Below are 41535 nucleotides of genomic sequence, written 5' to 3'. Positions count from 1 at the left end.
TCCCATAGGGAGAGAGGGGAGCACAGCGCGCTTCGCTCACCGAACACCGAGTGCTGACCCTTGGTCCCCGATCCTGGGCTGAGACACGACGCTGTTCAGGGGCGGGGGAGAGGGTCGTCCCGACCCGTGCGCGCTGCCGGGCCGGCAACGCTGCGGCATCCATCCGGCGTCGGCCCTGCCGGGGAGCCCATCCGAAAAACGAAGGCCCGCCGGTGGGCGGGCCTTCGCGGGGGTGCCCGGCGATGCCGGGCGCCTGGATCGGCAAGCGGGCGCTGGGCGCCTTACTTGATCTTGCCTTCCTTGTACATCACGTGCTTGCGAACGACCGGATCGTACTTCTTGATCTCGATCTTGTTCGGGGTGTTCTTCTTGTTCTTGTCGGTCGTGTAGAAGTGACCGGTGCCTTCGCTGGAGATCAGGCGGATCTTGTCGCGCTTGGAAGCCATGGCGGGGTCCTCAGACGTGCTCGCCGCGGGCGCGCAGCTCGGCCAGCACGGAATCGATGCCGCGCTTGTCGATGGTGCGCAGGGCGTGGTTGGAGACGCGCAGCTTCACGAAACGGTTCTCGCTCGCCACCCAGAAGCGGTGCTCGTGCAGGTTCGGCAGGAAGCGGCGCCGGGTCTTGTTGTTGGCGTGCGAGACGTTGTTGCCGCTCTGGGCACGCTTACCGGTCAGTTGGCAAACTCGGGCCATGGGGATACCTCGGACAGACGAAGGTGCCGCCGACGCGGCAGCAAGACGCGGGATTGTGCAACGGATCGCCGGTCAGCGCAAGCACCCGGCCCGCATCGGGGCCGGGGCGATCCCGGACGTCAAGAGCTGACGCCCGGCCAGGTCATTCAGGAACAGGGGGAAATCCTTAGGAACCGTGGGGTGGCCGGGCGTCAGTGTTCACTTGACCATTGACGCGACGACTATACGCCCGCACTCGACGGTCATCTGCAAACAATTGTGTCAGCGCAGGGCGTGCCGCCGACCCGATCCTGGGGGTGCTCAGTCGCGTTGCCGCACCGGCAGATCGCGCCGCTGGCCACCCCGCTCCGGCGCCGCCGACCTGCCCATGGACGGGATGCCGCGTTCCCGGCCGTCGTTCCGCCCGGACCAGTCCGCGCTGCGCGCCGGGGCTGGGGTCGTCCTTGCGGGCAGTTCGCCACGTCGCGCCGGGGCCGCCCCGCCCTCCCGGCCGGCCCGCCCGCCCGGCGGCGGCGTGAAGTCGCCGCGGAAGGGTCTGGTCACAGGCTGGTCCGGCATCCCCCGGAGTTCGCCAGGGCGTCCCTGGAAGCGTCCGTCGGACCGGTCGCCCGGTGCCAGCCCGGGCGCCGCCAGACCGCCATCGCGCCGCTGCCAGCGCCCGCCGTTCTGGGGAATGCCGGCGCCGACACCCGCGTCGAAACGGCCCAGGCCGTCCAGTCCCCGCCGCGAGGCCGCCATGCGCTCGGCGGCGTTCCTCGCGCTGCCGAAGCGTTGCGGGTCGGTGTGTGCCCCGGTCGATGCACGGTAGCCGGGGCGTCGGGGCGCGTGATGCCACGCGTAGTAGTGATCCCACCAGCTTCCGTACCAGGGCGAGTAGGGGTGCCAGCCGCGCCAGCCCCAGTAGCCGCCGTAGTACCAGCGCGGGTACCAGGTCACGCCGTAGTGGAAGTAGGGGAACCAGAACGGATCCCAGTAGCTGTACCTCACCCCCCAGAACAGCGCGTCGTAAGGGTCGTACCAGCCGGCGCCGTAGCCGATGCCGACCGACCAGCGTGCGGCCGGCACGGCCCGGTCGACGTAGTAGTCGCCCACCGAGGCGTCACGGGGGTAGTAGCCGTAGTGGCGGCTGCCGTGGCTGGCGCAGCCGGCCAGGGCGAGCACGAGCAGGATGGTCGAGAGCCGGATCGGGCGCATGACGGACACCTCCACGACGGTGAACCACCGTAGCGGATCGCCCTTGAATTCGCCCTGAAGCGCGTCGGGGCGCTGTTCAGGAGTGCTCCTGGGGCGCGCAGCGAGGCCATCGGGATCGCGGTCCGGTGCGGGAGAGGGGCGCACTGTCGTACAGCGAAGGCGGCGTCGACAGCACGCCGCTCCGGCCAACGGCCGCAGCCCGTGTCACGGCGCGGAGATCGGCGGCGACCGCAAGCCTGCGAGTCATCCGGGCCAAGGGGGGCGGCAGCCAAGTGCTATCTTCGCAGCCTTTCCCGGAGTCCTCCATGGCGCTGCACCGCTCTTCCGGCCGCTGGCGTCTGGGCCTGGCCCTGGCCCTGGTCACGGCCGGGTTCTGGGCGACCCTGCCCGCGGCGCTGAAGATCGCCCTGGATGCCATCGACCCCTGGACCCTGACCTGGATCCGGTTCCTGTTCGCCTTCGTGGTGCTGGCCACCTGGCTGGGCCTGCGCGGCGGCCTTGCCGCGTTCCAGGGGCTGTCGCGAGGGCACTGGCTGCTGTTGGGCCTGGCGGCGATCGCGTTGACCGGCAACTATGTCCTCTACCTGCTGGGCCTGGGGCGAACCACGCCCGGCAATGCCCAACTGCTGATCCAGGCCGCACCGCTGTTGATGGCGCTGGGCGGCCTGTGGCTGTTCCGCGAGCGCTACGGGGCCTGGCAGTGGCTGGGCATGGCCGGCATCGTCGCCGGTCTCGGCCTGTTCTTCGCGGACCAGGTCCGCACGCGGGGCGAGGCCGGCTACGTGACCGGCAGCGTCCTGGTGCTGTTCGCGGCGATCGCCTGGGCGGTCTATGCGCTGGCCCAGAAACAGCTGCTGAATCGCCTGGGCTCGGCGGCGATCCTGCTGGCCATCTATCTGTTCGCAAGTCTGGCCCTGTGGCCCCTGGCCGATCCCGGCGCCCTGCTTGGCCTGCGCGGGCTGCCCCTGCTGATGGTGGCCTATGCCTGCATCAACACGCTGGGCGCCTACGGCGCATTCGCCGAGGCGCTCGCGCACTGGGAGGCCTCGCGGGTCAGCGCGGTCCTGGCATTGACCCCGCTGCTTGCCGTGGCCACCGTGGAAACCGTGCACGCGCTCGCGCCCGAGCTCATCGCGGCAGAACGGATCACCACCCTGGGCTGGATCGGCGCCGCCATGGTGGTGACCGGCTCGGCCATGACCAGCCTGCTCAGGCACCGCGCCGCCGAGCTGCCGCTGGCCCCGGACGCCGGGGACGACCGTCGGCCCAGCCCCGCCAACACCCCCCCTTCCTCAGCAGCCTGCCGCCCATGAGCCCTCCTTCCGCCATCGCCCTGGTGCAGTCCTACTACGACGCTTTCAATCGCCGCGACTGGCCTGCCATGGTCGCGCTGCTCAGCGAGGACGTCGCCCACGACATCAACCAGGGCCATCGAGAGACCGGTCGGGAGGCGTTCCGCGATTTCCTGCTGGGCATGGACCGCAGCTACCGGGAGCGGCTGGTCGACGTGGTGGTGATGGCCAGCGCCGACGGCAGCCGCGCCGCCGCCGAGTACACCGTGGAAGGCGTCTACCGTTCGACCCAGCCTGGCCTGCCCGAAGCGCGCGACCAGCCCTACCGGCTGGGCGGCGGCGCCTTCTTCGAGATCCATGACGGGCGCATCACCCGGGTCAGCAGCCATTACAACCTGGGCGCCTGGCTGGCACAGGTCGGCTCCTGAGCACAGCCGCAAGCCGGCGGAGGCGGACGCCGGGCACCCCGCCCGAACCCAGGCGACCGGCACGGCAAGGCAACGGCGCCTGAACGGCAGGCCACCCGACTGTCCGTCCGGCCTCCGCTTTTCGCGTTTCTCCTGCCAGCACGGAACGCCACGGCGGCTTCCGTCCGGCCACCGCGCCGGCCGCATCGGGGCAGGCTAGAATCGGCGGTCTGGGGAATACGCCCGGGTCGACCTGGGCCGTGCCGCAGCCGCACTCAACGCAGCACACAGGGAGTAAACGCAATGAAGAGTTTCTGGATCGCCGTCGCGCTGACACTGGCCGGCGTTTTCGCAGCCGGACCGGCTGTCGCCCAGGGCGGCAAGCCCTCGATCGGCGTCGCCGAGTTCCGCAACCAGAGCGGTGCCGGCTGGTGGCGCGGCGGGGTCGGCTGGGAGCTGGCCGGCATGTTGTCCAACGAGCTGTCCGCGACCGGCGCGTTCCGCGTCGTCGAGCGCAGCAACCTGGGCTCGGTGCTGCAGGAGCAGGACCTGGCCGCCTCCGGGCGCGTCCGCCAGGGCAGCGGCGCCGCCACCGGCGAGCTGACCGGCGCCCAGTACCTGGTCATGGGCACGGTGACCGCTTACGAGGAAGGCGCCTCCAACACCGGCGGCGGCATCAGCGTGCGCGGCATCTCGGTCGGCGGCCGCCGCAGCGAAGCCTACCTGGCGGTCGACGTCCGGGTGATCGACACCACCACCGGCGAGGTCGCCTACTCGCGCACCGTCGAGGGCCGCAGCGCCAGCAGCGGCATGCGCGTCGGCGTCTACCGCGGCGGCTTCGGCGGCAACCTCGCCAACGAGAACAACACCCCGGCCGGCAAGGCGATCCGCGCGGCCCTGGTCGAGATCACCGACTACCTCGAGTGCGTGATGGTCGAGCGCAGCCGCAACTGCGAGGGCGAGTACCAGGCCAAGGAAAACCGTCGCCGCGACAGCAACCGGCGCGGACTGCGCCTGGACTGAGCGCCTGTCGGCAGGGCCGGCCCTATGCCGGCCTTGTTTCCGCGCCGGAACGCCGGCGCGTGGTGTGCGGCGCTGGCGACGCAGCAGGCGCCGCCAGCCCGCCTTTCGACAGCTCCCGCGGCGAGACTTGGGCCTGACCGTCCACCCCGCGATGCGCGCCATCGGCGCGCCGATTGCGGAATGGGACGCCGCGATCCGCCCGGCTACGGGCGGGGCCGGCGCCGGATCGCGCTGATCGGGACCGTCGCGATCTCGGTGCCGTCGCTGCGTCGCGGACGGCCCGGCGCCGGCGCCAGCGCCCGCAGGTAGATCACCTCGTAGCTGGCCGGCCAGCGGCCTTCATGGTCGACCAGGCCGGCATAGGCCGCACGCATCCGCCGCCAGCCGTGCTTGCCGGCCAGGCCGCGCGGCCGGTCGCTGCGCGCGTTGTTGGCGCCGATCGCCCGCAGCTCGCGCAGCAGGCCATCGAGGTCCGGGTAGCTGAGCGCGAACACGTCGCGGTCCAGCACCGGATCGCCGAAACCCTGGGCCAGCAGGGCATCGCCCAGGGCGGCCATCGGCACGAACTCGCTGACGTGGCCGCGGTCGTCGGCGGCCGCCCAGGCCTGGCGCAGTTCCGCCAGCGTGCCGGGACCGAAGGTGCTGGCCAGCAGGGTGCCGCCCGGGCGCAGCACGCGGGCGAACTCGGCAAGCGCCGCCTGCGGATCGCCCAGCCACTGCAGGCACAGGCTGGAGAACAGCAGGTCGACGCTGGCATCGGGCAGGGGAAGACGGTTGGCGTCGGCACACACCACCGGCTGCCTGCGCAGCCAGCCGCGCGCGCGGCGCGCCAGGCGCAGCATGGGCAGCGCGAGATCCACGCCGATCACGCGGGCATCGCGCCAGCGTCGGGCCAGCGCCGCGGTCGCCCGACCCGGGCCGCAACCGACGTCGAGCACCACCGACGGCGTGGAGGCGATCGCCTCGACCTGCTCGAGCAGGCGCGATTCGGCTTCCTGCTGCAGCTTCGCCACCGCCGCATAGCCCGGTGCCGCGCTTCCGAAGCGCCGACGCAGCAGCGTCCGGTCGAATGCACCGATCATGCCGCGGCCCGCAATCGCGACAGAGCCGCGACGACCTGGTCGGCGTGGTGCAGGAAAGGCGCATGGCCGGCGCCGGCGATCACCCGGGCCTCGCCGCCCGGCGCCAGGGCCGCGGCCGCCAGCACGGCCTCCGGGGGCACCAGCCGGTCGCGGCGCCCGCCCAGCCATTGGCTGGGCACCCGCAGCGACGGCAGTTGCTCGACCAGGTCGCTGCCGGACAGCAGGCGCAGACCCTCGGCCAGCACCCGCGGTGCCGGCTCGCCATGGTCGTAGACATGGCTGCGCAGGTGGCGCAGGTCGTCCTGGGCGGTACGGCTGCCGACCACCTCCAACGCCAGGAAGCGCTCGACGGTGCCGCGCCAGTCGCGGCCCAGCTCCTCGCCGAATCGGTCGAACACCGCAGGCTCGACGCCGTGCGGCCAGCCGGGCCCGGCCACGAAACGCGGCGTGGCGGCCATCATCAGCAGCCCGGGCACCCGCCCCGGCGCCTGCAGCGCCGCACGCAGCGCGACCAGGCCGCCCAGCGACCAGCCCAGCCAGGGCGCCACCGGCAGCGCCTCCAGCAGCCGGTCGGCCAGGGGCGCCAGGGCCAGCGGCGTGCCATCGTCCCGACTGCGCCCGTGGCCGGGCAGATCGACGATATGGACGGTCCAGGCGGCGCACAGGGCTTCGACCAGGGGGGCGAACAGGCCGCCGTGCATGGCCCAGCCGTGCAGGAGCACGAGGTCCGGACCGGATCCTGTGGTTTCGACGTGCAGCATGGCGGGCGGGTCGGGCGGGGCGCTGATTCTAGCCCGGACCTTTCCTGAGACCGCGACAGCGGGGCAGTTACGCGCGCTTTGGGGAAGGTCTGATGGGATCTGCGGGCTCGTCCGCACGCCCCCCACCGCCGCCATCGCGGTCGCCGACGTTCCCGCAGCGGCACCCTGGCGGCAGCCGCGGCTGAAGCGGTATGCCAGCGGGCAGCCCCACCAGCGGAGTCCCCATGCCTGCACGCGCGGCGCCGATGGTCAGGCCGGCCGGGGCGCTTCCAGGACCTGGGCCAGCGCCGCCAGCAGCTGGTCGACATCGGCGCGCGCGTGGCTCGCAGTCAGCGTGATGCGCAGCCGCGCGCTGCCCACGGGCACGGTCGGCGGCCGGATCGCCACCGCCAGTACCCCGCGCGCCTCCAGTGCGGCGGCCAGCGCGCTGGCGTCCTCGGCCGAGCCGACCAGCAGCGGCTGGATCGGCGTGGGCGAATCGGCCAGGCGCAGGCCAAGGCGGATCGCGCCGGCACGGAAGTGAGCGACCAGGCCGGTCAGGTGCTCGCGCCGCCAATGCTCGCGGCGGGCGATGCCGACCGCCGCGAGGGTGGCAGCGGCCAGCGCCGGCGGCAGGGCCGTGGTGTAGACGAAGGTGCGCGCCGACTGAACCAGCCCCTCGATCAGCGCGCGGTCGCCGGCGACGAAGGCGCCGCAGGTGCCCAGGGCCTTGCCCAGGGTCGCCATCAGCACCGGCACCGCGGCACTGCCCAGGCCGGCGGCAGCGACGCTGCCTGCGCCTTCCGGGCCCAGAACGCCGAGGCCGTGCGCGTCGTCCACCAGCAAGGTGGCGTCGACGGCAGCCGCGCAGCGGGCCAGCGCCGACAGCGGCGCGACGTCGCCATCCATGCTGAACACGCCATCGGTCGCCAGCACACCGGCGGCACCGGGGCCGGCCTGGCGCAGTTGCCGGCCCGCCGCCTCGACGTCGCCGTGCCGGTAGCGGCGCAGGGTGCAGCCGGCCAGGCGGGCGCCGTCCAGCAGGCTGGCGTGGTTGAGCCGGTCCTGGACGCACAGGTCGCCCGGTCCCAGCAGCGCCTGCAGCACCCCCAGATTGGCCATCCAGCCGGTCGAGAACAACAACGCCGCCTCGCGGCCGGTCCACTCGGCCAGGGCCGCCTCCAGTTCGGCGTGCGGGCGCCGGTGGCCGCAGACCAGGTGCGCGGCGGTGGCCCCGACGCCGTGTTCGGCAGCGGCATCGCGCAGCGCGGCCACCAGGGCGGGATGCCCGGCCAGGCCCAGGTAGTCGTTGCCCGAAAAATTCAGCAAGCGGCGACCGTCAAGCACGACATGGCCGCCGTCGGCGTGTTCGACGGTGCGCAGCCTGCGTAGCAGGCCGTCGTGCTCGCGCCGGGCGCGCGCGGCGACCAGCCGGGCGATGGCGGCGGAATGGGCCACGCCGGCGACGGCTACTTCAAGGTCGCGCCCGGCTGGCTCCACCAGGGCCGGACGTCGCAGGCCAACCGGCCCGCGGCCACCGCCGGATCGCGCGCGCAGATCGCCTCGACCTCCTCGCGGCCGCCGGCGTCGTAGATCTGGATGCCACGCCAGTCGCCGTCGTCGCCGAACGGGCCGGCCAGCAGCAGCCGGCCGGCGGCGTGCTCCGCCGCCATGTGCGCCATATGGCCACGCTGCAAGGCGGCGATCTCCTCCTCGGGCATCGGCTCGCCGCGGCGTGGGCCGCGGACCAGCATGACGAACCAGTATTCCTTCATGGCCGGCGGCTCGGCAGCCGCTGCATCCTGCGCGGTGTCGGTACCGGCTGCGAGGGCCGGGCTGGCGCCGAGCGCGGCGGCCAGCAGGGCGGTGAGCACAACAGCGATGCGGGGAGTCATGGCGACGACCTTGGAGGGACCATGCGGCATCCTAGCCCGGATGGTTCATGGCGACGCACGGCGAGGCCGTCGGGAGGGCGCTGTGATGCGGGCTGCGGCGTGCTGGACGTCGAGGGTGTGGCCGACCCCGGGTCGAACCGGACAACGACTACGGACCGCGCCACGGCGCGGAGATCGGCGGCCGCAGCAATGCCCTCTGGAAACCTGCGGGCCAGCCCGCCCTCCGGCCGCAACTGCGCTTCGCGCCGGGCAGCGCCTGGAAGTCAGGGGCGGCCCGGCGAGCGCGGCTCAGGCCGCCTCGGTGATGTCGGCGTGGCAGGTCTGCCCCGATGACTGCGCCTGCGTCGGCGCCGGCATCGCCACCAGACCGAGCCGGGCGAACAGCGCCTCATCGGCGGCGGTATCTGGGTTGCCAGTGGTCAGCAGCTTGTCGCCGTGGAAGATCGAGTTGGCGCCGGCCAGGAAGCACAGCGCCTGCAGTTCGTCCGACATGGCTTCCCGACCGGCCGACAGGCGCACCATCGAGGCCGGCATCATGATCCGCGCCACCGCGATGGTGCGCACGAACTCGAAGGGCTCCAGCTCGGCCTGGTCGGCCAGCGGCGTGCCGGCGACCCGCACCAGGCGGTTGATCGGCACCGAATCCGGATGCGCCGGCAAGGTCGCCAGCGCCACCAGCAGGCCGGCGCGGTCGGCTCGCGACTCGCCCATGCCAACGATGCCGCCGCAGCAGGTCTTCAGGCCGGCATCGCGGACGTGGGCCAGGGTTTCCAGGCGGTCGTCGTAGGTGCGCGTACCGATGATCTCGCCGTAGAACTCCGGCGAGGTGTCGAGGTTGTGGTTGTAGTAGTCCAGCCCGGCATCCTTGAGCGCCTGGGCCTGCCCGGCGCTGAGCATGCCGAGGGTGGCGCAGGTCTCGAGGCCCAGCGCCTTGACTCCGGCGACCATGGCGGCGACCTGCGGCAGGTCCTTGTCGCGCGGATTGCGCCAGGCGGCGCCCATGCAGAAGCGGCTGGCGCCGGCATCGCGCGCCTGGCGCGCGCGGGCGAGGACGTCCTCCAGCGGCAACAGCCGCTCGGCCTTCAGGCCGGTACGGTAGCGCGCGCTCTGCGGGCAGTACGCGCAGTCTTCCGGGCAGGCGCCGGTCTTGATCGACAGCAAGGTGCTGACCTGCACCTGGCTGGGATCGAAGTGCGCGCGATGCGCCTGCTGGGCGCGGAACAGCAGGTCGGGGAACGGCAGGTCGAACAGGGCGAGCGCCTGCTCGCGCGTCCAGTCGTGGCGCGGGGTGGCTTCGGTCATCGGGAGGACGGCGGCGGTAGACTGCGGCCAGTGTGGAAACGCCCGGCAGCGAAGTCAACCTGGAGTCCGGACCAGCGCGAGGCTGGCTGCACCGGCTGCTGGCCCGCCTGCTGCCACCGCGCTGCGCGCTGTGTTCTGCGGCGCTGCAGGGCTCGCCCTCGCCGCTGTGCGCCGGCTGCCGGGACGAACTGGCCGACAACCAGCCGTGCTGTCCGCACTGCGCCGAACCCCTGGCGCGCCCCGAGCCGGCCTGCGGCGCCTGCCTGCAACGACCGCCACCGTTCGCCGCCGCCTTCGCCGGCTTCCGCTACGCCTGGCCGCTGGATGGCCTGATCACCCGCTTCAAGTTCGGCGGCGACCTGGCCGCCGGGCGCGCGCTTGCGCTGCTGCTCGCCGAGCGCGTCCGTGCCGCGTCGCCGGCGCGACCGGACCTGCTGGTGCCGGTGCCGCTGCACGACGATCGCCTGCGCCGGCGCGGCCACGACCAGGCCCTGGAACTGGCACGCGACCTCGGCCGGGCGCTGGCATTGCCGGTCGCCCCGAACCTGTTGCGCAGGACGCGGGCGACGGCGGCACAGACCGAGCTCGATGCGGTGGCACGGCGCCGCAACGTGCGCGCGGCCTTCCAGGTGCAGTCGCGGACGCTGGAACGGACCCGGTTGGCGGGCCACCAGCGCCTGGTGCTGATCGACGACGTGATGACCACCGGCGCGACCCTGGCCGAGTGCGCGCGCACCCTGCAGCGGGCCGGTTTCGCCAGTATCGACGTCTGGGTCGTGGCGCGTGCCGCGCGCGGACCGCACTGACCGCGCACGCGCCCCGAGCGCTGCCGGGACACGGACTGAAGGGCCAAGGGAGCTACCCGGGCAGGCTCAGCCCGTCTGCCCCAGGCCGATCGCCAGGCCCAGGAACATCACCAGGCCCAGCCAATGGTTGTCTCTGAACGCCGCGAAGCAGCCCGCGCGGTCGCGTCGGCGCGCCCGCCAGAGCTGGCCGGCGACCAGCAGCACGCCCAGGGCCAGCGCCAGGTGCATCGGCGTGCCCAGGCCGAGGCGCTGGCCGACCAGGGCCATGGCGAACAGGAAGGTGCCCTGCAGGATGCCGACCGCGACCAGGTCGAGGTCGCCGAACAGGATCGCGGTGGAGCGCGCGCCGGCACGCAGGTCGTCGTCGCGGTCGACCATGGCGTACAGGGTGTCGTAGGCGGTCGCCCACAGCACGTTGGCCAGGAACAGCAGCCAGGCCAGGCGCGGCACCTCGCCCTGGATCGCCGCGAACGCCATCGGGATCGCCCAGCCGAAGGCGACGCCCAGGTACACCTGCGGCAGGTGCGTGTAGCGCTTCAGGAACGGATAGCTGGCCGCGAGCACGGCGCCGACCACCGCCAGCTTGACGGTGAGGGCGTTCAGGAACAGCACCAGCGCCAGGGCCGCCAGCATCAGGCCGCCGAACAGCGCCAGCGCCTGGCGCGGCGCGACCTCGCCGGCCGCGAGCGGCCGGCTTCGGGTGCGCTGCACCTGCGGATCCAGCCAGCGGTCGGCGAAATCGTTGATCACGCAGCCGGCCGAACGCATCACCACGACACCGAGCGTGAACACCACCAGGATGCCCAGCGGCGGCGGCCCGCCCGCCGCGGCCCACAGCCCCCACCAGGTCGGCCAGAGCAGCAGCAGGTAGCCGATCGGCCGGTCGATCCGGCACAGGCGCAGGTAGGGATCGATCGTGGCTTGCCACTGTCGCCAGCCGGGTGACGACCGAGCGGCCGGGGTCCGCGGCCCGTGCCGCCCCGGTGCCGTGGCAGGTGCGGCCCGGGCAGGCGAACGCGACGGGGCCGGCGCGCCTGCCGGCCTGGCGGTCCTGGACGGCGCCGCGGCACGCCCGGCAACATCCGCGGCGGCCGGCCGGCCGGCACTGGCGCTGCCTGATCGGGTGCCACCGGCTGCCTTGGGCGGAGCGGCCGTCCCGCGTCGGGCAGGTGCCGCGGCGGCGGGGGCTGCAACCGCCGGCGGCTTGCGCTCCCCGGTCGACGCATCTGCGGTCGGTGCGGCCTTGCGCGGCGCGGCGCGCTGGCGCGCGGTGCCGGGCTTTACCGGTTCGCCGCCACCCGGCTCGGCCGGCGATTTGCCCGACTTCACCCGCGCACGCGGTGTCGCCACCGCCTCGACCGGGGGTTCGGCGGGATTTCGCTTGCGCGGCGCGCGCGGCTTGCTGGGGCGGTCCTCGGTCATGGTCGCTGGCGCGGGGTCGGATGCCGATGTTCGCACGAGCCGGCACGCTGCGAACGTGCGCGCGTGCGCGCGCGTCGGGGGGCCGGAGAGCCCGGCCGGTACAATCGCCGCATGGATGTCTCGCACCTGCTCGATGCGCTCAACCCGGCCCAGCGCGAGGCCGTGACCGCCAGCCGAGGTCACACGCTGGTGCTGGCCGGCGCCGGTTCCGGCAAGACCCGGGTGCTGATCCACCGCATCGCCTGGCTGCTCGAGGTCGAGCAGGTCTCACCCTACGCAATCCTGGCGGTGACCTTCACCAACAAGGCCGCCGCCGAGATGCGGCTGCGCTGCGAGAAGCTGGTCGGGCACGGCACCCGCGGCCTGTGGCTGGGCACCTTCCACGGCCTGGCGCACCGCCTGCTGCGCCAGCACTGGCGCGAGGCAAAGCTGCCGGAGACCTTCCAGATCATCGATGCCGACGACCAGGTGCGCCTGGTGCGGCGGGTGGTGCAGGCGATGGGCCTGGACGAGGCGCGCTTCCCGCCCAAGCAGGCGACCTGGTTCATCAACGGCCAGAAGGACGAGGGCCGCCGTCCGCAGCACATCGACCCCGGCCACAACCCGGTGCACCAGGCCTTCGTCGAGGTCTACCGCGCCTACCAGGCCGAGTGCGAACGCCAGGGCCTGGTCGATTTCGCCGAGCTGCTGCTGCGCAGCCACGAGCTGTGGCTGGGCGACCCGGTGCTGCTGGCGCACTACCGGCAGCGCTTCCGCTGGCTGCTGGTCGACGAGTTCCAGGACACCAATTCCCTGCAGTACGCCTGGCTGCGCATGCTGGCCGGCGACACCGGCCAGGTGTTCGCGGTCGGCGACGACGACCAGGCCATCTACGGCTGGCGGGGCGCCCGGGTCGAGAACGTCCAGCACTTCCTGCGCGACTTCCCGGACGTGCGGGTGCTCAAGCTGGAACAGAACTACCGCTCCACCGGCACCATCCTGAAGGCCGCCAACGCGGTGATCGAGCGCAACGCCGACCGCATGGGCAAGAACTTGTGGACCGACGGCGCCGAGGGCGAACCGATCGCCCTGTACGCGGCCTTCAACGAGCAGGACGAGGCGCGCTACGTGGTCGAGCGGATCCGCGCCCGGATCGCCGACGACGGCCGCCCGTCCGACTGCGCCCTGCTCTACCGCAGCAACGCGCAGTCGCGGGTGCTGGAAGAGGCCCTGGTGCAGGCCGGCATCCCGTACCGCGTCTACGGCGGCCTGCGCTTCTTCGAGCGCGCCGAGATCCGCGATGCCCTGGCCTGGTTGCGCCTGGTCGGCAACCGCGACGACGACGGCGCCTTCGAACGCGCGATCGCCGCGCCCAACTGCGGCGTCGGCGGGCGCAGTCTCGAGCTTCTGCGCCAGGCCGCGCGCGCCGGCGCCACCTCGCTGTGGCAGGTCGCCGCGCGCGCCAGCGGCCGCAGCGCGCCGCTGCCCGGCGGCGAGCCGCTGGCGCTGGCCGGCAAGGTCCGCAACGCCCTTTACGCCTTCATGGAGCGGGTCGACCTGCTGGCCGCCGAGGGCGCCGACATGGACCTGCACGAACGCATCGACCACCTGATCGCCCGTTCCGGCCTGCGCGAGTTCTACCAGCGCGAGGGCCAGGCCCAGGCCGAGGGACGGCTGGAGAACCTCGATGAGCTGGTCAGCGTCGCCAGCCGCTTCGAGCTGTCCGCCGAGGACCGCGAGGCCGGCCTGTCCGAACTGGCCGCCTTCCTGGCGCACGCCACCCTGGAGGCCGGCGAGACCCAGGGCGAGGCCTGGCAGGACTGCGTGCAGTTGATGACCCTGCACGCCGCCAAGGGCCTGGAGTTCCCGCTGGTGTTCCTGACCGGTCTGGAGGAGGGCCTGTTCCCCAACCAGAAGTCGCTGAACGAGGAAGGCCGGCTGGAGGAGGAGCGCCGGCTGGCCTATGTCGGCATCACCCGCGCCCGCGAGCAGCTCACGCTGAGCTACGCCGAGACCCGCCGACTGCACGGCGTCGAGACCTACAACCGCCCGTCCCGCTTCCTGGCCGAGATCCCGCCCGCCCTGCTGCACGCGGTGCGGCCCAAGGTCGAGGTCAGCGGCCTGCGCCAGGTCGCCGGCAACCGCGCCGCCTGGCAGCAGGATGCCGCCGCCGGCGCCGGCTTCAGCCTGGGCCAGCGCGTGCGCCACCCGCAGTTCGGCGAGGGCCTGATCGTCGACGCCGAGGGCGGCGGCAACCACGCCCGCGTGCAGGTGCAGTTCGAGGACGCCGGCGCCAAGTGGCTGGTTCTGGCCTACGCCAACCTCAGCGCGGCCTAGGGCGCGACGTGAGCTCCGACGCTCGAGCGCGGCAGTCGCTGCGCACCGGACGCGCGTTGCCCGCCCGCCAGGATCGACTCCACCGGCCGGGTGGCGGCGCACTGCTGGGAGCGGTGCCGCCAGCAGGGTGCGCGGCGGCCAGGATTGAACTGCCAGTTGGCGGCAGGCGCGCGGCCCGGCTCAAGGCGCCTCGAAACCGTCCGCGAAGATGCCCTCGACGCTGCCGACCACGGCGAAGCCGTCGCGGGCAACGCCGTCGATGTCGCTGAAATGCCCGGCGACGATCGCGCGGTGGTCGCCGAGCGCCAGGATGCGGGCCACCCGGGTGTCGCCGCCGATGCGGTCGCCGAACCGGCCGTCGGTGGCCAGTACCTGCGCGGCACCGGGCGAGGCTGCGGCGGCGGGGATGCGCACCACCTCCAGCGGGTAGGTGATGGTCGCTGTCGAGGAGTCCGCCGCCGAGCGCAGCAGGAATACCCAGCCGCCGGCTGCGTCGATGCGCAGCACACGCCGGTCGACGCCGGGCTGCCAGGTCAGGTCGAGTTCGCCATGGTGGCGATCCACCCGTGCCGGACCGGTCCAGGGCATGGCGCCGATCGCGACGATGCGATCGGCCAGGTAGAGGTGGTCGCCGTCGATGGCGAGCGCCAGGTGGAATCGGGATTCGGCGGTGCTGCGCAGGTCGATGGCGAATCCCGGATCGGGAACCGCCCCCGGCGTGGTGGCGACGCGCCGCACCCGCCAGTCGATGCCGTCCAGGCTGGCCTGCTCGAGAGTGGCGAAGTACAGGTAAGCGCCGTCCGGGGAAAGCACCGGGACCGTGCTCGACGAGGTGCTGGTCACCGCCCACGTGGCGTCGGTCTGACAGGCATCGGACAGCAGCATCGCGATTGTGATGCGTCCGATCAGCAGATTCGGTTGGTGCGCCGGGCAAACCTGGCCGACCGGCGACAGGTACAGCAGATCGCCGGGGCCCGCCAGGACTTCGCCACGGTTCGACCACCTGTAGCGGACCTGGGAGCCAGTGGCATCGATTGCCACCGTCCTGGGTGTGGGACCGATGAGGAAGACCAGTGGTGCGCCCTCCACATGATCCATCGCCACCACCGCACCACTGCCGTGCAAGGACACCCGTGCCCGCGTACACCTGTGGCGCCCGCAGGGCGAAGCAGGCTCGATGGCGACATTGGGCCAGGCGACATCGAGGCTGAAATCGGCGGCCAGTCGCGCGACGCCCGCCCTGGGCAGCCCATCCACCTCGGTCATCGTTCCGACGATGGCCGCGCGCCCATCCGGCGCCCGTGCCACGTCGTTGACGCCGGCGGCGCGCCGCACGCGCGGCGCGAAGCCGGCCACCGGCGCCAGGCCGGCATCCACCTGGCGCAGCTCGGTGTCGGCCACCAGCCACCCCGTCGGCGTCCTCGGCGCGAGCGGCTCGACGGCCTGCGCGCCCGGCACGAACGTCTGGAACTGGCCGTCGACTGCGGAGACGACGCGTTGACCCTGGGCCTGTTCGCCACCGGGCAGGATCAGGCGGTCGCCGATCAGGACCTGGCCGTTGCCGGCGGCCTCCAGGGCGACAGTCTGGAACGCCACGCCCGGTTGCGCGGGATCGGCGCCCGCCGACCACAGCTCGTCCAGGCCGACCGGCGCATCCGGATCCAGGCGCCGGACCGTGCCGTGCTGTCCCTGGTCGTTCCAGACCAGCACGAACAGCCGGTCCGTCACCGGGTCGCGGGCGAGCGCTCGGACGATGCCGGTCACCCCGGACGTCCAGCCCGGATCCGTCGCACCGCTGTGGGGCAGCAGGCGGCGCACGATGCCCTGCTCGAGCAGCGCGAAAGGACGCCCCTGCTGGTCGGCGACCAGAGCCGACACCCGGGCCGAATGGAGAAATCCGGGGTCGGGAACGGCAGCGGACTCCAGCCCGAAACGGCGCACCGTCCCCCCGGTGTCCTCGCTGAAGGCGACCAGGACCTGGTCGCCGGCCAGCACCATCGCCACCACCCGACCGGGCACCTCGGCCAGCGGGTCGTAGCCGGCGACGCGCACGCCGTCGGCATCGAAACGGGCCAGACCGCCTGCCGCGACGCCGTCCACCGCGCCGAAGTCGCCGGCAAGCAGGAAGCCGCCGTCGGGCAGGGCCAGCAAGCCGCCCCGGCAAGGCCGGCTCGCCGCCGTGGCCCCGGGGCCCGCGGCGCAATGCGGCGCGAACCCGGCGACCGGGCTGCCATCGGCCTCCAGCAGCACCAGATCGGCCTGCGGCACCCGCGCCACGCGATTGAAAACGCCGCTGGCGACGACCCGCCCCCCCGCCAGTTCGATACCCGCGTCGAACGAGGCATAGGCGGTGATCTCCAGCACGCCTTCGGCAAGCACCCCGAACGGGCGCGGGTCGGCACCCGCCGACGCGGTGGTCACGGCAAGCGCGAGTGTACCCAGGGCGATCGCGCGCAGCGTGGTGCCGGACTCCATGGACAACTCCTGCGGATTGACGTGTCGCAGAGGGAAAGGGGAATTCTGTATTCGCCCACCAAGACTACTCCTGGCAGGCCCGGCCCTCAAAGCGGCGCCGGTCAGGGCAGCTCCACCGACCGCTGCGCAGCGAGGTGGACGCCATCCCACGCGGCCTCGACCAGGCGCGGGCCACTGAGCGCGAAGATCCGCGAATCGAAGAAGAACAGGCGGGCGTTGCCGTACCAGTCATGACAGTCGCTCCTGCAGGTCATCGGCGCTCGCCCCGCGCGCATGTCGAGCACGCCCGCCAGGGAAAGGCGCCCGCCGCCCCAGCGGAAGAACGCGAGGTCCGACGGTTCGTCGGACAGGTAGGAATCGTGCGCTGCCGCCTCCCGCCCCACCACCGGCCAGCCCAGCAAGGTGCTGCCATCCGGCCAGGACGCCTGGTTGAACGCATGGCTCCGCTCCTCGCTGGGCAGATGATCCGGGACCGCAAGGGACACGACATCGGGGTGTCCGTGCCGCGCCGACAGCACCGACAACCGCCAGTCGCCGGACAGGTCGACGCCGGACACGATCGCAGCGGTCGCCATCGGTTCGATCTGGTCCCCGGCGTGCCCGAGCGGGATCTCCATGGCCGCGCCGCCGTCCAGAGGCTGCAGGAGCAGGGGCGGGATGCGCCGGATGCGGGAGGGCGAGAACCGTCCTTGCGCAGCCAACCATTTCCCAGGTTCTTCTTCAGCGAGCGCCCGGCTGCTGGCACCGATCAGGAGCCCCAAGTCTGTGAACCGGTAGACCAACTGGGCACGATCCAGCTCGCGTCGGACATCCAGACGCGCACCGACCGCGGCTTCCGGCGCGCCGTCGAATGCCGTGACCTCCAGGGACTGCAGCAGGAGCACCCGCTTCTTGTCGGGATCGCCGGCCGGGTCGGTCATCGCCACGTGCAGGCGTCCCGCTCGCTCGGAGAAGGTGAACTGCGTGCCTGGCACGCCTTCGAAAAGCGCATGGGCCGGCGCCGCACCCGACGCCAGCGGAAACCTGTAGATCACGGTGGAGGGCCGCCAACGCGCGGGATCGGGCCAGCCGCCGTCGAAGCGCGGATCGGCGATCGTGTCCCGTCCCAGATGCTCGACCGCGAGATAGACCGCGCCGGGCGAAACGTAGGAGGTCGCGTCGTCTTCCCCCACCACACCGCGCGCCCGGCAGCCCAGGGCTTCCCCGTCAAACTGCTGGAGCGGACACTGGACCACCAGGTGGATGACGGGTCGCAATGGCACCACCGCCGGCAGGTGGATGTCGTCGACCTCGACCAGGGGCTGCCAGGCGCCGGATCCCGCGTCCCGCCGTGACCAGGCGGGCCATGCGCGTTCGTCGGCGGTGTCCAGCGGCATCGCGAGGATGAGCAGGAGGTTGTCGCGCTCGATGCGGGCGCCGTAGTTGCTGGCCGAAAAGTAGTCCTGGACGCGGATCCAGTAGCGGGCGAGGCGTTCCAGCTCGCCATGTTCGCCGATCGCGTAAGCGATCAGTTCGACCGTCTCCGTCTGGTAGTTGTAACCGAGCAGCAGCAGGCGGTCCCCCTGCGCAAGGATCTCGTCGTACCAGACTGTTTCCCCGGTCGCATCGGTGGCAACCTGGAGGCTCTGCACCAGCGCGAGATCCGGCGCTGCCGGGCTGCCCGTGTCGACCACGTGCAACCAGCCCCGCCGAAGCACGAAGACGAACCGGCCCGACTTCTTGACGATGTCGCCCTCATCGACCCCGGACTCCTGGTTGTTGGTGATTAGATCGTGCGCCTTGATGGTGGACCCCACCGTTTCCACGCGATCCAGCGTTCGCACGTCGCCCTTGGGCTGCGGAACGGTGCCGGCAGGATCAGCGGCAACCGTGCTCGCGACCGGAACCTGGCCGGCGGAGGGCGGCTGGTTTGCCTGAATCTGCTGGGTACTGGCGGGACGGGGCGCCGCGCAGGCCCACTGGCGTCCCTCGGCGCAGTACCTGGCGCGCTGACGGACACTCAGTGCGGCGTCCAGCGCCAGCGCCCGCTGGCTGTAGCGCTTCAGATGCTTCACGTCGGTGAACCGGCCGAAGCGTTCTTCCGACAGGGCGTCGTAGGCCGCCTCCACCGCATGTTGCGGTGAACCCGATGGCTGGAGGGGTGTCGTCGCGCATCCGGCCAACCACCCGGCACAAGCCAGCATGGCCAGTCGAGGTAGACCGGGGAACCGATCGCCACCACGGTCGCAATGCCGCAATCGCCCTATCATCCGCCCATGACCTCCCGACCCGTGCTGTACAAGATTACTTTTCTTTCCCAGGGCAAGAGCATCGAGCTGTACGCCCGCGAGGTGGCCAGCAGCGGCCTGTGGGGGTTCGTCGAGGTCGCCGGGCTGGAGTTCGCGCCGGCCGGCGAGGGCCTGGTGGTCGATCCCACCGAGGAGCGGCTGCGCGAGGAGTTCGGCGGCACCCGGCGTCTGCACCTGCCGATGCATGCGGTGGTGCGGGTCGAGGAGGTCGAGCGGCGCGGCACCTGCCGGATCCGCGACGCCGCCACCGGCGAGAAGGTGATTCCGCTGCCGCTGCCCGGCAACCGGCCCGGCGGCGCCTAGCAGCTTGTTGAAAAACGACCTTCCTGGTCGTTTTTCAAGTCGCCCGTCCGGCGCAGGTCCGGACGGGCTCCCGTCGAATCAACTGCTTACGCACTTGCTTCGCCGAGCGGCCATCCATGGCCGCCGCCAGCAGGCTGTTTTTCAACAGCCTGCTGGGGCCGCCGGAAGCTCAGCCCTCGCCGTCGCGCTTCGGCGCCGGCTCGGTGGCGCCGCCGCGGCCGGCCGGCGGCTTCGGGCGCAGCGCGGGGTCGGCGGCCATCGCCGCCTTGGCCATCAGGTGGGCGCTGATCGGCGCGGTGATGAACAGGAACACGGTGATCAGCAGCTCGCGCAGGCCCAGTCCCTGGTCGAGAAGTGCATGGTGCACGATCGAGGCGACCAGGATGCAGCCGACGCCCAGGGTGCTGGACTTGGTCGGGCCGTGCAGGCGCTTCAGGAACTCCGAAAGCTTCGCCAGGCCGAACGACCCTACGAACACGAAGAAGGCGCCGACCACGACCAGCGCCACCACCACCCAGGCAGCGATCGCGCTCATTCGACGATGTCCCCGCGGATGAGGTACTTGCACAGCACCACGGTGCCGACGAAGCCGAGCATGGCGATGATCAGCGCGACCTCGAAGAAGATCGCCGAGCGCAGGTACATGCCGAACAGCATGAGCATCGCGATGGTGTTGATGTACAGGGTATCCAGGGCGAGGATGCGGTCGGCCACGGTCGGCCCGCGCAGCAGGCGCCACAGGCACAGCAGCATGGCGAAGCCGACCACGCCCAGGGCGGCGACGACGACGGATTCGATCACGGGAAGATCTCCTTCAGCGGCGCCTCGTAGCGGGCCTTGATGGTCGCCACCTGGCGCTCGGGATCGTCCAGGTTGAAGCAGTGCACCAGCAGGTGCCGGCGATCCTCGGTCAGTTCGGCCGACAGGGTGCCCGGGGTCAAGGTGATGATGCTGGCCAGCGCGGTGATGCCGTGGATGCTGGTGATATCCAGCGGCAGCCACAGGAAGGACGGCTTCAGCGCCTTCTCCGGGCCGAGGATGCGGCGCGCCACCTCGATGTTGGACAGCACCATGTCCCACAGCACCACCGGCAGCAGGCGCAGCGCGACCCAGGCGCGCCCGAAGCGCGCCGGCTCCGGCCCCAGCAGGCTGGCCACCAGCGGCAGCGCGACCGCCAGGATCAGCGCCAGCAGCATCTGGCCGACGCTGAAGTCGGCGACCAGCAGCAGCCACAGCACGAATACCGCGATGCTCAACGGCAGGGATGGCAGCAGACGCTTCATGGCGACGGGGCCCTCAGTCCGGGCGCGGTGGCGCGCACCTGATCGATGTAGGCGGCCGGGTCCAGCACCTGCTCGGCGGCGGCCCGGGCGTAGCGCATCAGGGGATCGGCGGCGACCGTCATCGCCACGCCGTAGGCCAGCAGCACGCCGATGGCGACCTGCTGGAGACGGTGCGGCGGTGCGGCGATCGCCGGGCCGGCGTCGGGCTCGGCGCGCCAGAACACCTGGCTGCCTGCGCGCGCCAGGGCGACGATCACCATCAGGCCGGTGACCAGCAGCAAGCCCCACAGCCAGCCGGTCGCGGCGCCCTCGGGCACCGCCGCCATCAGCAGGAACTTGCCGATGAAGCCGGACAGCGGAGGCAACCCGGAGACCAGCACCGCGGCAACCATGAACAGGGCGCCGAGCAGGGCCCGCTGGGAAAGCGGCGCGGGCCGATGCAGGCGATCCTGGGCCAGGCCGCGGCGACGCCGGATCAGGTCGATCAGCAGGAACAGCGCGGCGGTGGCGAAGGTGCTGTGCGGCAGGTAGTAGAGGCCCGCCGCCACCGTCGCCGGCTGAGCGAGCGCGAAGGCGATGAACAAGGTCGCCGCCGAGGCGACCACCAGGTAGGCGGCCATGGCGCGCAGGCTGGCCGCGGCGAGCGCCCCCAGGGTGGCCAGCGCCAAACTGGCGGCACCGGTCCACAGCAGCCAGTCCCAGGCCCAGCCGGCCAGCGGCCCGGCACCTTCGCCGAACACCAGGGCGTAGACGCGCAGCACCGCGTAGATGCCGACCTTGGTCATGATGGTGAACATCGCCGCCACCGCCGCCGGCGCCCGCGCGTAGGTCTCCGGCAGCCACAGGTACAGCGGCAACAGGGCGGCCTTGGCGCAGAACACCACCAGGAGGATGCCGGACGCAGCGCGGATCAGCGGCAGGTCGCCGGGCTCGGCGCTGGCCACGCGCAGGGCCATCTCGGCCATGTTGAGCGTGCCCAGCAGGCCGTACAGCAGGCCCAGGGCGATCAGGAACAGCGTCGAGGCGGTGATGTTGAACACCACGTAGTGCAGGCCGGCGCGCATGCGCGGACCGCGGCCGCCGCTGAGCAGCAGGCCATAGCTGGCGATCAGCAGCACCTCGAAGAACACGAACAGGTTGAACAGGTCGCCGGTCAGGAAGGCGCCGTTGAGGCCGGCGAGCTGGAGCTGGAACAGGGCATGGAAATGCAGGGCGCGGCGGTCCCAGCCCGATCCTGCGTAGAGCAGACAGGGCACCGCCAGCAGGGCGGTGGTCATCACCATCAGCGCACCCAGGCGGTCGGCCATCAGTGCGATGCCCAGGCGGGCCGGCCAGTCGCCCAGCAGGTAGACCAGCACCGGCCCCTGGTCGGCGGCGAGCACCAGCAGCCCGCCGACCAGCAGCAGGGCGGCCAGGCCGAGCCAGGACAGCAGCCGCTGCAGGGCCAGGCCGCGACGGCCGGCCAGCAGGACCAGGGCGCCGGTGACCAGCGGCACCAGCACGGCGAGGACCGGCAGGTGGCTCACGGGCTGTCCTCCGGCGCCGGCGCGTCGACATGGTCGTCGCGGTTGTCGGCGCGTGCCCGGACCGCGACCACGATGGTCACCGCCGTCATCGCGAAGGCGATGACGATGGCGGTCAGCACCAGCGCCTGCGGCAGCGGGTCGGCATGGTTGGCCAGCGTCGGGTCGAGGCCCGGCTGCAGCACCGGCGGCTTGCCCACCACCAGCCGACCGGCGCTGAAGATCAGCAGGTTGGTGGCGTAGGACAGCAGGGTGAGCCCGAGGATCACGTCGAAGCTGCGCGCCCGCAGCAGCAGGTAGGTGCCGGCGGCCGTGAGCACGCCGATGGCGCTGGCGAGGGCGAGTTCCATCAGCGGGCCTCCTTGCCGGCGATGTGGGCGATGGGCGGCTTGACCGTGCCCAGCATGGAGAGGATCAGCATGGCGCCGCCGAACACCACCAGGTAGACGCCGATGTCGAAGCCGATCGCGCTGGCCAGCGGCACGGTGCCGACCATCGGCAACTGCAGGTCGTAATGGCCGCTGGTGAGGAAGGGATGGCCGAACAGCATCGGCACGATGCCGGTGGCGGCCGAGGCCAGCAGGCCGATGCCGATGCAGCGCGCGTAGTCCAGGCCCAGCCGGACCTCGACGTGGCGGGCGCCCTGGATGACGTACTGCAGCAGCAGCGGGATCGCCAGCACCAGGCCGGCGATGAAGCCGCCGCCGGGCTGGTTGTGGCCGCGCAGGAACAGGTAGGCCGAGACCGCCAGCGCCAGCGGGAACAGCAGCTGGGTCAGGTTGGCCGGCATCGGCAGGCGGTCGCGCGGGCCGGGCACCACCCGCTCGGGCGCCAGCCGGGCGCGCCGCAGCAGGGCGTGCACGACCAGGCCGGCGATGCCGAACACGGCGATCTCGCCCAGGGTGTCGAGGCCGCGGAAGTCGACCAGCACGACATTGACGACGTTGGTGCCGTAGGCCTCCGGCAAGGAGCGCGCCAGCAGCTCGCCGGCGATGGTGTTGCTGGGCCGGGTGATCACCGCATAGGCGAGCGCCGCGACGCCGCTGCCGGCGGCCAGCGCGATGGCGCCGTCGCGCCAGCGGCGCAGGCGCGAGGGGCCGGTCGCCGAGGTCGGCGGCAGGTAGTTGAGGGCCAGCAGCATCAGCGAGATGGTCACCATCTCGACCAGCAGCTGGGTCAGCGCCAGGTCGGGCGCCGACAAGAACACGAAGATCAGGCTGACCGCCAGGCCGACCGCGCCGATCACCACCAGCGCCAGCAGGCGCTGCCTGTGCAGGACCACGGTGCCGATCGTCGCGGCCACCAGCACCGCCCAGGCGACCCAGCCCAGCGGCGGCAGCGGCTGCGCCTGCGCCGGTGCGCGCGCCGCCGTCTCGCCGAGGAAGGGCGCCGCGGCCAGCACCAGGGTGGCGAGCACGGTGAACAGCAGGTAGCGCTGCAGGCGGCCGTTGGCGATCGCCTCGGTGAAGCGCCGGGCCAGCGCGAACAGGGCCTCGACGTTGACATGGAACAGGTGCCGGCCGAGCGAGCGGCGCACGATCGCGTGCAGGTCGAACAGCCGGCGCAGGCCGAAGTACAGGGCGATGCCGCCGAGCACGCCGCCCAGGCTCATCAGCAACGGCCAGTTGATGCCGTGCCAGATCGCCAGCGAGTAGTAGGGCAGCTCCGGGCCGAGCACGCCGCGCGCAGCGGTCTCCAGTACCGGCGCGATGGTCAGCGCCGGCGCGATGCCGACCGCCAGGCACAGCACCACCAGCACCTCGACCGGGATCTTCATCCAGCGCGGCGGCTCGTGCACCTCGCGGTCGACACGGCGCGGCCCGGTGCCGAAGAAGGTGTCGTGCACGAAGCGCAGGCTGTAGGCGACCCCGAACACGCCGGCCAGGAAGGCGGCGACGGTCATCGCCAGGCGCATGCCGGCGTGGCCCTCGATGCCGAGCGCCTCGGCGAAGAACATCTCCTTGCTGAGGAAGCCGTTGAGCAGCGGGATGCCGGCCATCGCCAGGGTCGCGACGATCGCCAGCGCGCTGGTGAACGGCATCAATCGTCGCAGGTTGCCCAGCCTGCGCATGTCGCGGGTGCCGGTCTCGTGGTCGATGATGCCGGCGGCCATGAACAGCGAGGCCTTGAAGGTCGCGTGGTTGAGGATGTGGAACAGGCCGGCGACCACCGCCAGCGGCGTCGACAGGCCGAACAGCAGGGTGATCAGGCCCAGGTGCGAGATCGTCGAGTAGGCCAGCAGGCCCTTGAGGTCGTGCTGGAAGATCGCGAACCAGGCACCGACCAGCAAGGTGGCGGCGCCGATGCCGCTGACCACGTAGAAGAACAGGTCGGTGCCGGCCAGCGCCGGGTGCAGGCGCGCCAGCAGGAACACGCCGGCCTTGACCATGGTCGCCGAGTGCAGGTAGGCCGACACCGGCGTCGGCGCCGCCATCGCATGCGGCAGCCAGAAGTGGAACGGGAACTGCGCGCTCTTGGTGAAGATGCCAAGCAGCACCAGGCCAAGCACCCACGGATAGAGTTCGTGGCCGCGGATCAGGTCGCCGGAGGCAAGCACCACGTCCAGCTCGTAGCTGCCGACGATGCGGCCGATCAGCAGCACGCCGCCGAGCAGGGCCAGGCCGCCGGCGCCGGTCAGGGTCAGCGCCATCTTGGCGCCCTCGCGGGCGTCCTCGCGGTGGCTCCAGTAGCCGATCAGCAGGAACGAGCTGATGCTGGTGAGTTCCCAGAACACGACCAGCATCAGCAGGTTGCCGGCCACCACCAGGCCGAGCATGGCGCCCATGAACAGCAGCAGGTAGGCGAAGAAGCGCGGCGCGCTGTCCTTGCTGCTCAGGTAGTACCGCGCGTACATGACGATCAGGCCGCCGATCGCCAGCACCAGCAGGGCGAACATCCAGGCCAGCCCGTCCAGGCGCACCGACAGCGACAGGCCGGCCTGCGGCAGCCAGGCCAGGGCCGCCTGCGGCACCTGGCCGGACATCACCGCCGGCGTGTGCGGCAGCAGCAGGGCCAGACCGGCGATCGGGCCGAGCGCGGCCAGCCAGCCGGTGGCCCGGCGCGACAACCGGTGGCCGAAGGCGACCAGGAGGGCGGCAAGGAACGGGGTGGCCAGCAGGGCGAGCAGCATCGGCATCCTTGGGCAGGAACTAACTCAAGAAGTGTCCGGACGACCCTTCCATGGGCCGGTCGGACCCGCCGCCGTCCGGCTCGGGTCCGGGCGCAGCGCGGGCGCCGCGGCCTGTCACCGGCCGCACGGGCGCCCACGGCGCCGGCGGCGCATCGGCGTCGGGCCGGGCATCTTACCCCATGGTTGTGAGCGGTCCGTGGCAATCGGCGGAGCTGGGAGCGCGGCCGCACGCCACGCCAGCAGTGTTTCCCACCCGCTCACGGCTGTGTCGAGACGGCACGCGACGATCCGGTTGCCGGACTGCGTGCGCGGGCGCAGCCACCTGTTGCATGCTTCGCGGCCATATCCCCGCCCACCCCGGATCGACGATGACCGTTCCTCCTCCAGCCGCCCTGCCCCGCCGCCGCCCGCACCTGCGCACCCCTGCCCTGGCCGCACTCGCCCTGTCGGCGGCACTGGTCTGCGCGGCCCAGGCCGAGGACGACGACGCCCGCGAGGAACGGATCTGGGCCGTGGCCTCTGCGCTCGCCACGGCTGATGCCGTGCGCGAGCACTGCCCGATGCTGAAGGTGGACGCCGAGATCGAGGCCCGCCTGATCGCCTCGACCGGGCTGGACCGCGCCGCGCTCAGCGCCCACGAGAGCTACCAGGACCAGGCTGCCGCGGAAGCCTGGGTCCGCAGTTATGCCGGCGAGCGCGCCTGGCTGGCCTGCGACACCGCGATGTCGGCGCACGAGGACATCGCCCCGGGGCTGGTGAAGCGGCGACGCTGAGCCTGCGATCCATCGGGCATCCCGGCCGCGGCCGGCGGCCGGCAGCCCGGATGAGCGGATGCGGGGCGCTACACTGCCGCGCCCCGCAATCCATCGTGCCCCGCCATGAGCCAGCCCGAGCTTCTGCCCTGCGTCGTCCGCGAGATCGGACCCTCGCCCAGCGCGGCGATCGTCTGGCTGCATGGCCTGGGCGCCGACGGCCACGATTTCGAGCCGATCATCCCGGAACTGGTCGATCCGGCCTGGCCCGCCCTGCGTTTCGTGTTTCCCCACGCCCCGGTGCGGCCGGTCACCATCAACATGGGCATGCCGATGCGCGCCTGGTACGACATCAAGGCGATGAGCCTGGACCAGCGCGCCGACGAGGCCGGCCTCACCGCATCGGTCGCCCAGGTCGAGGCCCTGCTCGCCGACCAGGTGCACCAGGGCATCGCGCCCGGCCGTCTGTTCCTGGCCGGTTTCTCGCAGGGCGGCGTGGTCGCCCTGCAGGCCGGCCTGCGCCATGGCGCGCCGCTGGCCGGCATCATCGGCCTGTCCTGCTACCTGCCGATGGCGCGGGTGCTGGCCGATGCCCGTGCACCTGCCAACACGGGTACGCCGGTGCTGCTGATGCACGGCGACCAGGATCCGGTGGTTCCCCTGGCCTTGGGCGAGCATGCTCGCGCGACCCTGACCGGCTGGGGCCAGCCGGTGCATTGGCACACCTACCCCATGCAGCACAGCGTGTGCATGGAGCAGATCCTGGACCTGCGCCGCTGGCTGGGCGCGCGCCTGGCGGAGATCGCCTGAAAGGCAATATCCCTCACGTCGGCGTCAACCCAACGGCGCGCCCGCCGCAGGTACTCGATCCTGCCCACCGGGCGTATGTCCGGGGCGTGCCCCGCCGACTTACACTGCCGGCATGGCGATCCGCAACGGCGAACCCTGGCTGCCCGACTTCTGTCGTGCGCCCATGCTGTTCGCGGCCTTCCTGGTCGCCGAGTGCGTGGTGCTGGCGGCGTGGCTGATGCCCTCGCCAGCGGCCTTCGATATCGGCGGGTTCGGCCTGGCCAGCCTGTTCGCGCTGTGGCTGACCCTGCTCGCCTGCACCGCCCTGTGCCTGCTCGGGCCGCGCCTGAACCGCCTGCCTGCCTCCAGCGGCGCACCGCTGGCGCTGGCGATGGTGGTGCTGCTGGCGCTGGCCGGTGCCCTGGCGGTTCGCTGGCTGGACCATGGCCTGGACCTGGGCATCACCGGGCCGGCGGGGACCGGCCGCTTCGTCGGCTCCACCGGGATGCTGGCGGCCATCTTCGGCGCCCTCACCCTGCGCTACGTGCTGTTGCAGGAGCGCTGGCGCCAGGCCGTGCAGGCACAGGCGCGGGCGCGCTTCGACGCGCTGCAGGCGCGCATCCAGCCGCATTTTCTGTTCAACACGCTGAACACGGTCAGCGGCCTGATCCAGTCCGCGCCGGCCCAGGCCGAGGAGGCCCTGCTCGACCTTGCCGACCTTCTGCGCGCTGCCCTGGCCCGCGAAGGCGGCCGTACCCGGCTGCGCGAGGAGCTGGACCTGGCGCGTCGCTACCTCGCCATCGAACAGCTTCGCCTGGGCGAACGGCTGCGTGTCGACTGGCAGGTCGCCGACGACCTGCCGCTGGACATGGGACTGCCCACGCTGACCCTGCAGCCGCTGGTCGAGAACGCGGTGCTGCATGGCGTGGCCCGGCTGCCGGCCGGCGGCACCGTATCCGTGCAGGCGAGGCGCGAGGGCGCCGGCGTGACGGTTCGCGTCCGCAACCCGCTGGCCGCGCCGGTTGCCGCCAACCGCCCCGGCCGCACCCAGGACAACATCCGGCATCGCCTGCGCCATGCCCTGGGCGCCGGCGCGCGGCTGTCGCTGGACGGCAGCGACGGCCACTACACGGTGACCCTGTGGTTGCCGGTGCCCGGGCGTCGGCCATGAGCGCCGGCGAAGCCCCGCTGCGGGTCCTGGTGGTCGACGACGAGCCGGCCGCCCGCCAGCGCCTGCGCGGCCTGCTGGCCGACTGCCCCGGCGCCGAACTTGCCGGCGAGGCCGAGGACGGCGAGTCGGCCGTGCAACGCTGCACGGCCGGCGGTATCGACCTGGTCCTGCTCGACATCCGCATGCCCGGCATGGACGGCATGGCGACCGCGCAACGCCTGGCGGCGCTGGCCAGCGCGCCCGACGTGATCTTCCTGACCGCCTGCGACGACCGCGCCCTGGACGCCTTCGAGACCGGTGCCGTCGACTACCTGCTCAAGCCGGTCCGTCGCGAACGCCTGCAGCAGGCGCTGCAGCGGGCCGGACGCCGCCGTCCGCCGCCCCAGGCGGCGCGCCGGCACTTCGCGGTGCGCCGCGCCGGCACCATGCTGCGCGTGCCCGTGGAGTCGGTGCTCGCGCTACGCGCCGAGGACAAGTACGTGTGCCTGGTCACCGCCGACGGCGAGCACCTGGTCGAGGAATCGCTGGCCGCCATCGAGCGCGAGTTCGGCGACCGCTTCCTGCGCATCCACCGCAACTGCCTGGTCGCCACCGGTCGGCTTGCCGGGCTGGTCCGTCAGCCCGACGGCAGCGAACGCGCCCGCGTCGACGGCCTGGCCCAGGACCTGGAAATCAGCCGCCGCAACCTGCCGGCGGTGCGCGCCTGGCTGCAAGGGCGAGGGGGCTGAGAGGAGCCGGGACTCGGGACTCGGGACTCGGGACTCGGGATTGGGGGACCGGGGACCGGGGACCGGGGACCGAAGGAAGCGAAGCGCGGGGCGCAGCAGGAAGCAAGCCTTGGGAATCGGGCGCTGGTCCCCGGCGCTGCGTTCAGTGGCCGAGCAGGCGCCCGGCGCCCTGGGCCAGGAGTTGCTCGGCGACTTCGGCGGCGATCGAGTCGCCGGCGTCGGCGGTGCCTTCGGCGTGGCCGCGCAGGACCCGGCCCCCGGCAGCGTCTCCGACCATGCCGTGCAGGACGAGGCGGTCGCCGGCGAGCTGCGCGAAGGCGCCGATCGGCACCGTGCAATCGCCGGCCAGGATGCGGTTGAGCGCGCGTTCGGCGCCGCAGCAGACGGCGGTGTCGGCATCGTGCAGGGGTGCCAGCAGGGCCGCTGTGGCGTCATCGCCCTCGCGCAGCTCGATGGCGATCGCGCCCTGGCCGACGCCGGGCAGCCAGTCGGGGGACGTGAGTCGCTCGCGGATGCGGTCGCCCAGGCCGAGTCGTTGCAGGCCGGCGCAGGCCAGGACGATGGCCTCGTATTCGCTGGCATCCAGGCGGGCCAGGCGCGTGTTGACGTTGCCGCGCAGGTCGAGCAGCACCAGGTCCGGACGGCGTGCGCGCAGCAGGGCCTGGCGGCGCAGCGAGGAACTGCCGACCCGGGCGCCGTGCGGCAACGCGTCCAGGCTGTCGTGACGGTTGCTGACCAGGGCGTCGGCGGCATCGGCGCGGGCCAGGATGGCGCCGAGGGCGAAGCCCGGCTCCAGGCGGGCCGGCACGTCCTTGAGCGAGTGCACGGCGAGGTCGGCGCGGTCCTCGAGCAGGGCGTGCTCGAGCTCCTTGAGGAACAGGCCCTTGCCGCCGACCTGCGCCAGGGGGCGGTCGAGCAGCTCGTCGCCGCGGGTGCTCATCGGCACCAGGACCACCGCCAGGCCGGGGTGCGCCGCGCGCAGGCGGGCGGCGACGTGTTCGGCCTGCCACAGCGCCAGGGCGCTCTTGCGCGTGGCGATGCGCAGTTCGGTTCGGTCGACGGTCATGGCGCCATTCTAGTGGCGACTGCCGCAGCCACCCGCCCGGCCGCGCCGGTGCTTGCCGACCGTGCCCCGATCCGGGCTGCGCGGCAAAGCCCGGCTCGCGGACCGGGGCCCGCGCCATCGCGGCGCGGGCCCGCCGGACTCAGCGGAAGTCGTAGACCAGGTTGACCGTGGTCAAGCGGTCGGTGCGCCGGCGCTCCGGCGGCACGTCGGTGTTGTGACGCACCTGCAGGCCGGCCTTGATGGCGAAGCGGCTGTTCATCGCCACCTTCACCCCGAAATCGTTCTGCACGAAGGTGTTGTCGCCGCCGGCCTCGACCAGCAGCGTGTCGACCAGCGAGGTGTTGGAGGTCAGCGCGGTCTCGAACTCCATGCGGCCGCGGCCGATGATGTCGTTCTCGACTTCGCCGGTGACCGCGTCCTTGCTGCGCCGGTAACCGGGGCCGACTTCGAAGGCCAGCTTGGTGGCCTCGGTGCGGATCGCCTGGTGGCCCCAGCCCACCGACATCGTCGCCTGGTAATCGTATGGCGCGAAGTCGTCGTTCTCGTAGCGCAGCGAGGTGTACAGCGAGTTGCGCTCGCCCAGCTTGCGGGCGGCCGATCCATCGAGCTGGTAGCGGTTGGCGTTGAGCTGCAGCCGCCGCGTTGCGCTGTCCGGGTCGTCCGGATCGGCCAGCACCACCACCTCGCCCTTCTGGCGGAAGGCGGCGGCACCGAACGAATACTTCCAGGACTCATCCTCGAACTTGAGGCCCAGCTTGGCGTTGACGCTTTCCGAACGGCTGTTGCCGCTGGACGACACGAAACCCAGCTCGCCGGTGCCAGTCCAGCGCGGCGCCGGATCGGCGGCGGTCTGCGCCAGGACGGCGGGGCTGGCCAGGGCCAGGGCGATGCAGGGGGCGAGCAGACGCATGACGACCTCGTTCGGACGATGAAGGCCGCCAGTGTCGGGGTGGCGACTGAAGCGGCGCTAAACCCAGGGGCGTTCCGGCGAATACCAGGTGGTCACCAGGTGCCGGGCCTGGGCGAAGAAAAGCCAGCGCTCGAGCGCCGTGGCGACCAGCACGCTGCCCGCCACCAGCGCCGCGACCGCGGGCCGCGCACCAGGCCACAGCCAGCTCGCGACCAGGGCGAGGGCCGGCAGGCCCACCAGCAGCGCCAGGCACACGCGGCGCAGCCGGGCACCGTGCTTGCGGGCCAGCGCGAAACCCATCTCGCGCATCAGGAAGTTCGCTTCGGTGTGCGGCGCCTCGAAGCTGCGTACGGCGCTGCCGGCCGGCAAGGCCAGCGCGGCGGCGGCCGCGACGCCGCCGGGATGGCGGTCGATGTGGCGCCAGTAGGCCCACTTCACCGCCGCGGCCAGCGCCAGCAGCACCAGCAGGACGAACCCGTCGCCGCGGTGCGGCGGCAGCGCGAAGGCCAGCACGCCCAGGGCCCACAGCAGGGCGCCGCCGCTGGCCGCGGCCAGCGCCAGGAAGCCGGGCAGCACCCAGCGGTTGTGCCAGGCCGGGATCGGTCGCAGGGTGTCGTAGATGCGCGCGGTGCAGACCAGGGTGACAAGGGCAGCCGGCACCAGGGCCAGCGCGAAGCCATCGCGCCAGGCCGGCGCGGCCCCGGACAGCACCGCCCAGCCCAGCCCGGCGATCGGCACGAAGCTGGCCACCGCCGCCACGCCCTCGCGCGACAGCCAGGAGGTGCGCCATTGGCTGAACGCCCGCCAGGCGCGTTCGGGGCGCCCCAGGTGGGCCAGCGAGGCAAGCAGTCCGGCACCGACCAGCATGCCGCCCAGCAACAGCGCGGTCAGCACCAGCGCGGGCGAGCGTCCCGCCTGGCCGAATGCCACCAGCAGACCCAGCCACACCAGCAGCCCGTAGCCGGCGCCGCTCAGGGTGGTGAAGGCGATGACCGACGCGGCCGGGTGCACGTCAGCGGCTCAGCACGCGGTCGAGCCAGCGCAGCAGCGGCGAGGCCTGCCCGGCATCGAAGCCGTGGCCCTCGTCCAGTCGCGCCGGCGCGCCGGTGTCGCCGGCCTTGTTCCGGCGCGGCCTGGGCGGCAGGTAGCGGTTGACCGGGCGATAGCCCAGCTCGGGCAGCAGCGGCTGGCCATCGCGCTCGGCGACCAGGCGCGAAACCGCCGAATCGGGGTCGGCGAGGTCGCCGAAATGGCGCGCGCGGGTCGGACAGGCCTGCACGCACGCCGGCTGGCGGTCTTCCGGCGCCAGCGCGGCATTGTCGATGCGGTCCGCGCACAGGGTGCACTTCTTCATGGTCTTCTGGACCGGGTCCAGCTCGCGCGCGCCGTAGGGACAGGCCCAGGCGCACAGCTTGCAGCCGATGCAGGTGTCCGGATCGACCAGCACGATGCCGTCGTCGGCGCGCTTGTGGCTGGCGCCGGTCGGGCACACCGTCACGCAGGCGGCGTCCTCGCAGTGCAGGCACGAGCGCGGGAAGTGCAGGGTCATGCCGGTGCCGTCCGGCGTGGTGACGTCGTAGCTGTGCACGCGGTTCAGCCAGGCGCCCTCGGGGCGCGGACCGGAACCGTCGACGTCGGGCAGCGGGCCCCATTCGCCGATGTCGTTCCACTGCTTGCAGGCCACCGCGCAGGCATGGCAGCCGACGCAGGTGTCGAGGTCGATCACCAGGCCCAGCTTCTTGGGGGTCGTCGCCGGCAGCGCGGTCATGGCCGGGCATGCTACCCGATGGCCCGCGCGCAGGCGGCTTCCCTTTTCCTCCACGATCGGCCGGCACAATGGAACCCCGGCAAGGCGATCGTGGTCCACGGTCGTTGCCGACCCGCCGACAGCGAGCCCGACCCGTCCATGACCAGCACCCCGACAACGCCCGCCACCGGCATCCGTCCGCCGTCGCGCCGGGTCGCCCTGCCCGAACCGCAGCGGCGCCGCCTGCGGCCGGTCCATGCCGCGATCGCGGTCGCCGTCCTGCTGGCCGCCTGGTTCGGTTGGCAGGCACTGCGCGGCGACGAGGCGGTGCGCTGGCGCACCGCCCAGGTCGACACCGGCACGGTGCGGGTGTCGATCGCGGCCACCGGCAAGCTCAGTGCCTTGTCGACGGTCGAGGTCGGCTCCCAGGTGTCCGGCCAGGTGCTGGCGGTCGAGGTCGACTTCAACGACGCCGTGCAGGCCGGCCAGGTGATCGCCCGCATCGATCCGGCCAATTTCCGGTCGCGCGTGGCCCAGGTCGAGGCCGACCTTGCCAGCGCCCTGGCCAACCTGGATGCGGCGCGCGCCAACCACGGCGAGGCGGTGGCCGCGCAGCGCAATGCCGAGGCGGCGCATGCGCGCGCGCAGAGCATCCTGGCCCGGCAACTGATTTCCCAGGCGGACTTCGACACCGCGGTGGCGGCCCGCGACCAGGCGCAGGCGCGGGTCGCATCGGCACAGGCGGCGATCCAGGTCGCGCAGTCGCAGGTCGCGCAGCGGCGCGCCGCGGTCGAGAGCGCGCGGCTCGACCTCGACTACACCGTGCTGCGCGCGCCGGTCGATGGCGTGGTGCTGTCGCGCCAGGTCGAACCCGGCCAGACCGTGGCGGCCAGCTTCCAGACCCCTGTTCTGTTCACCATCGCCGAAGACCTGCGGCAGATGCAGATCGAGCTGACCGTCGACGAATCCGATGTCGGCCAGATCCGGGTCGGCCAGACGGTGCGCTTCACGGTCGACGCCTTCCCCGGGCGCGACTTCGAGGGCGTGGTGCGCCAGGTCCGCCTGGCCGCCACCGAGGCATCGACGGTGATCACCTACCCGGTGATCGTCGATGTCGACAACGCCGACCTGGCCCTGCTGCCGGGCATGACCGCCAGTGCCGAGGTGCTGGTCAGCGAGCGCGAGGGCGTGCTGCGGCTGCCCAACGCGGCGCTGCGTTTCCGGCCACCGGGCGCGGCAACGGCCGCCGAGGCGGCGCCGTCCGGGCCACCCGACGCCGCGGCGATCGCGCGTTTCCGCGAACAGGCGCAACGCCAGGTCGACGAACTGGCCGGCCGCGTCGGTCTGGACGAGTCCGAGCGCGCCCAGCTTGGCGAGGCGATGGCCCAGGTGCGCCAGCAGATGATGGCGCAGGCACGCGCCGGTAACCTGCCGGCCTCCGAGGAGGCGCGTCGCAGGCGCAGTGCCGAGGCGACCGCCGTCGCCCTGCAGCCCCTGCGCGCCACGCTCGACGAAGGTCGACAGCGGCGCCTGGATGCCGAGCTGGCGATGCTGGCGGCCAGCCGGCGCGCCAGCGTCCATGTTCTGCGCGATGGCCGGCCGGTCGAGGTGAACGTGCGGATCGGCCTGGCGGACGCCAGCCACAGCCAGGTGCTCGATGGCCTCGCCGAGGGCGATGCCGTGCTGGTCGGCGTCGAGCGGAGCGGCTGATGGACGCCGGTGGCCCGCGCCCCGAGGCGCCCGTTCCGGTGATCCAGGTCGAACACCTGGGCAAGGTCTACAACCCGGGCTCTCCCGGTGAGGTGCGTGCACTGGCCGATGTCAGCTTCCGCATCGACGGCGGCGAGTTCGTCGCCATCATGGGCCCGTCGGGGTCCGGCAAGTCGACCCTGATGAACCTGATCGGCTGCCTGGACACGCCCAGCGAGGGCCGCTACCTGTGCGACGGCGTCGATGTCGCGACGCTCGACGCCGAGCAGCGCGCGCGCCTGCGCCTGGCCAAGATCGGCTTCGTGTTCCAGGGCTTCCACCTGTTGCCCAGGATGAGCGCGCTGGAGAACGTCATGCTGCCCCTGGTCTACGCGGGCGTGCCGCGCGCGCAGCGCGAGCCGATCGCCCGCCAGGCACTCGCCGATGTCGGCCTGGCCGATCGCGCCGGGCATCGGCCCACCGAGCTGTCCGGCGGCCAGCAGCAGCGCGTCGCGATCGCCCGGGCCCTGATCAACGCACCGCCGGTGCTGCTCGCCGACGAACCCACCGGCGCGCTCGACTCGCGCACCGGCGAGGAAATCCTGGCGCTGTTCGAACGCCTGCGCGACGCCGGCCACACGGTGGTGCTGATCACCCACGAAGCCGAGGTCGCCGGCCACGCCGACCGCACCCTGACCATCCGCGACGGCCGCCTGGTCGAAGGCGGCGCCGAGGTCCAGCCATGAAGCACACCGACATCCTGGGCATGGCCCTGTTCGCTCTGCGCGGCAACTGGCTGCGCAGCATCCTCACCGCCCTGGGCGTGATCATCGGCATTGCCGCGGTGATCGTCATGGTCTCGGTCGGCCAGGGCACGCAGTCGGAACTCGACCGGATCATGGCCAGCCTGGGTTCCAACCGGCTGGAGGTGTTCTCGGGCGGAGGTCGCGGCGGCGGGGCCCGCATGGCCGCCGGTTCGCTGCCGTCGCTGACCACCGGCGACATGGAGGCGATCCGCGACGAGATCCCCGAGATCCAGTACGTCGCCGCGAGCGTCCGCGGCGGCGGACAGGTGGTGTTCGCCGAGCGCAACTGGTCGACCAGCTGGCAGGGCGTCAGCGAGGACTTCAAGACGGTCAACGACTGGCAGCTGGCCGAAGGTGAGGGCTTTACCGCACGCGACTTCGCAAGCGCCGGCAAATCGGTGGTGCTGGGCGCCACGGTGCGCCGCGAGCTGTTCGGCGAGGGCGAGGCGGTCGGTGCCACCGTGCGCATTGCCCAGGTGCCGATGATCGTGGTCGGCGTGCTGGCGGCCAAGGGCCAGACCGGCTGGGGCGGCGACGCCGACGATGTCGTGATGGTGCCGCTGGACACCGCGCGCCGCCGCCTGCTCGGGCCGGCGGCTGCCGCGGCCTCCGCGGCGGCCTCCGCCGCCGGTCGGCCGGCGGTGCTGATGCCCACCGACCGCGTCAACCAGATCACCGTCACCGTCGCGCGTGCCGAGGACCTGGAATTCGTGCAGGAGGAAATCACCACCCTGCTGCGCCAGCGTCACCGCATCCAGCCGGGTGCCGAGGACGACTTCAGCGTGCGCAACCTCTCGCAGATGGTCGCCACCCGCACCCAGACCACGCGGCTGATGTCGCTGCTGCTGGGCGCGGTGGCCTCGATCTCGCTGCTGGTCGGCGGCATCGGCATCATGAACATCATGCTGGTCTCGGTGACCGAACGGATCCGCGAGATCGGCCTGCGCATGGCGGTCGGCGGCGGGCCGTCCTCGGTGCGCCGGCAGTTCCTGGCCGAGGCGATGATCATCTCCCTGGGCGGCGGCGCGATCGGCATCGCGATCGGCGTCGCCGGCGCCCTGGCCACCGCCCGCTTCACCGACCTGCCGGTGGCGCTCGACCACAACGTGATCCTGATGGCCACCGGATTTTCCGTGGCCACCGGCCTGTTCTTCGGCTACTACCCCGCCCGCAAGGCCTCGCGGCTGGATCCCATCGAAGCACTGCGCATGTAGGCTCGCGCCCCGTTGGCACACCGGCGGAACGGACCGGATGTCCCGGCCGGAGAATCGAACGCGCCCTGGACGGGGCCGCCCTCTCCCCCAACCCCTCTCCCGCACCGCGGGAGAGGGGAGCTGATCACGCCCCGCTTCCCGCTTCCCGCTTCCCGCTTCCCGCTTCCGGCTTCCCGCTTCCCGCCTCCCGCCTCCCGCCTCCCGATTCCCGATTCCCGATTCCCGAGTCCCGAGTCCCGAGTCCCGAGTCCCGAGTCCCGACGCACGATCGCAAGGCCCTTGCCACGGCGCCTCACTTCTCCCCTCCCCCGCGCGCGGGGGAGGGGCCGGGGGAGAGGGAACCCGGTCGCCAGAAAGCCCGCTGCGGCGAGGACACCCCTTCCACGCATCGCGTGGACCCACGTTCCTGGATGGCAGGCGCTCTGCCGAGCATTGCGCGCAACGGAAGGCGACAGCCTAGGTCTCTGGGCACTGACTGTCCGGTTGCGACAGCGCCGCCACCGGCATGGTCTCGGCCAGGAAGTCGATGAACGCCCGCACCGCCGGCAGCAGGCCGCGACGGTGCGGGAACACGGCGTGGAACACGCCCTGTGGCAGGCTCCAGTCGGGCAGCACCTGCTCCAGGCGACCGCTGGTGAAGCCCTCCGCGGCCACGCTGCGCGGCAGCAGGGCGACCCCCAGACCGTCCTGCGCCGCGGCCAGCACCACGTCGAACTGATGGCAGCGCAGGCGCGGCCGGAGCGCCACCTCGGCCTCCTCGCCCGCCACGTGTCGCAGGTGCCAGACCTGCCGCTCGGGCGCAGGGATGAAGCTCAGCGTCGGCAGGTCCTGCAACGCGCGCGGATGGGCCGGTCGGCCGGCCTGGTCGAGCCAGCCCGGGCTTGCCACCAGCACTTCGTGCAGGTCGGCGAAGCGGCGCATCACCAGGCCGTCCTCGCCGCTCGGCACCGTGCGCACGCGCAGCGCCACATCAAAGCCCTCGGCGAGCACGTCGACGCGCCGGTTGTCGACCTCCAGCGCCAGCCGCACATCGGGATGCGCGGCGAGAAAGCGCGGCAGCACCGGCGCCAGCATCGTCGAGGCCACCGCCACCGGGCAGGCGACGCGCAACAGGCCGCGCGGCTGGGCACTGGCCGACTCGACGACCTCGAAGGCGGCTTCGGCCTGGGCCAGCATCGCCTGGGCATGGCCGTACATCTCCCGGCCCAGGTCGGTCACGACGAAGCGCCGCGTCGAGCGCTGCAGCAGGCGCACGCCCAGACGGCGCTCCAGGGCATCGACATGGCGCGACAGCCGGGACTTCGGGATGTCCAGGGCCCGTCCCGCAGCCGCGAAGCCGCCGTGCTCGACCACCTTGGCGTAGTAGTACAGGGCATCCAGGTCGGGCGCGGGATCGGGGATCGGCATGGCTGGGTTCCTGCGGGCCGCGGATTGACCCCATCAATGGAACGCAGGATCGCATTTTTCCCGCCTTATCGGGGATTGTTTACACCCATAGATTGAAGGGCACCTATCCAGCTATTGGAGCCCGCAATGAAACTGCTGCACATCGACGCCAGCGCGCTGGGCGAGAACAGCGTCACCCGCACCCTCACCGCCGCCGTGGTCGCGCGCTTCCGGACCGCCGACCCGGCCCTGGAGGTGCTGCGCTGGGACCTGGATGCCGAGCCGCTGCCGCATCTGACCGCCGCCAGCCTGGCCCAGGCCGACCCGGCCGAGACCGCCCGCGCGCAGGCGGCGCTGGCCGACTTCCTCGCTGCCGACGTGCTGGTGATCGGCGCGCCCATGTACAACTTCAGCGTGCCCTCGACCCTGAAAGCCTGGATCGACCGCATCGCGGTCGCCGGCACCACCTTCCGCTATACCGAGAAGGGCGCCGAGGGCCTGGCGCGCGGCAAGCGGGCGATCCTGGCGATCAGCCAGGGCGGCGTCCACGCGCCCGGCGGCGCCAGCGATTTCCAGGAGAGCTACCTGCGCTTCGTGCTCGGCTTCCTGGGCATCACCGACATCGAGGTGGTGCGCGCCCAGGGCGTCAACCTGTCGCCGCAGCAGCGCGTGCAGGCGCTCGACCAGGCCCTGGCCGAGCTGCCGGCCGTGCTGCCGCGGGCGGCGTGAGGGCAACGGCGCGGCGCGCCGGCCAGGCCGGACGGCGCGCCCTGCACGTGATCGCGACGCATCCTGGACGGTCCGCAGACACCGGCGCCGGCGAGAATCGCCGGCCCCCTGCGAAGCGCGCCCATGTCCGACCTCGTCCGCATCGTCTACCTCAGCCAGGCCAGCTTCGACGCCGACCGCGGCGAGGGCATCCATCCCGAGGTCGCGCGGATCCTGTCGCAGTCGCGACGCAACAACGCGCGCAGCGGCATCGTCGGCGCCCTGCATTACGCCGACGGCCACTTCCTGCAGGTGCTGGAAGGCCCGCGCGCCGCGGTCGAGTCCCTGGTCCAGCGCCTGGCCCGCGACCCGCGCCACCAGCGCTTCACCGTGGTGCGCTCGCAGGCCATCGAGGAGGCCAGCTTCGCCTCCTGGTCGATGAAGTTCGTGCCTTCGGCCGCTGACGTGCGCGCCCTGCTGGCGCAGGCCGGTCAGGACCGCTTCGACCCCTTCGCCTTCGACGCCGCCACCCTGGACAGCTTCGTAGGGCTGCTGCACGGCGAACCGGCGCTCGACCCCGCCGATGCCGCCCCTGTGGGCAGCGGCCGCCGGGGCTGGCCGCTGCTGCTGGTCGCGGGCCTGGCCCTGGCCACTGCCGTGGCGCTGCTGGCGATGCGCGGCGGCTGAGCGCGCGGGACATCCCGGACCCTGCCAAGCGAGGGGGTTCCGGATCGCCGGGCCAAGGCGCGGTCCGTTGCCCGGACAGCCGTTCCGTCATCGCTCTTCGAGAGCGGGCGGTCGTGCCCCGAGCCCGACGACACGCCTATTGGCGCGCCCACGAACGGGGCGCTGCCGCGTCGACACTTGACGGGCCCGGGCCACAGGAGTATCCCCGGATCGAGGGGTCGGCCGCCCCGGGCCGGCACCAGGCCGCGGCCGCGCGCCGCCACGGAGGCCCGCATGCGGCGCCATCCCGCCCACCCGCTCCGCATCCTGTTCGCGGTCGCGGCACTCGGTCCGGCCGCCGCCGGCGCCATCGACGAATACCGGCTCGACGACGGCGTCAAGGAAAACGGCATCGGCATCCAGGCCACAGGCAGCAATTCCATCGCCTGGCTCAACCGCTTCGTGATCACCGCCGGCAACGAGATCATCACGGCGGTGCGTCTGGCCTACGGCGCCGACCCGCTGGCCAGCGACAACATACCGAACGGCACACCGGTCACGGTCTATCTCTGGTACGACTTCAACCAGGATGGCGACCCCGACGACGCCGTGGTGCTGGCCTCCGGGCAGGGCGTGGTGGTCAACTCGGGCACCAATTCCTTCAGTACGGTGCCGCTGGCGTTGCCGGTGACGCTGGCCGCCGGCGAGGTGGTGTTCGCGGGCGCGATCGTCGACTACCAGGGCCAGTTCCGCGTCGCCAGCATCGATACCGACGGCACCGACAGCGTCCCGCCCTATCCGCCCAACGATCACGCCTTCGTGGCCGGCAGCAACAACGGCATGGCGGTCGATCCCACTGGCCTCGCCCTGGCGCAGTTTCCCGTTGCCCCGGTGCGCGCTGCGCTGTTCGGCGGCAACGGCGACGGCACCTGGCTGGTCCGCCTGAACGCCCAGGGCATCGCTGCACCGGTCCCGGTGGTGGCGCCGCAGACCCTGGACATGGGCGCCGTCGACATCGACGCCAGCTCGCCGCCGCAGACGGTCAGTCTGAGCAACGCCGGCAACGCCCTCTGGCAGGTGCTGGCCCTGCTGCCCTCGCCGCTGCCGGACGGCTTCCAGGCCCTACCCGGCACCTGCGGCCCGCCGCCGTTCGCCCTGGCACCGGGCCAGGGCTGCGATCTGCAGGTGGTGTTCGCCCCGAATCGCCACGGCCACCACGTCTGGAATGCCGAACTTGCCGGCAACACACCGCCGGGCAGCGCCGTGTTCCAGGCACGCGGCATGGGCACGCTGTTCGAGGATGGGTTCGAATAGCTCGCATCGATCCTGCAGCGGCAACACGAAATAGGGGTGCAGGACCGCCCTCCGGTCCTGCACCCAAGGCAGATGCAAGCGCAGCCCGAGCGAGTCGCGCCCAACGGTACGCCCTCGCCGCGGACCACGCAGCTCGGCGGTACCGGCCAAGTCCATCCTACCGCCTGGCCTGCAGATGGAACGCAGCGACCCATCGACCATGCGAACGGCGCCCAGATGCTTGTGCGGGCTTGACCCTGTCGATATCGTCTCGGAGAACCCGCCGGTTGCCGTTCCGTGCCTGCTGTCGACGACGGCTCCGGTCTTGAAGGCCCGGCGGGCTCGCCGCCTTCGGCAAGGCCATACGCACATTGAATGGCTGCGCGAAGGGTTGGCCTGCTGTCGCAAACTTGTGACTTGGAGGACGGGCAATGAGGCCGCGGCGTGATGCCGCGGAAAAAGCAACAGCAGGACCATCCTCTCGATGTGGCTTTCCATTGCTTCAATGAGGCCGCAGCATGATGCCGCGGAGAACGTCGTGGGGACGGGCCAACCGGCCACCTGGGAGATGCTTCAATGAGGCTGCGGCGTGATGCCGCGGAGAACCGGAACCAACCACACTTGGACGTGGGGCAACACCTCGCTTCAATGAGGCCGCGGCGTGATGCCGCGGAGAACGTTCCGCTCCCCTGACCCGGAGCAGAAGACGGTGCTGCTTCAATGAGGCCGCGGCGTGATGCCGCGGAGAACACTTGCTACGCCTGTCGTTGCAGCAAGGCCGGGCACGCTTCAATGAGGCCGCGGCGTGATGCCGCGGAGAACCGCAGTGGTGATCGGCGGCCTGTCCCTGCTGCTGGTGCTTCAATGAGGCCGCGGCGTGATGCCGCGGAGAACGGGCCTGTGCGCCCTGTGCGGCTGCCCGATGCGCAGGCTTCAATGAGGCCGCGGCGTGATGCCGCGGAGAACGGCCCCTATTCGATCGGCAGCGACATCGCCCCGGTGCTTCAATGAGGCCGCGGCGTGATGCCGCGGAGAACACGGCGTGCAGGCCCTCGACGGCGTGCAGGTCGTTGCTTCAATGAGGCCGCGGCGTGATGCCGCGGAGAACTCCTCCCAGGGCACCCAGCCGGCATCGGGGCAGTGGCTTCAATGAGGCCGCGGCGTGATGCCGCGGAGAACCCCGATCTGCACTGCGTCATCATCGGCGACCGGGAGCTTCAATGAGGCCGCGGCGTGATGCCGCGGAGAACTGGGGCGCTCGGCGATCAACGTCGCGGACCAGACGGCGCTTCAATGAGGCCGCGGCGTGATGCCGCGGAGAACGGCCGTCACGAAGAAAGACGCGCCACGGTGACAGCCAGCTTCAATGAGGCCGCGGCGTGATGCCGCGGAGAACTTTCGGTTACTGGCGAGGCTGCCAGACGGTCAGGTCGCTT

Annotated in this window: 38 protein-coding genes and 1 CRISPR repeat array (1 of these 39 cut by a window edge); of the genes, 16 read left to right on the top strand and 22 right to left on the bottom strand. The window is 72.2% G+C overall.

The genetic code is table 11. The annotated features are described in order from the left end of the window. Positions 1-281: 281 nt before the first annotated feature. From rpmG to KF823_11730, 3 genes are all read right to left on the bottom strand, one after another. A complete protein-coding gene (rpmG, locus tag KF823_11740) occupies positions 282-446 on the bottom strand; it encodes a 50S ribosomal protein L33 (protein MBX3726574.1) in 165 nt (54 codons plus the stop codon). A gap of 10 nt (positions 447-456) precedes the next feature. Then, complete coding sequence (rpmB, locus tag KF823_11735) at positions 457-693, bottom strand: 50S ribosomal protein L28 (protein ID MBX3726573.1); 237 nt, start codon at positions 691-693, stop codon at positions 457-459. Positions 694-993: 300 nt separating this feature from the next. Further along, positions 994-1887, bottom strand: a complete 894-nt coding sequence (locus KF823_11730) for a hypothetical protein (protein MBX3726572.1) — start codon at positions 1885-1887, stop codon at positions 994-996. Between the two features lie 305 nt (positions 1888-2192). Here KF823_11730 and KF823_11725 point away from each other — a divergent pair, with 305 nt between their 5' ends. The 3 genes from KF823_11725 (at position 2193) to KF823_11715 (ending at position 4609) form a co-directional block, all read left to right on the top strand. Next, positions 2193-3200: a DMT family transporter gene (locus tag KF823_11725; GenBank protein MBX3726571.1), complete on the top strand. Its 1008-nt coding sequence runs from the start codon at positions 2193-2195 to the stop codon at positions 3198-3200. Then, positions 3197-3607 (top strand): nuclear transport factor 2 family protein, encoded by a 411-nt coding sequence (locus KF823_11720; GenBank protein ID MBX3726570.1) that lies wholly within the window; start codon positions 3197-3199, stop codon positions 3605-3607. The genes KF823_11725 and KF823_11720 overlap by 4 nt, the downstream gene beginning before the upstream one ends. Positions 3608-3889: 282 nt before the next feature. After that, positions 3890-4609, top strand: coding sequence for a CsgG/HfaB family protein (locus KF823_11715; GenBank protein ID MBX3726569.1), 720 nt, complete (start codon positions 3890-3892; stop codon positions 4607-4609). Between the two features lie 203 nt (positions 4610-4812). Here KF823_11715 and bioC read toward each other — a convergent pair whose 3' ends face one another. From bioC to bioB, 5 genes are all read right to left on the bottom strand, one after another. Next, complete coding sequence (gene bioC, locus KF823_11710; GenBank protein ID MBX3726568.1) at positions 4813-5691, bottom strand: malonyl-ACP O-methyltransferase BioC; 879 nt, start codon at positions 5689-5691, stop codon at positions 4813-4815. Beyond that, on the bottom strand, positions 5688-6449 hold the full coding sequence (bioH, locus tag KF823_11705; GenBank protein ID MBX3726567.1) for a pimeloyl-ACP methyl ester esterase BioH: 762 nt from the start codon (positions 6447-6449) through the stop codon (positions 5688-5690). The genes bioC and bioH overlap by 4 nt, the downstream gene beginning before the upstream one ends. A gap of 252 nt (positions 6450-6701) precedes the next feature. Beyond that, entirely contained in the window at positions 6702-7889 is a 1188-nt protein-coding gene (gene bioF, locus KF823_11700; GenBank protein ID MBX3726566.1) for an 8-amino-7-oxononanoate synthase, read from the bottom strand. Positions 7890-7900: 11 nt separating this feature from the next. Continuing rightward, complete coding sequence (locus KF823_11695; GenBank protein MBX3726565.1) at positions 7901-8326, bottom strand: hypothetical protein; 426 nt, start codon at positions 8324-8326, stop codon at positions 7901-7903. A gap of 288 nt (positions 8327-8614) precedes the next feature. Further along, entirely contained in the window at positions 8615-9628 is a 1014-nt protein-coding gene (gene bioB, locus KF823_11690) for a biotin synthase BioB (protein MBX3726564.1), read from the bottom strand. 86 nt (positions 9629-9714) lie between these two features. On the opposite strand from bioB, the gene KF823_11685 reads away from it, so the two are divergent. Next, positions 9715-10434 (top strand): ComF family protein, encoded by a 720-nt coding sequence (locus tag KF823_11685; protein ID MBX3726563.1) that lies wholly within the window; start codon positions 9715-9717, stop codon positions 10432-10434. Between the two features lie 66 nt (positions 10435-10500). Here the strand turns inward: KF823_11685 and ubiA are convergent, their stop codons facing one another. Next, positions 10501-11856 carry a 4-hydroxybenzoate octaprenyltransferase gene (ubiA, locus tag KF823_11680; protein MBX3726562.1) on the bottom strand — a complete coding sequence of 452 codons (1356 nt, stop codon included), beginning with the start codon at positions 11854-11856 and terminating at the stop codon, positions 10501-10503. A 111-nt stretch (positions 11857-11967) separates the two neighbouring features. Between ubiA and uvrD the strand changes: the two genes are divergently transcribed. After that, positions 11968-14172: a DNA helicase II gene (uvrD, locus tag KF823_11675; protein ID MBX3726561.1), complete on the top strand. Its 2205-nt coding sequence runs from the start codon at positions 11968-11970 to the stop codon at positions 14170-14172. 180 nt (positions 14173-14352) lie between these two features. Here the strand turns inward: uvrD and KF823_11670 are convergent, their stop codons facing one another. After that, the gene (locus KF823_11670; GenBank protein ID MBX3726560.1) at positions 14353-16647 is read right to left on the bottom strand and encodes a delta-60 repeat domain-containing protein; all 2295 of its coding nucleotides are present in this window, start codon (positions 16645-16647) and stop codon (positions 14353-14355) included. Between the two features lie 101 nt (positions 16648-16748). Beyond that, entirely contained in the window at positions 16749-18809 is a 2061-nt protein-coding gene (locus KF823_11665; protein ID MBX3726559.1) for a beta-propeller domain-containing protein, read from the bottom strand. A 93-nt stretch (positions 18810-18902) separates the two neighbouring features. On the opposite strand from KF823_11665, the gene KF823_11660 reads away from it, so the two are divergent. Next, positions 18903-19238 (top strand): DUF1820 family protein, encoded by a 336-nt coding sequence (locus KF823_11660; GenBank protein ID MBX3726558.1) that lies wholly within the window; start codon positions 18903-18905, stop codon positions 19236-19238. A 169-nt stretch (positions 19239-19407) separates the two neighbouring features. Here KF823_11660 and KF823_11655 read toward each other — a convergent pair whose 3' ends face one another. Genes KF823_11655 through KF823_11630 form a run of 6 tightly spaced genes read right to left on the bottom strand, consistent with a single transcriptional unit; the run spans position 19408 to position 25180 of the window. Then, positions 19408-19773 carry a Na+/H+ antiporter subunit G gene (locus KF823_11655; protein MBX3726557.1) on the bottom strand — a complete coding sequence of 122 codons (366 nt, stop codon included), beginning with the start codon at positions 19771-19773 and terminating at the stop codon, positions 19408-19410. Then, the gene (locus KF823_11650; GenBank protein MBX3726556.1) at positions 19770-20039 is read right to left on the bottom strand and encodes a K+/H+ antiporter subunit F; all 270 of its coding nucleotides are present in this window, start codon (positions 20037-20039) and stop codon (positions 19770-19772) included. The genes KF823_11655 and KF823_11650 overlap by 4 nt, the downstream gene beginning before the upstream one ends. Continuing rightward, entirely contained in the window at positions 20036-20521 is a 486-nt protein-coding gene (locus KF823_11645; GenBank protein ID MBX3726555.1) for a Na+/H+ antiporter subunit E, read from the bottom strand. Before KF823_11645 ends, KF823_11650 begins: the two co-directional genes overlap by 4 nt. Continuing rightward, the gene (locus KF823_11640; protein ID MBX3726554.1) at positions 20518-22047 is read right to left on the bottom strand and encodes a monovalent cation/H+ antiporter subunit D; all 1530 of its coding nucleotides are present in this window, start codon (positions 22045-22047) and stop codon (positions 20518-20520) included. The genes KF823_11645 and KF823_11640 overlap by 4 nt, the downstream gene beginning before the upstream one ends. Further along, positions 22044-22394, bottom strand: coding sequence for a Na+/H+ antiporter subunit C (locus KF823_11635; protein MBX3726553.1), 351 nt, complete (start codon positions 22392-22394; stop codon positions 22044-22046). Before KF823_11635 ends, KF823_11640 begins: the two co-directional genes overlap by 4 nt. Further along, entirely contained in the window at positions 22394-25180 is a 2787-nt protein-coding gene (locus tag KF823_11630; protein MBX3726552.1) for a monovalent cation/H+ antiporter subunit A, read from the bottom strand. The genes KF823_11635 and KF823_11630 overlap by 1 nt, the downstream gene beginning before the upstream one ends. A 362-nt stretch (positions 25181-25542) precedes the next feature. On the opposite strand from KF823_11630, the gene KF823_11625 reads away from it, so the two are divergent. From KF823_11625 to KF823_11610, 4 genes are all read left to right on the top strand, one after another. Beyond that, positions 25543-25947, top strand: coding sequence for a hypothetical protein (locus tag KF823_11625; protein ID MBX3726551.1), 405 nt, complete (start codon positions 25543-25545; stop codon positions 25945-25947). A gap of 105 nt (positions 25948-26052) precedes the next feature. Continuing rightward, entirely contained in the window at positions 26053-26736 is a 684-nt protein-coding gene (locus tag KF823_11620) for a dienelactone hydrolase family protein (protein ID MBX3726550.1), read from the top strand. 112 nt (positions 26737-26848) lie between these two features. Then, a complete protein-coding gene (locus KF823_11615; protein MBX3726549.1) occupies positions 26849-27886 on the top strand; it encodes a histidine kinase in 1038 nt (345 codons plus the stop codon). A 17-nt stretch (positions 27887-27903) separates the two neighbouring features. Next, positions 27904-28614 (top strand): response regulator transcription factor, encoded by a 711-nt coding sequence (locus KF823_11610; GenBank protein MBX3726548.1) that lies wholly within the window; start codon positions 27904-27906, stop codon positions 28612-28614. Positions 28615-28756: 142 nt separating this feature from the next. Here KF823_11610 and hemC read toward each other — a convergent pair whose 3' ends face one another. From hemC to KF823_11590, 4 genes are all read right to left on the bottom strand, one after another. After that, the gene (hemC, locus tag KF823_11605; protein MBX3726547.1) at positions 28757-29680 is read right to left on the bottom strand and encodes a hydroxymethylbilane synthase; all 924 of its coding nucleotides are present in this window, start codon (positions 29678-29680) and stop codon (positions 28757-28759) included. 139 nt (positions 29681-29819) lie between these two features. Beyond that, complete coding sequence (locus tag KF823_11600; protein MBX3726546.1) at positions 29820-30590, bottom strand: DUF481 domain-containing protein; 771 nt, start codon at positions 30588-30590, stop codon at positions 29820-29822. Between the two features lie 57 nt (positions 30591-30647). Next, on the bottom strand, positions 30648-31601 hold the full coding sequence (locus KF823_11595; protein MBX3726545.1) for a dimethyl sulfoxide reductase anchor subunit: 954 nt from the start codon (positions 31599-31601) through the stop codon (positions 30648-30650). 1 nt (position 31602) lies between these two features. Continuing rightward, entirely contained in the window at positions 31603-32358 is a 756-nt protein-coding gene (locus KF823_11590; GenBank protein ID MBX3726544.1) for a 4Fe-4S dicluster domain-containing protein, read from the bottom strand. A 138-nt stretch (positions 32359-32496) separates the two neighbouring features. On the opposite strand from KF823_11590, the gene KF823_11585 reads away from it, so the two are divergent. The 3 genes from KF823_11585 to KF823_11575 are packed head-to-tail and all read left to right on the top strand — an operon-like array spanning position 32497 to position 36046. Continuing rightward, entirely contained in the window at positions 32497-34047 is a 1551-nt protein-coding gene (locus KF823_11585) for an efflux RND transporter periplasmic adaptor subunit (protein MBX3726543.1), read from the top strand. Next, a complete protein-coding gene (locus tag KF823_11580; protein MBX3726542.1) occupies positions 34047-34772 on the top strand; it encodes an ABC transporter ATP-binding protein in 726 nt (241 codons plus the stop codon). The genes KF823_11585 and KF823_11580 overlap by 1 nt, the downstream gene beginning before the upstream one ends. After that, a complete protein-coding gene (locus KF823_11575) occupies positions 34769-36046 on the top strand; it encodes an ABC transporter permease (GenBank protein MBX3726541.1) in 1278 nt (425 codons plus the stop codon). The genes KF823_11580 and KF823_11575 overlap by 4 nt, the downstream gene beginning before the upstream one ends. A gap of 456 nt (positions 36047-36502) precedes the next feature. Here the strand turns inward: KF823_11575 and KF823_11570 are convergent, their stop codons facing one another. Continuing rightward, positions 36503-37453: a LysR family transcriptional regulator gene (locus tag KF823_11570; GenBank protein MBX3726540.1), complete on the bottom strand. Its 951-nt coding sequence runs from the start codon at positions 37451-37453 to the stop codon at positions 36503-36505. A gap of 126 nt (positions 37454-37579) precedes the next feature. On the opposite strand from KF823_11570, the gene KF823_11565 reads away from it, so the two are divergent. The 3 genes from KF823_11565 to KF823_11555 all read left to right on the top strand — a co-directional run bounded on the left by KF823_11565 (position 37580) and on the right by KF823_11555 (position 40120). After that, the gene (locus tag KF823_11565) at positions 37580-38161 is read left to right on the top strand and encodes an NAD(P)H-dependent oxidoreductase (protein MBX3726539.1); all 582 of its coding nucleotides are present in this window, start codon (positions 37580-37582) and stop codon (positions 38159-38161) included. 123 nt (positions 38162-38284) lie between these two features. After that, entirely contained in the window at positions 38285-38827 is a 543-nt protein-coding gene (locus KF823_11560) for a BLUF domain-containing protein (GenBank protein ID MBX3726538.1), read from the top strand. Between the two features lie 273 nt (positions 38828-39100). Further along, positions 39101-40120, top strand: coding sequence for a hypothetical protein (locus tag KF823_11555; protein MBX3726537.1), 1020 nt, complete (start codon positions 39101-39103; stop codon positions 40118-40120). A 404-nt stretch (positions 40121-40524) separates the two neighbouring features. Further along, positions 40525-41535: direct repeats of the CRISPR family, unit length 36 nt; unit sequence GCTTCAATGAGGCCGCGGCGTGATGCCGCGGAGAAC (it continues 1544 nt past the right edge of the window).

This window comes from Lysobacterales bacterium (genome assembly GCA_019634735.1).
Taxonomy (GTDB): Bacteria; Pseudomonadota; Gammaproteobacteria; order Xanthomonadales; family UBA2363; genus Pseudofulvimonas.
Note: the sequence above shows the minus strand (reverse complement) of the source record. Positions and strands in the feature narration are given on the sequence as shown.

Excerpts from the sequence above, each read along its gene's own strand:
- rpmG (MBX3726574.1), bottom strand. The coding sequence starts at position 446 with ATGGCTTCCAAGCGCGACAAGATCCGCCTGATCTCCAGCGAAGGCACC.
- rpmB (MBX3726573.1), bottom strand. The coding sequence starts at position 693 with ATGGCCCGAGTTTGCCAACTGACCGGTAAGCGTGCCCAGAGCGGCAAC.
- KF823_11730 (MBX3726572.1), bottom strand. The coding sequence starts at position 1,887 with ATGCGCCCGATCCGGCTCTCGACCATCCTGCTCGTGCTCGCCCTGGCC.
- KF823_11725 (MBX3726571.1), top strand. The coding sequence starts at position 2,193 with ATGGCGCTGCACCGCTCTTCCGGCCGCTGGCGTCTGGGCCTGGCCCTG.
- KF823_11720 (MBX3726570.1), top strand. The coding sequence starts at position 3,197 with ATGAGCCCTCCTTCCGCCATCGCCCTGGTGCAGTCCTACTACGACGCT.
- KF823_11715 (MBX3726569.1), top strand. The coding sequence starts at position 3,890 with ATGAAGAGTTTCTGGATCGCCGTCGCGCTGACACTGGCCGGCGTTTTC.
- bioC (MBX3726568.1), bottom strand. The coding sequence starts at position 5,691 with ATGATCGGTGCATTCGACCGGACGCTGCTGCGTCGGCGCTTCGGAAGC.
- KF823_11695 (MBX3726565.1), bottom strand. The coding sequence starts at position 8,326 with ATGACTCCCCGCATCGCTGTTGTGCTCACCGCCCTGCTGGCCGCCGCG.
- bioB (MBX3726564.1), bottom strand. The coding sequence starts at position 9,628 with ATGACCGAAGCCACCCCGCGCCACGACTGGACGCGCGAGCAGGCGCTC.
- ubiA (MBX3726562.1), bottom strand. The coding sequence starts at position 11,856 with ATGACCGAGGACCGCCCCAGCAAGCCGCGCGCGCCGCGCAAGCGAAAT.
- uvrD (MBX3726561.1), top strand. The coding sequence starts at position 11,968 with ATGGATGTCTCGCACCTGCTCGATGCGCTCAACCCGGCCCAGCGCGAG.
- KF823_11670 (MBX3726560.1), bottom strand. The coding sequence starts at position 16,647 with ATGGAGTCCGGCACCACGCTGCGCGCGATCGCCCTGGGTACACTCGCG.
- KF823_11660 (MBX3726558.1), top strand. The coding sequence starts at position 18,903 with ATGACCTCCCGACCCGTGCTGTACAAGATTACTTTTCTTTCCCAGGGC.
- KF823_11655 (MBX3726557.1), bottom strand. The coding sequence starts at position 19,773 with ATGAGCGCGATCGCTGCCTGGGTGGTGGTGGCGCTGGTCGTGGTCGGC.
- KF823_11645 (MBX3726555.1), bottom strand. The coding sequence starts at position 20,521 with ATGAAGCGTCTGCTGCCATCCCTGCCGTTGAGCATCGCGGTATTCGTG.
- KF823_11635 (MBX3726553.1), bottom strand. The coding sequence starts at position 22,394 with ATGGAACTCGCCCTCGCCAGCGCCATCGGCGTGCTCACGGCCGCCGGC.
- KF823_11630 (MBX3726552.1), bottom strand. The coding sequence starts at position 25,180 with ATGCCGATGCTGCTCGCCCTGCTGGCCACCCCGTTCCTTGCCGCCCTC.
- KF823_11625 (MBX3726551.1), top strand. The coding sequence starts at position 25,543 with ATGACCGTTCCTCCTCCAGCCGCCCTGCCCCGCCGCCGCCCGCACCTG.
- KF823_11620 (MBX3726550.1), top strand. The coding sequence starts at position 26,053 with ATGAGCCAGCCCGAGCTTCTGCCCTGCGTCGTCCGCGAGATCGGACCC.
- KF823_11615 (MBX3726549.1), top strand. The coding sequence starts at position 26,849 with ATGGCGATCCGCAACGGCGAACCCTGGCTGCCCGACTTCTGTCGTGCG.
- hemC (MBX3726547.1), bottom strand. The coding sequence starts at position 29,680 with ATGACCGTCGACCGAACCGAACTGCGCATCGCCACGCGCAAGAGCGCC.
- KF823_11600 (MBX3726546.1), bottom strand. The coding sequence starts at position 30,590 with ATGCGTCTGCTCGCCCCCTGCATCGCCCTGGCCCTGGCCAGCCCCGCC.
- KF823_11590 (MBX3726544.1), bottom strand. The coding sequence starts at position 32,358 with ATGACCGCGCTGCCGGCGACGACCCCCAAGAAGCTGGGCCTGGTGATC.
- KF823_11585 (MBX3726543.1), top strand. The coding sequence starts at position 32,497 with ATGACCAGCACCCCGACAACGCCCGCCACCGGCATCCGTCCGCCGTCG.
- KF823_11580 (MBX3726542.1), top strand. The coding sequence starts at position 34,047 with ATGGACGCCGGTGGCCCGCGCCCCGAGGCGCCCGTTCCGGTGATCCAG.
- KF823_11575 (MBX3726541.1), top strand. The coding sequence starts at position 34,769 with ATGAAGCACACCGACATCCTGGGCATGGCCCTGTTCGCTCTGCGCGGC.
- KF823_11570 (MBX3726540.1), bottom strand. The coding sequence starts at position 37,453 with ATGCCGATCCCCGATCCCGCGCCCGACCTGGATGCCCTGTACTACTAC.
- KF823_11565 (MBX3726539.1), top strand. The coding sequence starts at position 37,580 with ATGAAACTGCTGCACATCGACGCCAGCGCGCTGGGCGAGAACAGCGTC.
- KF823_11560 (MBX3726538.1), top strand. The coding sequence starts at position 38,285 with ATGTCCGACCTCGTCCGCATCGTCTACCTCAGCCAGGCCAGCTTCGAC.
- KF823_11555 (MBX3726537.1), top strand. The coding sequence starts at position 39,101 with ATGCGGCGCCATCCCGCCCACCCGCTCCGCATCCTGTTCGCGGTCGCG.